This window comes from Bacteroides sp. NSJ-39 (assembly GCF_014287315.1).
Taxonomy (GTDB): domain Bacteria; phylum Bacteroidota; class Bacteroidia; order Bacteroidales; family Bacteroidaceae; genus Bacteroides; species Bacteroides finegoldii.
This window is the reverse complement of sequence record NZ_JACOOB010000001.1, coordinates 115344-173014: the sequence shown is the minus strand read 5'-3', so window position 1 is coordinate 173014 and position 57671 is coordinate 115344. Positions and strand designations below refer to the sequence as shown.

Sequence of the window (57671 nt, the reverse complement as noted above, 5' to 3'; positions counted from 1 at the left end):
TTCGGAGTATTATTGATGAATCACGGAATACAAAAATGGAGTAACTTTCAAGAATTATCTGCCGTTTTTCCGGACCCACTGGGATTAGGCAGCCCCATTTCTCTCGGGTTAGCCATTTTCGGCGAATTGGTATGCTCAATGGCATTTATCGTCGGCTTTTTATATCGTTTGGCAATGATTCCGATGGCTTTCACAATGATAGTGGCATTTTTTATCGTTCATGCCAATGATGCATTTACAGTCAAAGAGTTGGCTTTCATTTACTTAATTGTGTTTATAATCATGTATATCGCCGGACCTGGCAAATTCTCCATCGATCATATCATCGGAAATGAAATGGCACGCCGAAAATTAAAATCATAAAAAACAGGGATTATAACCTAAATAAACAAAAAAGTATTATATTTGCAGATACACAAAAGAAAAAATATAAATATTTTTTATTAACTAAAAACTTTCTGACATGAAAAGAAACAAAATGTTTTTGGTTGCGGCAGTACTCAGCGGCAGCCTATTATTTAGTTCCTGTGTAGGTTCATTCGGCTTATTTAACCGCCTGACAACTTGGAATCAGTCTCTTGGTAACAAATTTGTAAATGAACTTGTATTTTTAGCCTTCAACATTGTACCGGTCTATGGTGTAGCTTACCTTGCCGATGCTTTAGTAATCAACTCTATTGAATTCTGGAGTGGTTCCAATCCTATGGCTAATGTAGGTGACGTAAAGAAAGTTAAAGGAGAAAACGGTAACTATATGGTAAAAACGCTGGAGAACGGCTACTCTATCACTAAAGAAGGAGAAACTGCTTCTATGGATCTGATTTACGACAAAGAAGCCAATACATGGAACGTTGTTGCAAACGGTGAAAGTGCTGAACTTGTAAAAATGAATAATGACGGTACTGCTGACTTGTTCTTGCCGAACGGTGAGAAAATGAATGTAACTCTGGATGCTCAAGGTATGATGGCAGCTCGCCAAGCTACTACAAGCAATCTCATGTTTGCAGCCCGTTAACATAACAACCCAAGAATATATAATAAAGGAGATGGAACTGAACTCGACTTTGTTTCATCTCCTTTTTTCATCCTCATTACCACTATAATATTATCTCCAATCATATAAATTTAATGTTATGAATAAACTGCACATACACATCCTATCCATATTCTCATTCATCTGCTTATCTTGTCAGCAACAAACACCCCAAAACCAAATAGAGCAAGCAGCCGTAGACTTTTGCGAAGCCTTTTATAACTTCAATTATCCAGTTGCCGAAGAGTGGAGCACTCCTTCTTCCCTATCCTATCTTAGCTTTTTAGCCTCCAATATACAGCAGAAGCATATAGAACAATTAAAAGCACAGGGAGCAGCCAAAATATCTGTCGTTTCCAGCGAAATAGATGCTAATTCCGAAAGGGCAACGGTCGTTTGCGAAATAAAAAATGCGCATATCATAAGTCCCATCAGTGGGGAAATGCAACAAATAAGTGTTCTGCGAGACACACTTGAACTAATGAGGGAACGCAATAAATGGCTAATCAGAATGGATATCCCACGGCAAAATGGAAAGCGAAATCACGACTAAACTTAGGATGAATAATAGGGAAACGCTCTTTCTTTGTTTCAAAAGCAGGATTAACCGCTTTCATACCTCCGTCAAAACGAAGAATAAAGAAATCCAGGTCAAGCCGTAAACCTAAACCATAAGCAACCGCTATTTGCTTATAGAATTTGTCGAACTTAAAAACACCCCCGGGCTGATTTGCATAGTTACGGATCGTCCAGATATTACCTGCATCCACAAATACGGCTCCTTGAAATTTCCAAAACAGTTTACTCCGATATTCAATACTCGCATCCAGTTTAATATCTCCCGATTGGTCCAACAGGTTTCCATTTCCGGAGAAAGAACCCGGTCCTAAATCACGCACGGCCCATCCACGTACGCTATTAGCCCCTCCGGAAAAATATTGTTTCTCAAACGGAATCGTTTTTGCATTCCCATAGGGTACTGCAATTCCCAAACCGGCGTGAAACGCGAATGAGTTACGGTGGTCAATCCGTATATTCTTTGCGAAATCAAATTCACCTTTCAGATATTGGGCATAGGGAATTCCTAGAATGGCATACTCACCATTATCATTCTTCCGGATATTGGCAACTTTGGACAAGGCATACAATATATTTCCCGCAGACTCAAAATTAAAGCGGATAGAATATGAATTAGAAGCAATAGTATTATTGACGATAGACCCACCTACACTATTATAATTGTAACTATATCCCATATTTACAATCAAGCGGTCTTGATAATTATATTGGAATATATGATTTTGCCCTTTATTGATATAATCTTCTCTGAATCTGTCTGAAATACGCGGCAAATAGAGAAAACCAATATTAATCAAATCGATACGATGTTGAATTTTCTGGCGTTGTGTCCATTTGTAACTCCAGTTGGCAGATGCCATCGTCCGCAGAAACTCCGGCCGTAACTGATAATTATACTGCAACCCGAACTCAGTGGTAGCCCTGATTCTACGTTTAAAGTCAGAAGAAAGAAAGGGAAACAAGAAGTTAGGAAAATTAATGCTCGTCTCTACCCCGTATTCGGTATAGTTGTTATTCGAATAGCCTGCCTGAAGTCCGGAGATCACCTCGTATGCCCCACGAAACTTTATCATAAAAGTCTCCGAACCACGAAATAGATTCCTATTCTGAAAAGCGACTGAAGCAGCCGCCCCCAAGTCTCCGGCGGAATTCGTTCCTTCCACCTCAAAAGACACAGACTTATGCTTGCTTTTTGTCAGCATTACATAGCAATCGAGCATTGTCGAATCTCCTAACTGAGTCTCAAAGAAACGGATATTAGTATATTTCAACGCCGACAAACGCCCAAAGCTGGAGTATGTTTGCTGCACATCGCGTTCATTATACAAATCTCCGGGACTAAAACGAAGGTTATCCGTCAACACTTTGGGACGCAAATAAAGTTTATCTTTATAGAAAATAGGATATCCTTTATAATGAATAGAGTCGTTGATTTCCACACTGCTCAATGCCGAAGATTGCAGGACATCATAATCAGTGATAAAATTAATCTTATTGATCCAATATTGTTGATGTGCTCGTGCCGAATCATTCGTATGAGCCTTGTAAGACCGCAAAAACTGAGTCAAATCGACCTTATAGGTATTACGGACAGTATCGGCAGTATAGCCTATATAGTCCTTATTAAATTTATAATAACCGTTTTGCAACAATTTATCCGTGATACGTTGCCTGTCCGCATCCAATACATTTACATCAAAATACATTCCTTGTTTCAACAGACTCCTGGCAGAATCCTGCTTGAGAAGCGCTTCTATTTTAGGATCGGATATATTATATTTAATGGACTGAACAACATACGGCTTTCCCGCAGTCACGTCATAGTATAATTTTATCTTCTTCTTTTTTATCTTTGTCGAACGTTTCACAGTAGCTGCCATATATCCCATATTATGCACAGCCTTCGTGATTTCCTCTTCAGAACGCAATGCTTCATCCTCATTATATATCACGGGAGCATCACCTATTCTCCGTAAAAACTTATTTCCCCACTTAGTAGAATCACGTCCGGAAAGATTGTAAACGTAAAGTTGGGTCTTTATCAGACTAAACCACTTGGCATTAGGATTCTGACGAACATACATTTTCAATGAAGAAGGGCGGATACTTTTCTCATCCGTACGAATTTTGACTTCATCCAACAGATATGAACCATCCGGCACAAACTTGGTGGCAGTGCACGAAGCAAATGACAAGACAGCGACAGAAGCAAACAAACAAAGAAAATCTCTCCTCATACGGTTCTTAATCGATAGCATAAAAAAAGTGATTACAAAGATAAATTATATTTTCCGATAGGGAAAATAATTTAAGAAAAAGAGAGGAAAGTAAAGGCAGATTGGAAATATCTTTATAGCTTTGCAAAAGAATATCAAATCTATGGCACCACTTAGTAAGAATAAAATAAAGTATATACACTCGCTGGAACAAAAGAAAATACGTAAAGAAGAACGAGTATTTCTAGCTGAGGGCCCAAAGCTGGTAGGCGATTTACTCGAATATTTTCCTTGCCGTTTTCTAGCCGCAACCTCATTATGGCTTCAGAGTCATCCGAATATATATGCGGGCGAGATAGCAGAAGTCTCTCAAGAGGAACTCTCACGGGCAAGTCTTTTAAAAACACCCCAACAGGTACTTGCAATCTTGGAGCAACCGCAATATACGCTAACTCCGGATATTGCCCGTCACTCCCTTTGTCTAGCATTAGACGATGTTCAGGATCCCGGAAATCTGGGAACGATTATTCGTTTGGCCGATTGGTTCGGGATTGAAGACATTATTTGCTCACAGAACACAGTAGACGTTTATAACCCCAAGACAGTACAAGCCACTATGGGTGGAATTGCCCGAGTAAGGGTACATTACACTTCTCTTCCGGATTTTATCCGTTCACAAGGCAAAGAGATACCCGTGTTCGGTACTTTTTTGGATGGACAAAATATGTATGAACAACCATTAGCCGCTAATGGATTGATTGTGATGGGAAATGAAGGAAACGGCATAGGGAAAGAAGTGGAAGCGTTAATCAATAGAAAACTGTATATTCCCAATTATCCACAAGGCCAGGAAACATCCGAGTCGCTCAATGTAGCCATTGCTACCGCAGTAATCTGTGCCGAGTTCCGTCGACAGGCCGCATGGAAGTAAAATCAAAGGGATAAAACAAATAAGGAAACAATATTTCTCCATTCTTCCGGGATGTATCAAGAAAGTCGTTCAAAGTACAAGAAGACGCAACTATAAGGACAGGAAGATTCTGTTGAAATACCGGGATGTTTTTAACAACCATCCCGGTATTTTTTATTTCTTCCATCTGATGTACAGACAACAAAACAATTAGTCCCGGCAGCCATTCAACGGACTCCACTTCTTCATTCAGTGGAAATATATTTTGAGCAACTCCTTCGTCGCTTATCTCCACTACCTGTTGCTTTACGAATCCGACACCGGGTATCAGTAAATAATGAGAAGCAAAACGTTTCATCATAACTAACGTGTTTGACGTCTTTGCTGCTGACGCCTACGTTGATTCATCTGGCGTTCCTTGCGCTGTTCCATTCTTTCCTGCTGGATATGTTGTTCCACTTCGATCTGCTCCGGCTTCTTCTCACGATGTGTTCCCGTACGGCGGCGGTTCATTTCTTCCGGTGTCAATCGTTGAACATCTTCTTTACCCTTCTCCTTCTCCACTACTTTCTTCAAAGAATCAGCCTTATGATCGGAGAGTTTCTTCAAAGAATCAGCTTCCAAAGCTTTTATCTTATTCAGTGAATCACGGACAGCAAAAGCAAGTGTATCCGTACAATGATAACGGGTCATGCTAAAGCAATCGGCCAACAATGCCCCTGCTTTTTCCTGTCTTTCCAACGGATAATAAATGAAGCCTTTTATCTCTTTCATCTGTCCCAATGTATCTGCAAAAAGACGGATTTTCTGAACACCGGGTTCGGTCACTATTGTCCAATGACTAACTGTATCTTTCTCGTAAATCACCTGCATTGCCATAGTGACAGTTCTTAAAGAATCGGCCAACATCGGTTCCAGAAAACGATACCGCACTTTCCACACCAACGTATCCCGATCTTTATAGTTAGAGTCAGTCGGCAAGGTAAACACATATTGATTGTTCATCATCTCACCTGTGAGGCGCACCATACGCTGCCACGGCCATACATCAATACTGTCTCCTTGTTTGGTTGTTTTCGGTTTCTTATCACGCTTGGCTATCAGATCGCCAACAAGTTCCTGCTCACTTTTCAAACGTACCTTTACCTTCTCATAAACTTTCGACAACACTTCTGTGTTACGTGTGTACCACACCATAGACGAATCAAACACAGCCTGCGTAGTTCCGTGTTTCCGAAAGACGGCATCAAGATACAACGCTTTCTTATAGTTCTCGCTATAAGGAAGGTTATCCCCCATAGACTTTGCCAGATGGTAATCGTATAACAAATTCTCCATCTCTGATTCAGGGATTACCCCACCGGGTCTTTTCACTTTACACCCGGCTACCGCAAAAACCACTATGCAGACAAGACACAGATGAAACCGAAACTTATTATTCATGATTCACACTTTTCTTTTCTTCCTTATCCAACGAATGATATGACTCATTCAGATATTTACTATAAAAAAGCAATAAAGCAATGATACCACAGCTAATAGCAGCATCAGCAAAATTAAAGATCGGACTAAAGAATATAAAATGCTCGCCACCCACAAACGGCATCCAAGCAGGCCAGTTCGTATCTATAATCGGGAAGTAGAACATATCCACAACTTTACCGTAGAACCAGGTAGAATATCCTCCTCCTTCGGGCATAAAGCTCGCAATCTGCGAATGTGTGCTTTCATTGAAGATCACTCCATAAAAGACACTATCTATAATATTACCCAAAGCACCGGTCAAAATCAAAGCCACACAAACAATATAGCCTGTTTTGAATCCTTTTTTTATTATCTTGTAGAGATACCACCCTATCAACGCTACCGCAACAATACGGAAAGTGGTCAGGAACAACTTCCCAAAAATCTCCATACCGAAAGCCATTCCATTGTTTTCGGTGAAATAGATATAAAACCAATCCGTCACACGTATGCTTTCATGCCAATACATATGAGTTTTAATCCAGATTTTAATGATCTGGTCAATAATCAATACGGAAAAGATAACGAGCAGAGCGATTCTCCCTTTCGTGAATAGTTTCTTCATGTGTTCATTATAAATTAAACATAACGAGCTACAAGTGCCGTGCGTAAACTTTGCGCAGCTACTTGTAGCTCGTCACTCGTAGCTTGTGTAGCTATCTATTATTTTTTACCGCTGTTTTTTGCTTCAATGCTTAATGTAGCATGAGGAACAGCACGCAGACGTTCTGCCGGAATCAACTTTCCTGTTTCACGACAGATACCATACGTCTTATTCTCAATACGTACCAAAGCTGCCTGCAATCCTTGTATGAACTTCAACTGGCGCTGTGCCAGACGGGTTGTTTCTTCTTTGGATAGCGTATTCGCACCTTCTTCCAACACTTTATAGGTAGGAGACGTATCATCGGTATCATTACCGTCCAATCCCATCAAACTCTTCTTCAACTGTTCATAGTCACGTTGGGCCAATTCCAGTTTCTCCATAATAATGGCACGGAATTCTTCGAGTTCCGCATCTGAGTATCTAGTCTTTTCTGCCATAATCTTACAATTTTAAAAGGTTAATCAATATAGTATTAGTAGTCTTTTATCACATTCACGAACAGTGAAAAATCGTCAAAGTTAAGCTCTGTACCGTCTTTCACTTCATCTACAAGTCCTAAAGATGTGCCTAAAACTTGGTTACAAATATAAGTATTATATTCTTTTACCGCATCATCTGTTTGCGTATTTTTCGAGATTGTTATTTTTATTTTGTCTGTAATCTCAAAACCGCTTGATTTTCGTATATTTTGAATACGATTTACCAATTCACGGGCAATGCCCTCCCGGCGCAACTCTTCGGTAACGGTTACTTCAAGCGCAACGGTCAGCTTACCTTCATTGGCAACCAGCCATCCCGGAATATCCTCACTGAAGATTTCCACATCCGCTGCTTCAATAACAGCTTCCGCTCCATCCAGGTTCAGCACATATTTTCCATTCTTTTCCAGCTCGGCGATAGCTTCCTGCGACATTCCGGCAACAGCAGCAGCCACTGCTTTCATTTGTTTTCCAAACTTCGGACCCAATTTCTTAAAGTCGCATTTCACCTTCTTTACCAATACACCAGCAGCACCATCTACAAATTTAACTTCCTTGACATTAACTTCATTCATTATCAAGTTCTTCACCGCTTCGATATGGGCTTTCTGTTCTTCATCTACCACCGGAACCATGATACATTGCAGAGGTTGGCGCACTTTGATATTCACTTTACGACGTAATGCCAATACCATAGACGTTACATCCTGCGCCATTTTCATACGGGCTTCCAGTTCTTTATCTATGCTATTTTCCTGGTATTCCGGGAATTTAGCCAAATGGACAGACACAACATTATCACGTCCTGTCGCTGTAATCAAGTCTGTGTACAACCTGTCGGCATAGAACGGAGCTATCGGCGACATCAATTTAGCCACTGTCTCAAGACATATATACAATGTCTGGTATGCAGACAGTTTATCTTGTGTAAATTCACCACCCCAGAAACGTTTACGATTCAGACGAACGTACCAATTGGACAAATTATCATTCACAAAGTCGGAAATCAAACGTCCAGCCTTTGTCGGCTCATATTCATTATAACAGGTATCTACCTCTTTTATCAACGTGTTCAACACAGACAGAATCCAACGGTCGATTTCCGGACGTTCCGCCATCGGCACATCCGCTTCCTTATATTCAAATCCGTCAACATTGGCATAAAGCGCAAAGAACGAATAGGTATTATATAAAGTACCGAAGAATTTACGGCGGACTTCTTCTATTCCATCTACATCGAATTTCAAGTTATCCCACGGAGACGAGTTGGTAATCATATACCAGCGCAACGGGTCAGAACCATATTTCTCAATTGTACTAAACGGATCGACAGCATTACCCAAACGTTTGGACATCTTGTTACCGTTCTTATCCAACACTAATCCGTTAGAAATTACCGCTTTATAAGATACACTGTCGAATACCATAGTGGCAATCGCATGCAATGTGAAGAACCATCCGCGTGTCTGATCCACTCCTTCTGCAATGAAATCGGCAGGATATACCTGACGGCTATCCAACAGTTCCTTGTTTTCAAACGGATAATGGATCTGTGCGTATGGCATTGAACCAGAATCGAACCAAACATCTATCAAGTCCATTTCACGCTTCATCGGCTTACCGTCTTTAGAAACCAGAATAATGTCATCCACGTACGGGCGGTGAAGGTCAATCTTGTCATAGTTCTGCTCCGTATATTCACCCGGAACAAATCCCTTATCCTTATACGGGTTCGACTGCATGAATCCGGCAGCCACCGATTTCTCTATTTCATTATAAAGTTCCTCTACGGATTCAATACACTTTTCGTCCGTATTATCTTCCGTGCGCCAGATAGGAAGCGGAGTTCCCCAATAACGCGAACGGCTTAAGTTCCAGTCATTCAAGTTCTCCAGCCATTTACCGAAGCGTCCTGTTCCGGTAGACTCCGGTTTCCAGTTGATAGTCTTGTTCAACTCCATCATACGCTCCTTGCAAGCTGTAGAACGGATAAACCAGCTATCCAACGGATAATAAAGTACTGGTTTGTCTGTACGCCAACAGTGCGGATAGTTATGGACGTGCTTTTCTATTTTGAAAGCTTGCTTACCAGCCTTCATCATCATGCAAAGAGCAATATCCAAAGATTCGGCAGCCTGAGCAGCCTTCTCATCATATTTTCCGTCCACCGTAAACTGCGGGTCATAAGCATTCTTCACCCATGCGCCTTGATATTCCTTATATTCATCTACATCCACGCATTCCTTGACGAATCTTTCATCCAGTTCATCCAACAAATAGAACTTACCGGTAAGATCTACCATCGGGCGGGTTTCACCTTTCTTATTTATCATGAACAATGACGGAATACCTGCCGCACGTGCCACATTCGCATCATCCGCACCAAAAGTCGGTGCAATGTGCACGATACCCGTACCGTCTTCTGTCGTCACATAATCCCCTTGAATAACCCGGAAGCCTTTATCGCTGACTTTCCACATTCCATCTTCGGAAACCTCTATCGGTTTCACCCAAGGAATGAGTTGTTCATATTCCATGCCCACCAGTTCCGTACCTTTATATTCGGCCACTACCTTGAACGGAACCAGCTTATCTCCCGGTTTGTAATCTTCCAGATTCAGGTCCGCAGCTTTCGGATTAAAGTGAGTATTTAACAACGCCTTAGCCAAAACAACCGTAATCGGTTCTCCATTATATGTATTGTATGACTGTACAACCACATAATCAAATTTCGGGCCGACACAGAGTGCCGTGTTTGAAGGCAATGTCCATGGAGTGGTGGTCCAAGCAAGGAAATAAGGAGTTCCCCATCCGGTCATTTCCGGTTTCGGGTTCTTTATCTTGAATTGGGCAACCATCGTCGTATCCTTCACATCCCGGTAACATCCCGGCTGGTTCAGCTCATGAGAGCTCAGTCCCGTTCCTGCTGCCGGAGAATACGGCTGGATGGTATACCCTTTATACAACAATCCTTTCTTATATAATTGCTTTAACAGCCACCAAAGGGTTTCAATATAACGGTTGTCATACGTGATATAGGGATGTTTCATATCCACCCAATATCCCATCTTGTGAGTCAAGTCCTCCCATTCTTTAGTAAACTTCATCACATCCTTGCGACAAGCAGCATTATATTCGGCTACGGAGATTTTCTTGCCGATGTCCTCCTTTGTGATACCCAACGCCTTTTCTACACCCAATTCTACAGGCAGTCCATGCGTATCCCATCCGGCTTTACGCTTTACCTGATACCCTTTCATCGTTTTGTAACGGCAGAAAATATCCTTAATCGTACGGGCCATTACATGGTGAATACCCGGCATACCATTAGCCGAGGGAGGTCCTTCAAAAAAAACGAACGAAGGACAGCCATCACGTTCTGTCATACTCTTGGCGAAAACCTGGTTTTCGTCCCATTTCTTCAGCACATCTTTGTTCACCTGTGAAAGGTCAAACTGCGAATACTCAGTAAATCTCTTACCCATAGCTATATCTACGATTTTACTATTTACAATTTACACTTTGAGGGGTATCCCCGTTTTTAAGGGTGCAAATTTACAAAAACATTTGTTTAGTTGAGCAAAAAGCAAAGACTTTTAATCGGAATCCTATAAAGTTAACGATTTAAACTGCCTGTGACCTAAACAAAACAGCCCTATCCTTGTTCTACTGAAAAACCTAAAAGCACTTATCTTATGAATTACGGTATTAGTATTTTATTCAGAGCAATCCCTTTGGTGATGGCACTCTTTTGCTTCGGATACGGAGCATTCATTTACGGTTACGGAGATGCAGGAGGTCGCGTTGTGGCAGGCCCCGTCGTTTTTTCACTAGGCATGATATGTATTGCGCTGTTCTGTACGGCGGCTACCATTATCCGGCAAATCATACATACTTATAACCGAGCCGCAAAATATGGATTGCCGATCCTTGGTTATCTGGCAGCTATTGCGACAATCATCACAGGAATATGCATCTTCAGTGGAGCTGATTCTCCTTCAGCATTCGTTGCCGGTCATGTAATAACCGGTGTCGGATTTATTACAGGCTGCGTAGCCACTGCCGCCACCTCTTCCACCCGCTTTTCTTTTATTCCCGGAAACTCTAAAAGCACAGGGCATGAAATTCCGAAAGGAGCTTTTTCCTTGGGTGAAGAACGTACGATGGAAGCCGTTGTAATCACCATATCTTTGGTTGCATGGATATGGGCATTTGTTTTATTAGCCAACAGCCACGTTCATCCGGCTTACTTTGTGGCAGGCCATGTAATGGTAGGTCTTGCATGTATTTGTACCAGCCTGATTGCGTTAGTAGCTACTATAGCCCGACAGATACGTAATGTATATTCGGAAAAAGAACGTTCACAATGGCCGAAGTTAGTGTTACTGATGGGATCTCTTTCCTTCATTTGGGGGCTTTTTGTAATTTTCGCGGACTCAGGAAGTACAAACGGTACTACAGGCTATATCATGCTTGGGCTTGGTTTAGTATGTTACAGTATCTCCAGTAAAGTAATCCTCCTGGCAAAAATATGGAGACATGAATTCAAATTAGCCAACCGCATTCCTTTGATTCCGGTACTGACTGCATTGGCTTGCTTATTCTTGGCTGCATTTGTATTTGAACTTGCCACAGTACATTCGGATTATTTCATTCCCGCCCGCGTCTTATCAGGACTGGGAGCTATCTGTTTTACCTTATTCTCCATCGTCAGTATCCTCGAAAGCGGTACTTCCGGGAAGGGATAAAACGGGAATAAATCAAAGCTCTTTTACCACAGATTACACGAACCTTCACAGATTAAAGATTAAAGGATTCATTCTTAATAGAAATAATCCAATAGGAATAATCTGTGCCAATCCGTGTAATCTGTGGTGAACTTTGAGCCACTGTCTTATTTTTTTAGTCTTACTTCATAAACATCACTTCTGCGATCTTTCAGATTACGTACGCTACCATAAGTATGCAGTTCATTCAATAAATCCAGATCCACATCCGAAACAAGAATCATCTCGGTATTAGGAGTCGCTTCCGCTCTCTTTCCGTCAGTCGGGAAAGCAAAGTCGCAGGGAGTGAAGACACCGGACTGGGCATATTGAATATCCATATTATGTACACGAGGAAGATTCCCCACACTTCCCGCAATAACTACAAAACATTCATTTTCAATAGCGCGTGCCTGCGCACATACCCGGACACGGGAATAAGCATTCTGCGTATCGGTCAGGAAAGGCACAAATAATATCTGCATCCCTTGATCCGCCATCAAACGGGATAGCTCGGGAAACTCTACATCATAACAAATTAAAACTCCGATTTTAGCGCAATCGGTATCAAATGTCTGCAACAACTTACCGCCACTCAACCCCCAACTCTTGATTTCATCCGGAGTGACATGCATTTTTTCATACATTTCGTATGTACCGTCCCGACGACAAAGGAATCCTACATTGTATAAAAGTCCGTCTTCTTTGACATACGGCATACTTCCGGTAATAATATTGATATTATAACTGATTGCCAGATTGATAAATCTGTCGCGAATTTCCTCTGTGTACTTCGCAAGCCCACGAATGGCCTGAGATTCTCCTTTATCATTATACTTCGACATCAAAGGAGCATTGAAATACTCCGGGAAAAGGACAAAATCACTTTTATAATCCGATACTGCGTCCACGAAAAACTCTACTTGCTCAAACAAATCATCCAATGTCTTATAACTACGCATCTGCCACTGCACCAAGCCTACACGGACTGTTGTTTTCGGATTAATATATTCCTGCGTAGGTGGCTGATAATAAATATTATCCCATTGCAACAAACAAGCATAATGTTTCGATTCTTCGTCATTAGGAAGATAATTGGTCATAACTTTACGGACATGAAAATCATTTGACAACTGAAAAGTTAGAACCGGATCATAGATTTCGCGCTGACGCACACGTTCGATGTATTCTTTCGGACGCATCTTATCAGCATATTTATGATAATTGGGGATACGTCCACCAAACATAATAGCTTTCAGATTCAATGTTTCGCAAAGTTCCTTACGGTATTCATACATACGACGTGCCAGACGCAAACCACGATAACCCGGATGAATAAACACTTCAATGCCGTAGAGGATATTTCCTTTAGGATTATGCGTGTTGAATGTTTCCTTGCCTGTCACTTGCGCATACGTATGGTCATTCTTCACTTTATCATAATCGACAATAATAGACAGGGCACAACCCACAATTTTATCATCGACAACCGTAACAATCTGTCCTTCCGGGAAAATATTGATTAACTTCTGAATTTGGGCGTGAGTCCAAAATACATCGCTACCATCTGAATAAACGCGGGTAAACGATTGAGATAACTGTGCGTAATCTTCTATCTGAAGATTGCGTATCTGCACTTTATTAATTTTTATCGGATGTTGTTCCATAACAATACGTGTTTTTATAAAAGATAGTGCAAAGGTATAGCTATTTATAGAAAAGATACTGTTCAAAGCTAGAAAAAAGAAAAAGCACCGCTTTAAGAGAGGGAAAGCACCGCTTTAACTAAGCTAAAGCAGTGCTTTAGCTATGGAAAATGAATGCTTTTATTTAAGTCTACATAACACATTGCAGATCTGTTTATTGCATATACAAACAATTATGACACCATACCATTGATTGGTACGATGTCATAATCTCAATAGAGTCATGTCAAGAGAGCAAAGTCATAATGACACGATGAAATTACACTAACCTATTTATTTTTCTTCCAAAGTTTGCTCATATCTTCCAGTGTCTTCCCTTTTGTTTCGGGTACCCAACGCCAAACGAAGATAGCAGCAGCCACACAAATAATGCCGTATAAACTATATGCAAACATTGGGCTGAAATCGTACAATGCCGGGAAAGTAGAAGATACAATATAGTTAAATATCCATTGGAAAGCCACAGCGATTGCCACCGCTTTACCTCGGATGGTGTTCGGGAAGATCTCCGCGATCAATACCCAGCAAATCGGTCCCCAGGACATCATGAAGAATGCTGCATACACAATCACTGAAAGCACCGGAAGGATCCCCTTTATTGCCATACTGTCACACATCGCCACTGCAAATGCACCAACAGCCATACCGATAGAACCGATTATCAACAATGGTTTACGTCCGAAGCGGTCTACAGTGAAGATAGCAACCAGTGTAAAGACAATGTTTACAATACCCATAATAACCGTTTGCATCATACCGCCGCCTTCCGCACCTGCATTTTCAAAAATACGAGGAGCATAATATAGCACGGCATTAATACCGATAGCTTGCTGGAATACAGATAGCAGAATACCGATCACAATTACCGCCACTCCATAAGTAAATATCTTCTCTGTCTTTTCGTGAGCGGTAGCTTTAATATCATTAAGGATTTCCTGTGCTTTTGTCTTACCATTGATCTTTTCCAGAATTGAGTAGGCCTTTCCATCCTGCTGTATCAAAACAAGATAGCGAGGTGTTTTCGGAACAAAGAACAATAACAGTCCAAAGAAAGCGGCAGGGAAAGCCTCCGAACCGAACATGTAACGCCATCCTTCATACACAGTCCACATATCAGATTCAGAACTGACAGACAGCACACCGGCTGCATCTTTCAAAATAACAGGATTCTGATGGTCACCCATAATCAGGTAATTCACAAAGTACACTACCAGCATACCGAAGATGATGGCAAACTGGTTACACGATACAAGCGTTCCACGAATATTGGAAGGGGCTATTTCAGCAATATACATCGGGCAGACTGCAGAAGCCAGTCCTACTCCGATACCACCTAAAACACGATACAAATTAAAAGCAATCAGCAAATCCATGTTCGGCTTTCCATATTCGAAGAATAAGAATTCCGGATAATAGGAACCTAATGCTGAAAGGAAAAAGAGTATGGCAGCAAGCCTTAAGGAGTTACGACGTCCCAAACGGGAAGCAAATATACCGGAAATCGCGCCCCCAAGTACACAGCCAATTAATGCACTGGAAGAAGTGATTCCATGCATTACTTTATTGTATTGAAAATCAGAGGCTGAAAGAAAAAAAGCTTCCAAGCCTTTCTCTGCACCGGAAATAACTGCCGTGTCATAGCCGAAAAGCAGTCCGCCCAAGATAGCGACAGAGGTTATCGAATACAGGTAGAGTTTACTACCCTCGTTCGTTGTATTAATCATGGTGATAAGTAGTGTTGTAGTAGTTAGATATATCACCACAGATTACGCAGATGAACACAGATAAATTCAAAAGAGAGAAGAAAAGAATCTGTGAAATACACGTAATCTGTGGTGGGTTAATTAGCAATACATATTCAAGATTGCTTCATAAAGTTCTTGTTTGCCACTAGTCTGTTTCGGTTCGCCATTTGCTTTAGCATAAGCAACCACGTCTTCCAACGTTAATTTGCCATCTTCAAATTCCTTACCTTTACCAGCATCGAATGAAGCGTAACGGTCAGCCAACATTTTCTTATACGGAGATTCGTTCAACAGAGCTGCTGCGCTTTCCAATGCACGAGCCATAGCATCCATACCTGCGATGTGAGCAATGAAGATATCTTCCAGGTCAGTAGAGTTACGACGAGTTTTAGCGTCGAAGTTTGTTCCACCGTTACCCAAGCCACCATTACGGATAATTTGCATCATGGCCTGTGTCAGTTCGTAGTTGTCAATCGGGAATTGGTCTGTATCCCAACCATTCTGATAATCACCACGATTAGCGTCGATAGAACCCAACATACCGTTGTCTACTGCCACTGCCAATTCGTGTTCAAAAGTATGACCGGCCAAAGTTGCATGGTTTACTTCAATATTCACTTTGAAATCTTTGTCGAGACCATGAGCTTTCAAGAAGCCGATTACAGTTTCCGTATCTACATCATATTGGTGTTTAGTGGGCTCCATCGGTTTCGGTTCGATCAGGAAAGTACCTTTGAAACCACGGGCACGAGCATAGTCACGAGCGATAGTCAACATCTGTGCCAAGTGTTCTTTTTCACGTTTCTGATCTGTGTTCAGAAGAGACATATAGCCTTCACGACCACCCCAGAATACATAGTTCTGACCACCCAATTCGATAGTTGCGTCGATTGCATTCTTGATCTGAACAGCAGCACGAGCTACTACGTCAAAATCAGGATTAGTAGCAGCACCGTTCATATAACGTGCATGACCAAATACATTGGCAGTACCCCACAACAGTTTGATGCCTGTTTCAGTTTGTTTTTGTTTTGCATAAGCTACAATTTCTTTCAGATTGGCCTCATATTCTTCAATGCTTGCACCTTCAGAAACCAAATCCACATCGTGGAAACAGTAGTATTCGATACCGATTTTCTGCATGAATTCGAAACCTGCATCCATTTTATTTTTTGCAGCTTGAACAGCGTCTGCGTTACCGTTCCAAGGGAATTGTTTTGTTCCGCCACCGAACTGGTCACCGCCTTCAGCACACAATGTATGCCACCATGCCATAGAGAATTTCAACCAGTCTTTCATCTTCTTTCCATTGATTACTTTCTCTGCATCATAATAGTGGAATGCCATCGGATTTTTGCTATCCTTGCCTTCAAACTTAATCTTTTCAATTCCAGGGAAAAACTCTTTTGTTGCCATAATTAATAATGTTTTTAGTGTGAGAATGCACCAATATGAACAGCACATTACTCACGATGTTATACTTAGATTATTTACTCATTGATTTTTCTAAACGATACTTCCATTTAGCATACGCGTCCGCATATTCCTGGCGTTTAGCCATATTAGGCTCAATCACATCCAATTTGTCAAGCGTAGCAAATGCCTCATTATTATCTTTATAGATACCTGCACCAATACCTGCACCTTTCGCAGCACCTACCGAACCATCCGTATCGTAAAGCTCAATGGTGGCTCCGGTCACTCCAGCCAACGTATCACGGAAGATAGAACTCAAGAACATATTGGCGTGTCCGGCATGAATCATCTTCACAGGAATCCCCATCTGCTCCATTATATCAATGCCATACTTGAAGGAGAACACAATCCCCTCTTGAGCTGCACGAATAATGTGATGTTTGCCATGTGCGTTGAAATCCAGTCCGCGAATACTACATCCGATTTCTTTATTGTTCAGCATACGCTCGGCGCCGTTGCCAAAAGGCAGAATACTGATTCCCGCGCTGCCGATAGGAGCTTTAGAAGCCAACACATTCATTTCATTATAAGATATTCCTTCGGGAGCTATATTTCGTTTTACCCATGAATTAAGAATACCTGTTCCGTTGATGCATAGCAATACTCCCAAACGTGTTTGGTCTATTGCATGATTGACATGAGCAAAGGTATTGACGCGCGATTGCGGATCATAATTTACTTCACCGTTCACTCCGTAAACCACTCCCGACGTTCCCGCCGTAGAAGCTATCTCTCCCGGATTGAATACATTTAAAGAAAGAGCGTTATTAGGTTGGTCACCGGCGCGGTAAGTAATCGGTGTTCCTTCTTTCAAACCCAACTCCTTAGCTGCTATCACATTGACACGTCCCTGCTCTGCAAAGGTCAGTTTAATATCTGCAATCAAAGAAGAGTCGAATCCGTAATAATCCATTAGGAAGTCAGCCACCCGGTTGTTCTTGAAATCCCACAACATACCTTCCGAAAGTCCGGAAACGGTTGTGCAAATCTCTCCACTCAACTTCATGGCAATATAATCACCCGGCAGCATTATCTTGTAAATCTGCTCATAGATGGCAGGCTCGTTTTCTTTAATCCATGCCAACTTGGAAGCTGTAAAGTTTCCCGGCGAGTTCAACAAATGAGAAAGACATCTCTCCTCTCCGATCGTTTCAAACGCTTTCTGTCCGTATGGCACAGCACGGGAATCACACCAAATAATAGCGGGACGCAACACATGCTGATCCTTATCAACGCATACCAATCCATGCATCTGATACGAGATGCCGATAGCTTTAATTTCAGCAGCACTCACTCCGGATTCGGTCATAATAGCTTGTGTAGCCAACTTTAAATTTCCCCACCAACTCTCCGGGTCTTGTTCCGCCCATCCGGGATTTACTGCGATAATGTCCGCCTCTGTTTTCGGAAAGAATGCCGATGATACACATTTGCCTGTTTCAGCATTTACCAAACTCGCTTTTACGGACGAGCTACCTATGTCATAACCTAATAGAAACATAATTTTATTTACGATTAAACGATTTACTATTTACGATTTAACGCTCAATGCCCGACAATTAATACTATAACATTCAACGCCTAATACTTAATATTATACCTAATACTTGAATAAAATCTTACCGTCTTACTTTATTATATATCTTCTTGTCAAATTTATAATAACGTGCAGCCCGGTGAGCCACGCCTTGTTGCTTTTCTTCCAAAGGAACTACATATTCCATCATGGCTATTTTTTTATGGAAGTTACGTACATCCACAGTTTTGTCATATACCAACTCAAAAAGAATTCTCAATTGTGCAGCTGTAAATTTACGCGGAAGCAGTTCGAACAACATGGAAGGATTAAATTCTACGAACTGACGAATATAAGTCATTGCTTCCTTAATAATCAGATTATGATCAAAAGCTAATGTTTTCACATCTTTCAAAGCAATCCAACAAGCCTGGTGATCATCCAGGTTCTTGTCCAATGTACGGTCTATCTTGACCATAGACAGATAAGCTATAGTCACAATACGCTCTACCCTCGATTGCATAGCCCGTTCCAACCAGCGCACATCTTTGGGGTTACTGGTTCTGTTTTTAGAGCCGAATGCCTTAAACTGCATCAGATTTACATTTTTAAGTCCTGTCAATTCGTACAAGACACGTTGTGCAGCTTCGTCCAGATCTTCATCCATATATATAAGACTTCCGGGAAGTTTCATATCGTGATATACTTCACCATTATCTTCACCCGCACGTTTCACAAGCAACACTTTCAGTTGTTCTCCGTCAAAACCAATCACAACACAATCCACTGATATATGATTGTTGGCCAAAGGGGTATTTTTCTGTATATTATGCATATATATTTCTTTAAGACGATGCAAATATAGAAGAGAAATGCAGTCCCAACAAAAATAATAGATATGCTATAAAACATTGTTTTTCATATATATACATATCATATACCATACAATATGTACAGTTGGCGTTATCTTACAATTTACAATATGTATTTTAGCTATTCGTAGGAGGAGTAATTGTATAAAGTACGAAAACTATATTCGCACTTTATTATCAGCACTTTTCGCATTTGTACCGATAGATTAAAATACCGGTACTTATTGTATTTTAAACGATATGTCCTTTTGTACCTTATCGTTTTTTATCCTATCTTTGCAACCTAAATATCAAAAAAACTAAAATGAAACATCATCCTGTCATTTTATCCATTGCCGGTTCCGATTGTTCGGGAGGTGCAGGTATTCAAGCGGATATAAAAGCAATCTCAGCATTAGGAGGATATGCGGCTTCGGCCATTACCGCAATTACCGTACAGAATACATTAGGAGTGCACACTGTACAGGCTATGTCCCCCGAAATCGTTCGCGGACAAATAGAAGCTGTTATGGAGGATCTCCAACCTGTTGCGCTAAAAATAGGTATGATAAATGACATTCAGATCGTCCGTGTCATTTCTGACTGTATCCGAAAATATACTCCGCAATATATCGTTTACGATCCTGTGATGGTATCCACCAGTCGACAAAAACTAATGACGGACGAGGCCATAGAAGAAATAAAGAAAGAACTGTTACCGCTCGTCACTTTAGCTACTCCAAATCTTGACGAAACAGCCGTACTTATCGGTAACCCCATCCATAACATTCAGGAAATGCAGGAAGCCGCCAAACTACTGACGGAACATTATCATATCAGTATATTAGTAAAAGGCGGACATCTGGAAGGTGATCTAATGTCCGACTTCCTATATACCTCCGAATCTGCTTCCTATATATATAAGGAGAAAAAAATAGAAAGTAATAATCTGCACGGAACAGGGTGTACCCTCTCTTCCGCAATTGCCACTTATCTGGCAAAAGGATATCCCTTACACGAATCTATCCGCCACGCCAAAGCCTATATTACCCAAGCCATTCTTGCCGGAAAAGAGTTACACATCGGTCATGGCAACGGTCCGTTATGGCATTTTCCGGACTCCGTTGCACAAATGTGTACAATTTGTGCGGTTGTATCATAAAATTCCGTAACTTTGCACCCGCAATTAAAAACCAATTAAATAATAAAAATATGAAAGCATTTGTATTTCCCGGTCAAGGCGCTCAATTCGTAGGAATGGGTAAGGACCTGTATGAAAACTCAGCTTTAGCAAAAGAATTGTTTGAAAAAGCAAATGATATCCTCGGATATCGCATTACAGATATCATGTTCAACGGCACAGACGAAGACCTCCGCCAGACAAAAGTTACTCAACCTGCCGTATTCCTCCACTCTGTCATATCCGCTCTTTGCATGGGCGATGACTTCAAACCGGAAATGACAGCTGGTCACTCACTTGGTGAATTCTCAGCTTTGGTAGCTGCCGGTGCTCTGACTTTTGAAGATGGACTTAAATTGGTTTATGCACGTGCAATGGCTATGCAAAAAGCCTGTGAGGCTACTCCGTCCACTATGGCCGCTATCATCGCACTGTCGGATGAAAAAGTAGAAGAAATCTGCGCATCTGTAAATGCAGAAGGCGAAGTTTGTGTACCTGCCAACTATAATTGTCCGGGACAAATCGTTATCTCCGGGTCTATTCCGGGCATCGAAAAGGCTTGTGAACTGATGAAAACTGCCGGAGCCAAACGCGCTCTTCCATTGAAAGTAGGTGGTGCTTTTCATTCTCCGTTAATGGATCCTGCTAAAATAGAATTGGAAGCTGCCATTAAAGCTACGGAAGTTCACACTCCTAAATGTCCGGTATACCAAAATGTAGATGCACTTCCCCACACTGATCCTGCAGAAATCAAAAAGAATCTGGTTGCACAGCTGACTGCTTCTGTACGCTGGACTCAATCAGTTAAAAATATGATAGCTGACGGTGCTACGGATTTCACTGAATGTGGACCGGGTGCAGTACTTCAAGGATTGATTAAGAAAATCGATAGTTCAGTGAGTGCTCACGGTATCGCATAAACAGAAACAACATAATAAGAAAGGCGTGTCGGTTATCACCAACACGCCTTTCTTTATTTTTCGGCTGTATATCCAGTCTTAGTTTCTTGGTAAAGCTTCTTTCACTACCATTGAACGACCTACATATTCTGCACCGTTCAATTGCTTGATAGCGTTGTTAGCTTCTGTATCATCCGGCATTTCGATAAACGCAAAGCCTTTTGATCTTCTAGTTTCACGGTCTGTGATTAACTTTACTGAAGCAACTGTTCCATACTCTTCCATTACATTTCTCAGGTCTGATTCCTTAACATTATAGCTAAGATTTCCAATGTACAAATTCATAAAAATACAAATATAAAAAATTAATAATTCAATAAGAAAGTTTTGGGAAGAGCTAAATTAGAGATGGATATGCTCAAATAAATGAGAAGATTCATGTAAAATAATCAAATCGCAATAAACCTCTTTATTGTTGTTGATGCAAAGAAAAGCATTATTTAGGGATATCGCACTATGTTAGCCCCTTTTTCTTCTCATAAAACATCTTTTTTATGAAAATAGGCCAATACTTAACGTTCAATATCCCTAAAAAAAGCCTTATACCTTTATAATCTCACTATCCGCAATGAAAATACTTATGTACCAAATCTAACATTTCCTGTGGTTTTCCTTCCAAATCCGCACGTAATGTCTTGTCGCCATAACTGCGAAGCTTACGGATGATACCATCAATCATTGCCGGACTGAATACATTATATTGTTCAAAAATGGCTCTTTGTTGTTGCAGGCAATCGGCAGAAGCCTCACAGCTATCCGGCAGTTGCGCTAATGATTTCAGCTTATCTTCATTCTCTTTCTGATGGATATTCACATTTACATACGTTTTTTGGGCAATCTCCAATGCGTTTCCGATTTCAAACCCATGACGGCAGGCAACGGCCAAGCCTGCCAACAGTTGATATAGATCCGCCGATCCGTCCGGAGAACGCATTTCTACCGTCTGCTTCTGGCTAGTGTCGAAATGACTTTCAGCTTCTAACGGGTTTGCCAATGTACACATATCTGTTTTTGCAGCCCACCCTAGAGGTACACGCACTAATACAGAACGGTTGCGATCTCCCCAACAAACATTGGTAGGTGCTTCCTGATGAGGAACAAGACGGAAATACGAAGTTGGATTGGTGTTTCCGAAAGCAGTGATTGAAGGAGCAAGCACCATCATTCCTGCAATTGCCTTGCGTGCCGTTTCCGACAAAACGCCATCTACCAGCATTTGGTTCTTTCCGTCCTTCATTATACGCATATGGATATGTAACCCCGAACCGGCTTTTCCTGCCGTAATTTTAGGAGCGAATGTTACATTATATCCATACTTATATCCTAAATTGCGGATCACCCATTTAGCTATCATCAATTGGTCTGCCGCCTGTGATACGGGAACAGGCAAGAATTCTATTTCATTTTGTTCATAAATATAGCCATCCAAAGTAAAGTTACCCACTTCGGAATGTCCGTACTTTATTTGCCCGCCTGTCTGTGCGATATAAGACATACATTGGGTACGGAACTCATTAAATTTCGCATAAGGGCCTGATTCATGATAACCGCGCTGATCGGTCGCTTGAAACATACCCGTATCCGGTGCTATTACATAATATTCAAGTTCGCCCATAGCTTGAAATTCCATTCCGGTGACTTCCGTAAAGGTCTTACTTGCTTTGTACAGGGTATGTTCCGGCGCACTTTCAAGCGGTTCTCCATCTTTATTAAAGAAAGAACAAAGCATGGACAAAGTCGGTATTTCTGCAAACGGATCAACAAATGCTGTGCAAAAACGAGGAATCACGTAAAGGTCACTACTGCCCGCCTCTATAAAAGAGAAAAGACTGGAACCGTCTACCCGTTCTCCACAAGTGAGAATAGCTTCCAGATAAGCTTGATTATTAATAACAAAGTTCAGTGTTTTCAAACGACCGTCTCCCGCCGGATACATAAAATTGACCATGCGGATATCTTTTTCTCGAATAAATGAAACAATATCGGCTTTAGTAAATTCAGAAGTCGGCTTCTGGAAGAATGCCACCAATTGGTTTGCATTCATTGATAATTCTTGATTCATAATCGGTTGTTTTTCGTTGTTATATGATTAAAACGGTTTGCTGAATGCCAAAGATAAGGAAAAATTCACTAAATTCGTGCCGAACTAACGAAAAAGTAACTCATGGAGGTATTTACAAACAGCTGGAATAGTCGGAAATATCAGATTGGCTATGCTCTAAGCGGAGGATTTATTAAAGGATTTGCCCATTTGGGAGTAATGCAGGCTCTTTTGGAGCATGATGTCAAACCGGATATTATCTCCGGAGTAAGTGCCGGAGCACTCGCAGGAGTATTCTACGCGGATGGTAATGAACCTCATAAAGTTCTCGATTATTTCTCCGGACATAAATTTCAGGACTTAACAAAATTGGTTATTCCCAAGAAAGGGCTATTCGACCTTTGTGAGTTTATTGATTTTCTCCGAACAAACTTAAAGGCTAAGAATCTGGAGGATTTACAAATCCCTTTGATTATCACCGCAACCGATCTCGACCACGGACGTATGGTTCATTTCCATCGTGGCACCATAGCGGAGCGGGTAGCCGCTTCCTGCTGCATGCCTGTCATGTTCGCTCCTGTCAACATAGAAGGTACTAATTATGTAGATGGCGGGCTGATGATGAATCTTCCGGTTTCTACTCTTCGCAGGATTTGTGATAAAGTAGTGGCTGTCAATGTAAGTCCTATCATGGCACAAGATTATAAAATGAATATTGTAAGTATCGCTATGCGTTCATTCCATTTTATGTTCCGTGCAAATACTTTTCCCGAAAGAGAAAAATGCGATTTATTGATCGAGCCTTATAATTTATACGGATACAGCAATACGGAACTAGAAAAAGCAGAAGAAATCTTTGAACAAGGATATAGTACTGCCAACGAGGTACTCAACCAATTATTGGAAGAAAAAGGGAATATATGGAGATAATCCATATTTTTCCTCCAAATAACAATAAATATAAAAATCTACTCGATATGAATGACGAAAAGAAAATAATTATCTATCAAGTGTTCACACGCCTGTTTGGAAATAATAACAATCACTGTGTTTACAATGGGGATATCAGTACCAACGGTTGTGGAAAAATGGCGGATTTCACACTGAAAGCACTAGGAGAAATAAAAAAACTAGGTAGCACACATATATGGTATACAGGCATTATCGAACATGCCACACAAACAGATTATCGCCGTTACAACATCGCGCCTGACCACCCTGCCGTTGTGAAAGGCAAGGCCGGATCACCCTATGCTATCAAAGATTATTATGATGTTGACCCCGACTTGGCAAATGATGTGCCGGGACGCATGAAAGAATTTGAGAATCTGGTGAACCGTACTCATCGTGCAGGGCTAAAAGTGATTATAGACTTTGTGCCCAACCACGTAGCCCGTCAATACCATTCGGATGCACAGCCCGACGGAACGACAGAGCTGGGAGCCAACGATGATTCAAGTTTGGCTTTCAGTCCGTACAACAATTTTTATTATATTCCTCAGGCTGAACTTCGCGCTCAGTTTGACATGAAAAACGGCGCTGCAGAGCCTTACCATGAATTTCCGGCCAAAGCAACCGGAAATAATCGTTTTGACGCTACTCCTAATATCAATGACTGGTATGAGACAATTAAACTGAATTACGGAGTGGATTATCAAAACGGTGGTACCTGTCATTTCTCCCCGACTCCGGATACATGGATAAAGATGCTGGATATACTTCTTTTTTGGGCATCAAAAAACATTGATGGCTTCCGTTGCGATATGGCGGAAATGGTCCCCGTAGAGTTTTGGGAATGGGCTATTCCACAAGTGAAAGAAGCTTATCCCGAAATTATTTTTATCGCAGAAGTCTACAATCCGAATGAATACCGCAACTATCTGTTTCGTGGAAAATTTGATTATTTGTATGATAAAGTAGGATTATATGATACTTTAAGAAATGTAGCCTGCGGATATGAATCTGCTACCGCCATTACACATTGCTGGCAAAGTCTGAACGGGATTGAGAAAAGAATGCTTAATTTCCTTGAGAATCATGACGAACAACGCATCGCTTCTGATTTCTTTGCCGGTAATCCGCGTAAAGGCATCCCGGCACTCATTGTTTCCGCCTGTATGAATACAAATCCCATGATGATTTACTTTGGGCAGGAGTTTGGAGAAATGGGTATGGATAATGAAGGATTCAGCGGAAGAGACGGGCGAACCACCATCTTTGACTACTGGAGTGTAGAGACTATCCGTCGTTGGTGCAACGGAGGTAAGTTTGATGGAAAAATGCTCACCGAAGATCATAAATACCTATATGATATCTATCAGAAGGTACTTACACTTTGTAATGAAGAACCGGCAATCACGCAAGGAGTATTCTTTGATTTGATGTATGCTAACATTAACGGATGGCGTTTCAATGAGCATAAGCAATATACTTTCATGAGAAAATATAAAAATGAACTGTTGTTTTTCGTTATCAATTTCGATAGCCAATTAGTAGACGTCGCAATCAATATTCCTTCACATGCTTTCGATTTCTTGCAAATTCCTCAAATGGAAAGTTATCAAGCGGTTGACCTGATGACGGGAGCTAAAGAAGAGATCTGTTTGTTACCATATAAACCAACAGAGATTGCAGTGGGAGCTTACAACGGAAAAATTCTAAAAATCACGTATTAGACTATACACTCTCATTTTATGCACATCATTCAAACAAATATTCAAAAAGGCTGTTTTAAGTAGACAATTAATAATCCTCTAAACTCAAAGCTTATGAAAAAATTTAATATTTGGACAGTCGCGTTACTTTTGATAATATCCGTATCCACTTTTGCCAATACTCCTTCCGGTAATATTCAGTCAACTTTCAAAAAGATGTATCCAAAGGCTAATGATATAGCTTGGTCACAAGATGATGGATATTATTGTGCCAATTTTGTAATGAACGGATTCACTAAAAACGTATGGTTTAATGCTCAAGGGCAATGGGCTATGACGCAGACCGACCTCGTCAGCCTCGACCGTTTATCGCCTGCCGTTTATAATGCTTTCGTATCCGGATCTTACGCAAGCTGGGTGGTAGATAATGTAACGATGGCCGAATTCCCAAAATGGCAAGCCATTATAGTGATTAAAGTAGGCCAGGATAATGTCGACATTAAATATCAGTTATTCTATACTCCACAGGGCGTTTTGTTGAAAACACGCAACGTGAGTTATTTACATGATATTCTCGGTCCAAGTACATTTTTTCTTAACTAAAAAAGAGTGCATATAGAAAAAAGCCCCTGCAGATGTAATGATTTGCAGGGGCTTCTATTTTGTGTGAAAAGAGTTATTTCTTCTTTCTAAGCACTACAGCAGTACGTGCAGGTATATAGAGTTTTAACCACTCTTTCTTTTCTTTTTTGTACAACGGATCAGCATTCGTAAAATGAACGATAGAATCATCGGTCAAGCCATTTCCTCCAAACGAGACATTATCCGTATTCAGTATAACCTCGTATGCGCCCGGAGTCACCAGAAAACCATAATCGGTGAACGACTGTTTCGGATTAAAATTGAAGACGAATATCAAATCCTTACGACCATATGCCAATACCTGATCACCATCATTATGCCAGATTTCCTGAACAGGTGTTGCCTGGAAGTTTTTTACACTCTTGATTACTTTCAGCATTTCCGCATCAAAGTCTCCCATATAATGATAAGTAAGATCCTTATTATCTACCAAATTCCATTGGCGACGGGCATATTTGCAAGACCATCCATTACCTTCGCGCGGGAAGTCAATCCATTCCGGATGACCGAACTCATTACCCATAAAGTTTAAATATCCTCCATTGATTGTAGAGGCTGTCAGTAGACGGATCATTTTGTGTAAGGCAATACCCCTATTAACTACATAATTTTCATCCCCTTTCTGCATATGCCAATACATATCAGCATCAATCAAACGGAAAATAATTGTCTTATCTCCCACCAATGCCTGGTCATGACTCTCCGCATACGATATAGTTTTCTCATCCTGGCGACGATTGGTGACTTCCCAGAACATACTGGAAGGTTTCCAGTCCTCATCAATCTTTTCTTTAATCGTCTTAATCCAGTAATCCGGAATATTCATAGCCATGCGATAATCAAATCCGTAACCACCGTCCTCTACTTTCGCAGCCAATCCCGGCATACCAGAAACTTCTTCTGCAATTGTGATAGCTTTCGGATTAACCTGATGAATCACCTCGTTAGCCAACGTCAGATAACAAATCGCATTATCATCTTGATGTCCGTTGAAATAATCTCCATAATTACAGAACGCCTCTCCCAAACCATGACTATAATATAACATAGACGTTACTCCATCAAAACGGAATCCGTCAAATTTATACTCCTCCAGCCAGAACTTACAGTTAGACAATAGGAAATGAATCACTTCATTCTTACCATAATCAAAACAAAGAGAATCCCAAGCCGGATGTTCGCGACGTCCACCCGGATAGAAATACTGGTTCGGATCACCAGCAAAATTACCTAAACCTTCCACCTCATTCTTTACAGCATGAGAATGAACGATATCCATAATTACAGCAATTCCCATCTCATGTGCCGCATCAATCAAGGCTTTCAATTCGTCAGGAGTACCAAAACGGGAAGAAGCAGCAAAGAAGCTAGATACATGATAACCGAAACTCCCATAGTATGGATGTTCTTGAATAGCCATAATCTGAATGCAATTGTATCCTTCCTTTGCGACACGCGGAAGTATCTTTTCACGAAATTCATTATAGCTTCCAACTTTCTCTTCCTGTTGTGCCATGCCGATATGGCATTCGTAAATCAACAAAGGATTAGTGGTAGGCTTAAATGCCTTCTTCCTAAATTTATAGGGGTTCTCCGGAGCCCACACTTGCGCACTGAATATCTTTGTCTGTTCATCCTGAACCACCCGTGTAGCCCAAGCTGGAATACGTTCACCTTGACCACCATCCCAATATATATTCAGTTTGTACAAGTCTCCATGATGAATAGCATCTTCCGGAAGATTGATTTCCCAAATTCCATTCTTCAGCTTCTTCAACTTGTAAGCAGCTTTTTCTTCCCAATTATTGAATGTACCTACCATATAAATATGTGTAGCATTCGGCGCCCATTCACGAAAAGTCCATCCTTTGGCAGTACGGTGCAATCCGAAGTAAAGATATCCCGATGCAAAGTCCGAAAGAGTTTGCTTTCCTTTATTGGTTAATTCGGCCTCCTTGTTCAGCACATATTGATGACGACCTGTGATTGCATCAGCAAAAGGCTCCAGCCATGGGTCATTTTTGATAAGATTAAGTGTCTTTTCCATATCAGAATTGAATTTAGATTATGCTTTTACTTTTACTATTACTTTCTTCACACCCTCCGGAGTAATGCCGGGGGCATGTCCGTCTTGAGGAAAGAAAATAGCAAACATTCCCGGCTTCACAGTGATATAAGTTTCAGCTAATCCTTCAAAAAAAGTAATATCTTTTTCTGCATTATAAGGCGCATCTGCCGGAATACAGTCTTTTGCAGCAGTATATCCCATGATTTCCGTTCCTGACAATGGAATCTGAATATCAATAAAATCACGATGTGTCTCCAGCTTGGCTTCTTCCTTCGTTTTAGGCTTGGTTTGTGCTATATTTACCAACAAATCTTTTCCTTTCAACTCCGTCTTACCTATTTCCATAGTCTGAAGATCATGAGATTTTAAAAACTCAATAGCTTGTGCAAACAACGGATTCAAAGACGCATATTTCTCCAGATTTTCTAAAGTATCTACTACCATATCAAGTTCAATTTTAAAGTTTATATTTTAGGGATTATTCAAAATCATCAATAGTGTAATTAATAAAATCGGCAAACCGTTTAAATTGCCGGAACGCCTTGTCTATTTGCTCCAACACATCAGATTGAGTAAAAAAACTATCAGAGACATTATAAGAACAGATGTATTCTTTGCACTTCAAATAGTCAATATGCTTGAAATCTTTCGGAAAGCCTTTAGGAGCGGTTTTCAAGAAATCCTCACCTATCACCGGAAAATATTTCTTAAATTCCGGATCTTCTGCAATAGCAACAAATTCTTCAATATTATCATAAATAGATTGCCGGACAGCTTTTAAGACATTTGAAGGTAGACAGAGACTTCCTCCGGCAAGCATAGAACCATTCGGTTGCAAATGCACATAATATCCGCAATGATTTGATTTCTTGCCTTTCGCATTAATATATCCTCCAAAATGTATTTTATAGGGTGTTTTATCTGCAGAAAAGCGGGTATCCCGGTAAATACGATAAGTACAGTCTTTGGGCTGAATTCCCCGAATCGTTTCGTCAAACAGAGATATACGGGCAATCACTGTTGCCAGAAAGTTATCAAACTCAGCACGAGCCAATTCATATTCCGCCTTATGCTCATTAAACCACTCGCGATTATTATTCGCGGAAAGATCTTTTAAAAACTGAAAGATAACAGGTATGTTCATCTTTATCATTTTCTATTATTATCCTACAAACGTACAAATTTTATTTCATATAAACTACAAAAGGACACAAAAGGAGATAAAAAAAGCATCGGCTTAATAAACCGATGCTCTAACACATTTATCAAAAAAACAGACTCTTCTGTCTCTGATGTACTTTAGCTTTCACAAGTGGAGTACAATCTCTTTAATTAATCTTATATCTAATACTATGAAAAACACATAAATATAACAGTAGAAATGAGATTTTTGTTCAGTACCGTCCTGCATATTTCAGTTAATTATAGTTATAAAACCGGTAGAGAAAGATAACTATAAAAAAGGGCTACCCAGACAATGTCTATCGGTAACCCTTCCTAGTTCTTTATATGATAGTCTAATTTACTTCATAGCAGCTTTCACTTGAGGAAGCATTTTCTTAACGTTTGCATTCTCCGGAGATATTTTAGCAGCTTCTTCCAGATAATCTACCGCTTCTTTGAATCTGGCATCAGCTTTCTCTTTTTCCGCAGCATATTTATCCGCATCAGAGTTTGCCAAAGGAGCAGCTTTCTTTAAAATATTAGCTCCATCATTGTAACACAAAACACCCAAACTATACAACGCATTCGTTTTGTATGTCTTATGATTCAAAGGAATTACTTTTTTAAAGTTTTCTTCTGCTTCTTCTGTCTTACCTGCTTTTTGAGCGGCAAGCCCTGCTTTCAAAAAGTGAAGACCATAATTTTTCACCATTACCTTATTGTTAGGAGCCACCTTCAAGCCTTCTTCTAATGTAGCCACATATTCGTCAGTTTTCTTCAACGCATCCAAAGCCGCAGCCTTACGAGCATATGCATTCCCTATATTGAACTTCTTTTGAATTGCTATATCAAAATAAGTAACAGCTTCGGCATATTTCTTTATCTCATCGGCAGCCATACCACAATAATAAGCTGTTGCAGAATCTTGATTATTAGTTTGCTTCAAGTATTCACTAAACTTAGCATACGCTACGGGATAATTTTTAGCATTGAATGCGTCATTTCCTTCTTTTTTAATTTGGTTAGGGTCGGTCTGTGCAAAAATGTTAGTAACAGTAATACAAAATGCAAATAAAAAAATAAATTTCTTCATAACTTTATGTGTTTTTTAGTTGTTTATCGTTCAAAAGTAAACCTTATAATAGAAAAACACAACCCTATTTAAGTTTTTTGAGTTTTTTGAAACCTATATAACGTTCGTTATTCTTCGTAAAAAGGGCATTCCTCTATTTAATTATCCTACCATATATAGAAGACACCCAATATTTGTATTCTATAAATAGCTGATTCATAATCAAAAAGAAAAATACAAATAAAAAAACAGCCAAAAATTTTTGATATTCCACAAAAAGCACTACCTTTGCATCCGCAAATAAGGATGGTTCCGTAGCTCAGCTGGATAGAGCAACGCCCTTCTAAGGCGTGGGTCCTGCGTTCGAATCGCAGCGGAATCACTATTAACATCCGGTAACAGTTAAACGTTATCGGATTTTCTTTTTAAATAGCTGATATTAAACATCTTACAGTCCGACCGGTATCTCCAACAAATACCAGACAACAAACAATAATGTCCAGGCAAACAAGATAGCCAGTGAATATCTCCAAGTATATTTAAGCAAAGCTCCATACGTAATTCGCTTGTCATATTGCCGCATATAAGTCAATACCAAAGGCATATAAAACAAGAAAGGAGTGATTGCATTGGTCGAGCTATCCCCTATGCGAAAAGCACATTGTACAATGTCCGGAGTAATCCCCATTTGCGCAAACATCGGAATAAATATGAAAGACATAAAAGCCCATTTAGAGGTAGCAGATACCATAATAAGATTGACAGTTGCTGTAAACAGGATAAACAATACCAAAGCAGCCAATGGAGCAGGTTCAAAAGAAGAAAGCAGTTCCGCTCCCATGATGGCAAGGCACTTATCCAGATGTGAATACTCGAAACATGCAAACATCTGTGCTGCAAAAAAAGCAATTACAAAATAGACACCAAGAAGTTTCATGGGTTGCGTTAACCCTTCTATGACGTCATTATCCGTACGATAACGACCGGAGCTGAAGCCGTACGCCATTCCTGTGATACCGGCTCCCAATGAGAGAAGAAACAAAATACCTGCAATAAAAGGTGAGTGCATTAAACCACCGTTTACCCCACGTAGAATCCCGTAAGAAGAAAAAGTAAGCCACAAAATAAGAGCCACATAAATAGCTGCCACGACAATGGAGATCATAATAGCACGCCGTTCTTTGCGGGACAGAGGCCGGTAAGCTTCTACCTTTATCCCTCCTTCATAATTCCCTAACTTAGGAATAAGCCATTTCTCAGTCACCCAATAAACAATAGCAGTAATAACCACCGTAGAAGCACTCATAAAGAAATAATTGCAAAGAGGTTCGGTGTTCCCTTGATATCCAGTCTGCGCCAAAGCAGCCTCTTGTGTGGTATGAGCTAATAACGGGTCCATCGTACTTAATACAATATTGGCACTATATCCACACGCAACGGAAACATAAGCCGTTACAATTCCGGCAATCGGATGGAGACCTACCCATTGGAACAACATAGCCGCAATAGGCAACAAAATTATATACCCACCGTCACCAATGGCATTCGATAATAACCCCAGAACAATTACCCAAAGAATAATTCTCTTTTTCTCTTTCCTGTTCCCCACCCCCAAACGGATACACGCATTAATAAACCCGGAATGTTGGGCAACCCCAAGTCCGAACATCGCGATGATTACCATCCCCAAAGGAGCAAATCCTGTAAAATTCTTAATTGCGTTGCGCAACCACCAGCGAATACCTTCCGGACTCAACAAACTTTGCACACGAATGTCTTCACCGGTTTGCGGTAATGTCACCTTTAACCCATAGATATCGCATATCCATGAAAGAAAAACCACTGCCATCGTCAACAGCATAAACATCGTAGCAGGATGGGGCATACGCCATTTTGTCTTCATCGCTTTTCAGGATTTATTCTTCGTCAGCTTTCCTTAGTTATTCATCATCAGGCTCCAGATTATCCAGATCAATAATGCGCAATTCCAATGCACGCACAGCCAACCGGGTAGCATTCACCCCCACCCGCTCTCCATTCGGGAAAAGACGTCCGATAAGGTCATTCTGCCGTTTTTCCAATGATTTCACACCGAAGGGCATACCTTTCAGATTTGCAATCATCTCCTTCGTATATCCTAATGCCAAATGACGGAGAAAACGCTCGTCATATTCATCAATATCATAACTGATAACCGCCTCCTGACGTTTTGCATCATTAGCGACAGACTTCTTAAAACGGTCTACAATCTTTTCTAGAATCGGATAATTGAACACTAGCTTCTTTCCATCCATTACAGCCTGTACATCCGTTTTAGTAAGCAGCTCTCCAGTCTTGAGAATAATTCCATCGGCACCGGCATTCAACACATCCACCCATAATTTCTCATTCAAGATCTCACCGGTGAAGATCAGCACACGAACCCCCTTATAACGTTTGAATATATTCCGACAAATATCTACTCCGATAGTGGTAGAGCCCCCCAGCCCCAGATCCAGCAAAACCAAATCAGGAAGTTGGGCTTCCATCAAGGGCCAGAATTCATTCTCTGTCATGGCGGTACCGATCACTTCCGCATTCGGTATTTCGTGACGGAATATCTCCTCCGTGCCTTTCAACTCCAATTTTACATCCTCTACAATAATTACTCTAAATTTCTGTTCTTCCATTTCCTTATATCTAAAAACTTTTATGTGTTTTCCTTATTTTATCTACGCGGTACAGTAAAATAAACCGTAAATCCTCCATCTGCAGCAGGTTCGGCATTAATACGACATCCCCTGCGTCCTGCAAATTCATCATGATCGCGGATAATCTGTTTACATACCAAATATTCCGTACCACGCAACTCCCCTTTTTCACCGGCAGTCATACGTGCCAGATTCGGATAAAACAACAGGTTCAGTTCCTCCATACTCTTCTCGCGTCTTGTATCCGTAAAAAGAAAGCGAATATATTCATCATCCTGCCGTGCCTGCAAACGCAACAGACCGTCTTCGTGAACCGCCAACGCTTCGTCAATCAGGTTTTCCAATAGGAAGCGCAACTGATTCAGATCTCCTATCACTTTTGCGTCCACCGTTCCTATCTCCAGTTCTATCCTCTCCGTCCGGTTCTTCATTGACTTTCTGAAGTATTTTCCGGCAGTATCCAAAAGTTCCTGTACAGGAATCACCACCCGCCGGAAAGTAACCTCTTCCAACTGACGGGAAGCGCACGAACTTAGAATCGTAAAGATTCCTTTATAATATTCAATCAATTCGGTTATTGTCTCCACAGCCTCACGTTCTTCCTTCTCTGAAATATTCTGCATATTGAGCCTACCGACAATTTGTTTGATCTTATTCGGATAATAAATTGTTTCATGTTTAATCGTAGACAGGCAATTATCCAATACCATATTTTGCACATGCAACATACTGTCTTCCCAAAGAGCACGTCGTGCCTCTTCATGCGCCGACTCAATATCCCGATATTTCGTAGCCAATTTCACCACCGCATTAAATATCACAATCGCCACATAGCGTGCCACCAATTCAAACAACAAACGATCTGTTTCCTGCTCCGACCCTTCCCTGCGTTCCAGATAAAGCACACCCACACACTGGTGTTCTCCTCCCGCTTCCACCTTCAATGGAATAGCCAGATAATGCCGTCGTTCAAGATATTCACCGGAATCAAAACATTGCTGTACCATCTCCGGCATCTCCTGACCGGGACATGAAGCGTATTCCAGCCTATGCGTCGTTTCATTATACGCTGCAATACCCATCCGGTCAATCGTAAGCAATTCATTTACAGACCCGAATGCTTCATCCACTATGCGTTGCGGGATTTCCTTTAGCGTACTCTCTTCTCGTTGGAGTGCTTCTGCATCCTCTTGCTCCTGTGGTCTGACCAAAGAGGCTGCAAACACTTTTTGATTTATCTCGAGCACCTGTTCAAGATTCAGTCGGTTCTGCAGCCGCTTGCGCATATACAGAAAATAGTACCCGACCAACAAAACCACCAACAGGACAAAACATAAAATGATCCCCACCGTCTTGTTCGTATTCGAACGTTCCAACTGCTTGCAATATGCCTCCAACGTCTGATCTTCTCCTTGCAACTTATACAAATCCGTAAATGCCGAATTATTATAACTGTACGCATCCAGTTGTTTCAAAGCCAGAAAAGCGACTGCCGCTTCGTTCCTTATGTCCAGAATCACATGATAATCCGAGTCAAACAACTCATTCCACCAACTAATCTCGGCAGGTATCCCCTCACCAACCAATTTCATATAACGATGCGGATGTTCCGCCCGTGCATATTTCTCATAATGCTCGTTCAATAACATCATAGCCGAATCGATATACTGCAAAGCTAGTTCATATTCTTCATCCACATTAGCAAAATATGCAGCATTTGCATAGTCCGACGCAGCATCCAGCAAATCCTCATATACCGAATCCGTAACCACAACTATCGAATCTCCTTCCTGCAACATGGGGGAAATAGAATCATGCACACACGACACCATCCCTACCGGAAGCAACAGGCAAAGCAATACACCGACTATCTTACGTATCCCTAAAGGCAAACGAAAATAGAAACGACTCCCCTTACCCAATTCACTTTCCACATTGAAAGCACACACACGGAACAAATCATTCGTCTTCTTATATTTCTCAATGATTCCCTTACAGTTCATTAATCCGAAGCCACTCCCCTTGTTTTCTTTCAGTTCCTCCGGATCCTCCGCATTCTTCATCCCGATTACGCGCGAATCATACACCTTCTCACCAATGATACGCTCCACATCCTCCGTTGAAATACCTCGTCCGTTATCTTCTACGGAAATCTCCACATAAGTATCCGTCATACGTGCGTATACCTTGATGTTCCCACCTTCCGGAGTATATTTACGCGCATTCTCCGCCAGCGTATTAATCATAAACAGAGTCAATGCACGGTCGGCCTTCACCGTGACAACGGTCGGTTCAATCTCCAAAGTCTGTTTTTTCATCTCAAAGGCACGCCGTCCTTTCCCTACCAGTTCAAATAACTCATTGAGGCTGAATATCTCAATATTCAAGCTGAGCGTTCCTTGCTTCATTTTAATCCAGAGAGCCAGAATATCATTATATTCATTGATCGTAGTAACCAATTCGTCGATATACTGGTACTTCTCTTTCTTGATCTTTTCATCATCGATATATCCCCGTTCCGTCAACTTATGTACTTCATTCAGAATACGGTCAATATACGGATTGATACCATTTACGATAGCCATACAGGCTTTTTTTATCAAGTTCTGGCGTTTATTTCCGGCAATATGCTGCTCATAGATATACCGCTGTTTTTCCAATTGCATCCGCTCGTCACTCAATGCTTCCACCATCTGCTCATTGTCAGCCGCCCAAATAATATAAGGTTCCAATACGTGGACCAAAGCCTTCTCGTCGCGGCTCAGCCGATATCCAGAGCACAGCGTCGCCTTACCTTCCTCCGATATTTCCAATTTCATACGTCCCTTTCCAAACAACTGATCTATCCCCTGCTGAATCAAAGGGACATTCATTGGGATGGATGAAGTAATATCCCGGCAGAGTCCTAAAATCTGCTGCAAACGTTCCACATCCAACCGGTTTCTTATTTTAGAACGCTTATTAAAGAACCACCAGAAAATCACCACCAATACCAATCCGGCAATCACCAGAGAAAGGACAAGCGTCATCTGGCGCGAACCGGCTTCCAATGACACATAACGACTTTCCAGTTCCTTGTCCTGGCGGGTAAAATTCAAAATATCCAGATAAATATTCCGATTATAATCAGAAGCATATTTCATTCCGAGCCCTGCATACGATACACTCAATTGTTCCCGAATCCTTGAAATCCATTCAGGAACGGTCTTCACATTTTCCTGCGCAATCCAAGGCACTCCCGTATAGGTAGTATCGCCTTCTGCAAACGTATGCAGCTTATCCAGTGTATCCGCTTCATGATGATAATAAAGTATATGATGGCGATTCACACAATCCAATGCTTTCGTAAGTGTATCCAGCGCTTCCGAATATCGTCCGTGCGCATTCAGATATTTCCCGATAGAAACATACGCTCCGGCAATCTGATACAAGTCGTTATATTGGCGGAATCTCTCAAGCGCGAGTTGTGCCATGCGCAAAGGTAAAAGAGAATCTACCGGCAAAGCAAACTGCTCTAGCATATGTCCTCTCCTTGTCTGGAAAAACTCGAAACTATCGGAAGAAGCCATCAAGTTGGCAAGACCTTGCAAACCATTTCCTTCGAAATAAGGATGATTGCTCTGAACAGCCGCCCGCCAAGTATAATACAAATGATCAAACTCACGTAGTTTTCTCTCTTCCGGTGTCTTTGCTTCAACCAAAGAAGCGGCCCCCTTAAGATAATGATAGTAAAGCAATTGATTAGTATCCGCCAATGCTTCCTCTTCCGGAATATGACTGAGCGACGCAATCGCTTCCTGTCGTTGCTGAAGGTAATAGTAATAAATGGCGGAAACAATAAAGAACTCCGTAAAAGCATAATCCAGCCGAAGCTTTTCGTGCCTGTCGGCAAACAAATCACTTTCCTCACGAATACGTTTCATACGTCTCAACGCACTGTTCCTGTAATCATAAAATTCTTTATTCATTGCCGTCCTCTGACAGATTTTCATCAGTCCGATATCGGCAATCAAAAGCTCAAGTTCGTTTTTAGTCAGTTTATAGACCTCTTTATGAGACGCTTCGGCACGGTCAAAATCCATATTCATAAAAGCCCAGAATCCCAGATTATTTAAAGCTTCCGCTTTCCCCGACTTATAAAAGTTCACCTTACTATAAGCCTGTTCGGCATATTTATAAGAAGAATCCAGATTTCGGTAACGATAAGCATACGCTGTTCCATTAAGCGAATCAATCAAACGCACCTCTTTAGTCGGCACCATATCAGTGCACGAGAAGAACAAAGAAAGAATTATCAGAATAGATAACGGATAATAAATAATCGATAATGAGCTATGCTGTGCCTCATTACCTGTTCTTCGGACATTATTATTTAAAGAAATCCTTTTCATTATCCATCGTCAACTATCCATTAATTACGCAAATCTACAAATATTTCCGATAAGTTGGAGAGAAAATGATTTTTTATACAATAAGTCCTTCTAAATAATAAGAGAAATTCCTACCTTTGCAGGCAAATTAACAAATAGGTAAAACATCTATTACAAAATGAGCGAAAAAGCACCCTTTATGGTATTCTCGGGAACAAACTCGAGATATCTTGCAGAAAAAATCTGCGCAAGCCTGAATTGTCCTCTGGGAAATATGAACATTACCCATTTTGCCGATGGCGAATTTGCTGTTTCATATGAGGAATCAATTCGTGGCGCCCATGTATTCTTGGTTCAATCCACATTCCCAAACTCAGACAACTTAATGGAACTTCTCCTGATGGTTGACGCGGCAAAACGTGCATCAGCAAAGAGCATTGTAGCCGTAATTCCCTATTTCGGATGGGCTCGTCAGGATAGAAAAGACAAACCTCGTGTATCTATCGGAGCTAAACTAGTAGCCGACCTGCTTTCCGTTGCAGGTATCGACCGACTGATTACTATGGACCTGCACGCAGACCAGATTCAGGGATTCTTCGATATTCCGGTAGACCACTTGTATGCGTCAGCCGTATTCCTCCCCTACATCCAGTCATTGAAATTGGAGGATCTGGTGATTGCTACACCGGACGTAGGAGGTTCAAAACGTGCCAGCACTTTCTCCAAATATCTCGGTGTACCGTTGGTACTCTGCAACAAGTCGCGTGAGAAAGCCAATGAAGTTGCTTCCATGCAGATTATCGGTGATGTGAAAGATAAAAATGTAGTATTGATCGATGATATCGTAGACACAGCCGGAACAATCACCAAAGCTGCCAACATTATGCTGGAAGCCGGTGCAAAGTCTGTACGTGCTATTGCCAGCCACTGCGTAATGTCCGATCCCGCTTCATTCCGTGTACAGGAATCCGGTCTGACAGAAATGGTATTTACCGACAGCATTCCTTACGCTAAGAAGTGTGCGAAAGTAAAACAGTTAAGTATCGCCGATATGTTTGCTGAGACAATCAAACGAGTTATGAACAACGAGTCAATCAGCTCACAGTATATCATCTAGTCGAAACTTCATTTTCAACTAAATAAAAAATAATCGCAGGTAAAGTAAAGAACTAAACCTGCGATTATTTTTATTTGATAACGCTGCCTTCATTGCGCAGCCAACTTTCAACTTCCAACTCTCAATTTTCCACTTTATTGAAGTCTTCCGAATTTGTATGTTCCTTTTCTGATTATCTTCCCGTCTTTATCCGTTTCCACAAAAGGACCATTCTTCTTTCCTTGTTTGAAGAAACCATCGAAACGGTTACCGTCTTTATCAATCTGAACCCCTTGGCCTTCTTCCAATCCATCAACGAAGCCACCTTTATATTGCATACCCGCAACAGTCTTTAAAGTCCCCTCACCATTCGGACGGTTATCTTTCCAATCCCCCTCGTACACATCACCATTACTCCATTTATGGATACCCTTACCCTCACGTCTGTTATTTTTCCAGTCACCTTCGTACACAGCACCATTCGACCAGGTAAAAGTTCCTTTCCCATCTTGCATACCATCCTTGAAGTTACCTACATACTTATCACCGTTAGCATGATAGTAAATTCCCTCACCCGTACGTTCACCCAAGAGATAAGAACCCTCGTAACGATCTCCCGTATGGAAAAAATAAGTACCCTTTCCATGCTGGATATCATCTGCCCAGTCACCCTCATATTTATCTCCGTTAGTATATTCAAATACTCCTTTTCCATGACGGACATCATCTTTCCAGTCTCCTTCATATTTACATCCGTCATCCCAGTTCATAGTACCCTTACCGTTTTTCTTGTCATTCTTCCAATGACCGGTATATTTAGCGCCATTCGCCCAAGTATACGTACCTTCACCCTCACGCTTATCATTCACCCAACCACCTACATACAAGTCACCGTTGTGATAATACATTGTCCCTTTGCCATGCTGGTAGTCCTGATACCACATACCGTCATAACGGTTGTTATTCATAAAATAATAAATACCTTTTCCGTGCTGTTGGTCCTGATACCATTGTCCTTCGTACTTTTCTCCGTCAGGAAACATATAGATGCCATACCCTTCACGTTTCCCCTTCACATATTCACCCTCGTAGACATCCCCATTTTTAAAGACCGTCTTTCCTTTCCCGTTTGGTTTGCGTCCTTTCATTTCTCCTGTATAGACACTGCCATCCTTAAAAGTATAGTTGCCAATCTTTATTTCTGTAGAGAATGTATCCTTTATCTTTCCGAAGAATCCGCCCTTTTTCCCTTCATTTTCTTGTGCCATTACCCCCTCTTGTGCCAGGAGAGCCAATAAAAGTGTAGTATATAGATATTTCTTCATTTATTTTAGTTGTTACTCATTTTTAGAATTACGATTTGGACAAAGATACGATTTCTCTCCCAAAAAGCCCCTTACCGGAAAGCAAATTATGACAACTTTTTACCTGCAATGACCTCTTTTAATGTCTCTTTGCATAAATAACGCTGCGCTAAATCCTGTATTTCCGCAGGAGTAATCTCGTTTACGGCTTGCAAAGAACGTGCGAAGTAATCATCCTTCAAACCGGAAGTAGCTATAAATATCCACGCATCCGAGAGAGAGAAAGGCGATTCATAACTGCGGCACATTTCTCCCAACATATAGTTGCGCACTATCCTCAACTCTTCTGCAGATACAGGATCCAGGTGCAACCGGTCTATTTCGTGATATACTTCCTGTATTAACAGCTCCACATATTCATTATCCGTCTCCGTCGAAACAATCAGCAAGCCGCTATCCGGATAAAATACTACTCCTGCCGATATGCCATAAGTATACCCTTTATCTTCGCGAATGTTGGACATCAGACGGCTACCGAAATAACCTCCGAACAATGTCATCAGCACACGCAGCTTCGGATAGTCGGGATGTTCGCGAGTAATGGTGGTACATCCCATTTTCACTGCGCTCTGCATAGCGTCTTCACGTTCCGTAAAAATCCTCTTCTCAGGTATAGCCGCAAACGGGAAACTCGACTTCGGCATCTGTAATTGATATTGCCCGAACGGAATCCCGAAAATATCCGTTACACGGCTAATGATATCATCCGTCACCTTGCCGGATAAGAAAATGGAGCAATTGCCGGAATGGTAATACCGCTCATAAAACTCACGAAGCACTTCTGGAGTTATGGTATGATAATCCTCCTCCATCACTATTTTCCCGCACGGATGTTGTTCACCGTAAAGAGACTTCAGCAAACTACGATGTGCAAGAAAATCAACCTTAGAGGTATTGACCAAATATTGCTGGATATTGGTATCCAGAATAGTTTGAAGCTCCTTTTGTGGAAACAGTGGTTCCTTAATCATCGACTCTACCACTTCCAACGTTTTCGCTAAATACTTATTCAATGAATAAACAGTGATATAAGCATACTCCGAAGAACTGGAGAGTTCTAGCCACGAACCATAATAATCCAATTTCTCCGCAATGGTGGCAGCCGTATATTTCGTCGTACCTTCGCGCAACATACGGTTCGTAAACAAAGCTTGCAACTTCTGCGACTGCTGCCAGCGACCTCCGGAGAAAAGCACATCCATACGCACCACTTCCTGTTCACCGGCATTAATAACAGTCAGCGGAATACCATTCGGCAACGTTGTCCTGACAGGAGTCTGTATATGGAAATTTTTCAGAGGTTGTATCTCAGGCTGTATCGTGCGATCCATAAACGTTATAATCTATTTTTCAAAAATTCTTCTGCACGCGCCAAGTCCTGTGGAGTATCAATTCCAATCGTTTCCACTTCACTGATCCCCACTTTTATTTTATACCCGTTTTCCAGCCAGCGCAGTTGCTCCAACGATTCCGCTATCTCAAGTGATGATTGCGGTAGTGCGGTTATCTCCCTCAGCACTTCCGTACGGTAAGCATACAAACCGATATGTTTATAGTAGGTATGTCCTTTCAGCCAATCCTTCTTCTCGGCATTACGCTGATAAGGGATGATAGAACGACTGAAATACAGGGCATTCCAATTTGCATTGACTACCACTTTGGGAGAGTTCACATTCTCAAGTACGGCAAACGGCTCATCAGCAGTAAAAGGCTTTACCAATGTAGCAATCTGTGTAGTAGGATCTTCAAAACAAGCTTTCACGGCATTCAACTGCGAAGGCTGTATAAAAGGCTCGTCCCCTTGTATATTGACTACCACATCAAAGTCCCCTCCAATCTTGACGCAAGCCTCATAACAACGGTCCGTACCGCTTTTATGATGAACAGAAGTCATCACCACCTTACCGCCGAAAGCTTTCACCGCCTTCTCAATTCGTTCGTCATCAGTAGCCACATACGCATCATCCAAAATGCCGGCTACTTGTTCATACACACGCTGTATCACTGTTTTTCCGCCCAAGATAGCCAACGGTTTCGCAGGGAAACGGGTAGAGGCATAACGGGCAGGTATAATTCCCAGAAATTTCATTTATTTAATAGATAATGAAGAATAAAGAGCGGATAATGACTGCTGCACATATTCCCTCTCCCAATCTTCCGGTTTTATTATTTTATCATCATACAAAAGTATATCAATATCCAAACAGACTTTCTCTTCCTTCTTATCCTCCGGCAGACGACCGGAAGCCAGTTCTATGTCTTTCAGTATCCTCTTCACGAGTTCCTCATCCTTATCCGAAAAGAACATGATCACTTGATTGGAAAACAAAGCCGGATTTTTGAAGAACAAAGGTTCCGTCTCCAACTCAGGTGCCCGGTAGATAGGAGAAAACTGTTCCGCCAGTTTCTGCCTGGCAAAAGTCAGATTCTCCGTTCTATTGTAGTTGCTCCCTATGCAAACAATGTATTTGTGCATCTTTTTAGTTGAAAAGATCATCCAGTCCCATTTCCTCCACCTCGCCATCCGGAGTCTCCGAACCGGCACAAGGATCGAATCCTTCCGGAAGTTTAAAAGTTTCCTGCTGATCGTATCCCAAAGTCGGGTCATCAAATACCTTCTTCATATATTTTGCCCAAATAGGTAAAGCAGCGGCAGCTCCCTGTCCGTATGTCATCGATCCGAAGTGGATATCACGTTCGTCACCTCCAACCCAACAGCCGGACACCAACGAAGGGGTAAAGCCCATAAACCAACTATCCGAGTTCTCATTTGTCGTCCCCGTCTTTCCACCCATATCCGCAGTAATTCCATAACGTCGGACACGTCCGCCCGTTCCTTCATTTATAACGGCACGCAACATGACCAACATTTTATATACACTTGAAGTACTGATCACCTCATCCATTTGTGGCGCAAACGTAGAAATCACATTACCTTCACTGTCCTCGATCCGAGTCACAAACAAAGGAGCCACCCGAATCCCCCTATTAGCAAAAGCAGTATATGCACTCACCATCTCTCCGACAGAAATCTCACAAGGTCCCAGACAAAGTGAAACAACCGGGTCGATGGCCTTGTTGCGCACTCCGAAACTATGGATCAGCCGCACCAATTCATACGGATTCAGTTTGCCCATCAGATAAGCCGAAATCCAGTTATCCGAATTAGCCAGTCCCCATTTTAGAGTAACCATCTCACCATAACGCTTCTTATTGGAATTACGTGGCGACCATGGTTCCCCAGTTTCTGTAATCAACGTTTGCTCTACGTGGCGCACCTGGTCGCAAGGAGAAAAATTATTCTCCATAGCCAGCGTATACAAGTACGGTTTGATAGTAGACCCTACCTGACGGCGTCCTACCATCGCCATGTCATATTGGAAATATGTATAATTAGGTCCGCCAACATAAGCTTTCACATGCCCGTTCATAGGATCCATCGACATAAAGCCGGTACGAAGGAATGACTTATAATAGCGGATTGAATCCATCGGAGTCATAATCGTGTCCTTGCTTCCCATCCACGAAAAGACTGTCATTTCCTGCGGTGTATCGAATGCTTTCCGAATCTCCTGTTCAGAATTCCCCGCCTCTTTCATCAGCCGGTAACGCTCTGTCTGTTTCATGGCCTTCGTCAACAGTTCTTCCACCCGTTTCGCAGGCAGCACTCTTGCGTATGGCGCATTCTTACTTCCTACTTTTTCTTTGAAAAACAAAGGTTGCAAATAACTCAAATGTTCTTCTACCGCCTCCTCCGCATATTGTTGCATCCGCGAGTTGAGAGTCGTATAAATCTTCAGTCCGTCCGTGTAGACATTATAATTCGAACCATCCTTCTTTTTATTCTTCGCACACCAGCCATACAGAGGATTCGTTTCCCAAGAAAGGGAGTCTTCATAGAATTTCTGCATTTGCCAACCACGATAATTACTCTTCACCGGCTTGGTTGCTGTCATCACACCACGCAGGTATTCACGGAAATAAGTAGCCAAACCTTCCTTGTGGTCAACACGGTTATACGACAATTTCAAAGGAAGCGCTTGCAGAGAATCACATTCGGATTCAGTAATATATCCCGCTTTACGCATCTGTCCAAGCACCACATTACGACGGCCGCGAGAACGCTCATTAAAACGAACAGGATTATAGAGTGACGGATTTTTACACATACCAACCAAGGTAGCCGCTTCCTCTATTTTCAAGTCCTTCGGTTCACGGTTAAAATAAGTATGCGCAGCCGTCTTAATACCGACAGCATTATTCAGGAAATCAAACTTATTGAGGTACATACTCAGAATTTCCTCTTTGGTGTAATAACGCTCGAGTTTTACGGCAATCACCCACTCAATCGGTTTCTGGAAAAGACGCTGGAGAGTATTTCTCGCCACATTCTCCGTAAACAACTGCTTGGCAAGCTGCTGTGATAAAGTACTTCCCCCACCCGCATTTTTCTGGAATAACAAACCACGTTTCACAAATGCACGGAACAACGCCTTAGCGTCAATCCCCGAGTGTTCGGCAAAACGAACATCTTCTGTCGCAATCAACGCATTAATAATGTTGGGTGACAAGTCCTTGTAGGCTGTATACACACGATTTTCCTTACTATAAGACCAAGTACCGAGCACTTTCTCATCCTCAGAAAAGATCTCCGTCGCAAATTTATAACTTGGATTCTCCAGTTCCTCCACTGGAGGCATATAGCCGATCCAACCTTTCGAAATAGAAACAAAAATAATGACGACAGCCACTACTGCGATTGCCAATAAAATCCAAAGAGCTTTTATTATTTTTCGAATCATGTTTTTTCTTGCTTATAAAAAATGCACTTAATTAAGTTACAAAGGTAGATAAAATCCGGTAGCCGACCAAACAAAAACAGGCGGGATTTTTATTCCCGCCTGTCATTCACCCTAACTCTATCTATTCAGAGTTACCAATTATGAACGAGTCGTATAGTAACTCACCATTTATCAATAGTCTGTAATTTCCATTCTCCTATCGTACAGCGTTCACTATCAAAGTTGATCGCCACTTTCACTACCGGAAGCCCACACAAAGCGAAGCGTTCAGGATAATTCTTCAGATTGATCTGTTCCAGAGCTTCACCGGCAGTCTTGTCAAGCTTCAACTCCATCACATAGAGCGTTGTTTTCGTACGAAGCACCACATCCACTCGACCACGGGGGGTACGGACTTCAACATCCACAAAAGAACCCAATAAGCTGAAAATAATGTAGAACATCTGCTGATAGTGACCTTCATACCTTGTATTGTCACAATAAGGAATGGTAGACAAGAAAGTCTGCAGCCGACGCAACGCAGAATCCATATCATCATTACGGATATCACGGGAAAGATAAGCTACCATGGTATTCGTTTTTTCAGTAGGTGTAGACACATAATAAGGCAACAGACTCCTCATCAAGCCGACCCTAACTTCTTTATTAGGAATATCCAATGTGTACAGTCCCAACTCGCTATCGTAACCCTTGATGGTGATATAACCGCTCTGATATAACAGCGGAGTAATACTGGACATTGTCTCCGTCGGTGCATCAAAATCCTCCACAGCTGCTGTTTTTCCTCCGACTTCAGAAGGTTCAACACCGAACTTCTCCAACATCTTTATCAAGTATGTAGGAGTGCCGCTACCGAACCAGTAAGAACCGAACTTGCCATCCGCAAAAGCATTCAACAGACTGAACGGATTATAGAGGTCGGGAGACGGATAAGTGAAATGATAACCGTCATAATTCCCCTTCAACTTCAGCAAGACCTCTTCAGGGGAAATATTCAATTTCGCAGCCAACATCCCCATATCCTCTTTCATCTGCGTTAGCATCTCATCCTCCGTTATTCCGCAAATTGCAGCGTATGGCTCATCCATGCTGATATTCTTGATATTATTCAATTCACTAAAGATACTCAACTGAGAGAACTTGGTGATACCAGTCAGAAACACATACTTCAGATAAGGATCACAAGCTTTCAAGGGACTATAGAAGTTACGCATGATATTACGTAATACGCCTAGATTTTCCTTTTCGTGTACCACATCAAGCAAAGGAGCATCATATTCATCTATAAGAACTACAACCTTTTTCCCTGTCTTTTCATAAGCACACTTGATAAGACGGGTTAATCGCAGATTAGCATCACCGGCAGTTGTATCGAGACCGAAGGTCCGCTCATAGTCTGAAAGCATAAAGTCAAGCAAACGCTCCAAACGCTCCTTATCCACATGCTTCGCCATACTCATATCAAAATGAAGAACCGGATATTCTATCCACTCTTTCTCCAACCTCTCCATAGCCAACCCTTGAAACAGGTCCTTACGACCAGAGAAATAACTATGCAAAGTAGAAGTAAGCAAAGATTTACCAAAACGGCGAGGACGACTCAGAAACACATATTTCGCAAAATGAGTCATGCGATAAACGTATTCCGTCTTATCAATATAAAGGTAATTCTTCTCACGAATTTCAGAAAAAGTCTGTATCCCTATGGGGTATAATCTTTGCAAAGCTTCCATATCAATCATATTTTTCACAAAGCTACAAAAAATATCCGTTCAAAAAGAAAGCAGGCAGAAAACTTTTTCCCGCCTGCTCCTTTTACTCTATATGAACAGCTCCACAGGTACAAAAGGTACAGTAAATACACCCCGCATTTTTCCACGCACACGTACGCACGTACCTAGTTAATTCGCGCACGTGTGCGTGTGTATAGAGAGCCCCCCAAAAAGTGTACCTACTGTACCCGCCATAACCACCGCACCTGATAAACTCATCATACCCGCCACACCCATCGTCAAACAAACACAGTGCTATATAAGTCCTAAAGCAGTGCTTTACGACCTCTAAAGCTATGCTTTAGCCTTCGTAAAGCACTGTTCTAACAAATATATCAACTATCTTCACAGACAGTTGATATATCTCACATACAAATCATATTAGCTTCATGCTAATATGAGGGTATAAGTCAGGAACATACCACTGTACTCTTCCCGACCTTTTGTCAACGTCAAACCTTGACGTATAGTTCTGTTATCCGTACTCTTTCCCCATACCTGATATTAAATTCGATTTATATAGGGAGCTTTGCGACTTATTCATATTGCCAAATGTCATCCATAGTAATTGGCACATAGGCCCCCTCTTTCATTTCTATAATGACAGAGGGCTCATGCACAATAAGAGTATGCCACATTCCGGCAGGTACTTGTACGCCATAAATACCACTTGCAGGATTCAATTCATGCCGAGCACATTCAACACCTTTTTCATCATAAAAAAGTTCCGTTATATGACCTCTAAGCAGAATGACAGTCTCAATTGTTTTAGTATGACGATGAATAGGAACATGCGTTCCCGGTAGCAAGGCATTGAGCATACGCTGCGAAGTGTCACCTTCACCATTACGCAAATCAAGATTAATGCGCCGCCGCTCATTTGTTCCCGCCTGAGCTAACAGTTCATCAAGCAGTTTATCATTTATTTCCATATTTTTCATTAACTTTTGCACGTAGATATTCTTCGTGTAGGTGATAATATTTTCTCTTGAACAAGACATAGACGATACAAAGTAATACCAGCACTACAACTAAATACAAATACTTATTCATGGGCAAATAAATAGCCCCCAAAGAGATTATTAATTGCATAACCATATAGACGGTCGACACTACCACATGCTTAATATGCAATTCATTGGCCATCAATTGATAAACATGTTTACGATGAGGTTTGCCTATATTTTCATGCAATAATATCCGATGGAGAATAGTGAGTACACTATCAACGCCATATACCATTAGCAGCAGAATAGCCCAATAGTTTCCGCTTTTTAATATATAAGAACCTAAAAAGTAAAGCAAAATAAACGCAATGGATACACTTCCCACATCACCTGCAAAACATTTAGCCTTAGTGCGGAAGTTAAAGAAGCAGAATATCAGCACGCTAAGCAAAGCCACAATAATGAAATTCCGGTCGACAAACCCCTCCCGCGAATTGAGAATAAGCAACGGAACAAGCACAGCCAACGAGTAACCGCCGGTAATACCATTTATTCCATCCATAAAGTTATACGCATTGATAATGCCGGTGCATACTATGAGCGCAATGATAACCACCCACCAATACTCGGGCAGCAAAATCCCCCACTGGTAGAACATGAGTGTCATGGCGACAAAGTGCACAATCAAGCGAAATTTATTGGATACCGAATGAATATCATCCGCAAAACTGATACCACCCAACATAGTGAGTCCTAACAGGAACCAAGGACATGTAAAACCATAGAAGGCAGCATAAAGCCAGGCTCCAAACAAGAAAATAATACCTCCGCCACGCAACACAATAGTACTGTGCGATGAACGCAAGTTGGGTTTGTCTATAATGTTAAACTTGTCGGCAATCTTAAAATAGACCCATTCAAGAACAAGCAATAATACTGCTATTAACAGATATACAACCATACTTATTTTGTATTTGTAAATGATTTAATGGTTTGTGTAAGTCCTTCTTCGGCACGTATGGGCATTTTATCTATACCCAGTGCCTTTTTTATTTTAGCATTGCTAACCACATAGTCTTCAGTTAGCTTTGTCAAACGCTCCGAGTTTAGTGGCAGGTGCAACCCATCTCCCACCTTCGCCATACCATTCATCAGCCCTTTGGGCAGATACCAAATACGTGCTTTCTTACCCAAAACCTTGCAGATAACTGTAATAAGTCCGTTGGTCGATAACGCCTCATCGTCACACATATTATAAATGCCCGATTCCACTTCCTTAACAAGCAGCCCTTTTATGACAAAACAAAGGTTGTCAATAGAGGTAAAGCAGCGGTGATTTTCAAAAGCCCCCAAAGGCCAAGGTACTCCTTTTTTCACCACTCCATAGAGCAAATTGAGATTCCCCTTGTTTCCGGGACCATGTATCATACAGGGACGCAGGATATACACTTGCTTATCTGCGGCCGGATGAGATAGGATATATTCTTCAGCTTTGATCTTCGATTCACCATAAGGTCCTACTGGATTGGGAACAATATCTTCAGTCAGAATATCACCGGGGACAAAGTCAGCAGCCGCTTTCACTGATGAAAAGAAAATGAACTTCCCGGCCGATGATTTAAGAAACCAGTCATACATCTTTTGAGTGAGCCCCGTATTTACCTTAAAATACACTTCCGGCCCAGAAGTTTTCTTCAAATCATGTGCCTTGCCGGCAAGATGGATAACGGCATCTACTTGTGGAATCTTATTTTCGTCAAGATCATCCCAGGAAAAGGTCTTGACCACACCCTCCTTTTCAGGCGCTACGATATCAAGGCCGTAAATTTCATTACTTTGCCCCAAAGCTTTTACCAAATTCCCCCCTACAAAGCCGTGAATTCCGGTTATAAGTATCTTCATAATATTTTATTTACCAAATCAACGTATTGTTTTGTTACCTTTTCTTTTGTGTAATAGCGCTGTATCACATCATATCCGTTACGCCCCATTTTCTGAAGCTCTTCACGCGACACCGATGCTAGCCATTGTGCCATTTCATCTACCTTCTTATCAAAGTCCTTCTCAGTAATAAGCTTTGCACAATTATAATCCTTAGTGAAGTTTACGATAGGTGTTTTGTCTCCGGAACATATAAGCAACGGTCTTTCACAAGCCATAATGGTATACACCTTAGACGGAAATCCCATCATTTCCATTTCGGGTGCCATAAAGATGAACTGCACGTCACTGTATGCCAATATACTCGGCATCAGATGGCGAGGTTGATAATCGAGTACATGCAACTTGTCCAGTCCCTTCTCTGCTTTCTGTTGTTCCAAGTATGATCGTTGTACCCCCATACCTATCACAAAGTACTCAACATTCAAATCCTTTGTTTTTTCGACCAATGCCACCAGCGGACGCCAGTCTTGCGCATGTCCTATATTCCCGGCATAAAGCAATTTCAAAGAATCGGTTTTAGGAAAGATATTCTCGTCAAGAGGTTCTACATTAGTTGGGTTATAGAGGTCAGTATCTACGAAGTTGGGAATGATGTGTAGCTTATTCGGATCTTCAAAACGACTCACAATCGTATTATAGAAAACATCGTCAATGGTAGTGATTGCAGCAGACTTGTTGTAAATGCAACGTTCGACTTTCTTTAAACAAGCGATTATCGGTCCTGTTTTCTTCTTTAGGATATCGGGATAAATTTCCTGTACATTATATATAACTTTGCAACCTTTTAATTTACCGAGGATGAGATTAAGCATTCCTATGCTGAGAGGTGGCGAGGGCGACACTATTACACTAACATTGCGTATGCACAAACCAAGGAGAAACGAAATGATGTGCCAATAAACAAAACCAAGAATACGCAATGCAGTGCTCTTGAACTTCTTTTGTGGCACATGCATTACCTTTATACCATGAAAATCACTTTCCTTATAAATTCCGGGGATTTTCCACTTTAGCGGTTGCTTTGCCAGTTGTTCCTCTACTACATTAAAGTGCGGTGTTGTAGAAAGCACTACTACCTCATAACCTTCTTTTTGAAATCTAAGTGCGATATCGTTATAAAGATATGCAGTGGAAACACCATCTGGGCTGAAGATAAGACTGTGAATTAAGACTTTCTTGCTCATTTATCAACGTTTATATTAAATCGTTCCTTAAAATATGTCCGCATCTCTTGCGGTGTAGGATTTTTCCCTATATAATATTCCATCTCTTCAATCTTGGCATCTATAAGATACCTGTACCAATATGCCTGTAATGTAGCCCAGATAAAGCCGGGTTTGCCATCGAGAAAGCCACCAAAACAGATGTAGCGAACGAAGAAATACATGAATGCACGCAAGAATTTGGGCAGTTTATAATACTTCCCTTTCTCCCTGTTACGGCTCTCCAATCCATTCCCTCCCGATACAGTGTCGTTCCAATAACCTTCATAAGCAGCCACAATCTCACGGTTGGCATAGTTGTTGTGCTTTTGAGTCCATTCAGTGAGTCCATTTAAATTTTCATCAATAAATCGATGCTTCATATCTACTGTATCACCTTCGGTAACATAAATTTGTTCATCCATCCAACGCTGTTCCATCATTGCCTTTCCTGTACGCCATAAACGCATCAAACGGATTGTATGTAGTTTCCCATGCTTTAATTCACGCCCAAATAGCACTACATTGCGCGGTAACATGCAACCTGCAACATTAGCAGGCAGCAAAGGTAACTTCTTCTCTACCTCTTCTATAAGTTCATCAGTAAGGTATTCGTCAGCGTCCAAACGCATGGTCCATTCCGTTTTAACAGGACAATTTTCCATCGCCCATATAAATTGCTGTGCTTGATTCACATACTTATTTTGCAACACTATCGCACCATGTTCACGCGCAATGTCACAGGTTTTATCGGTTGAGTAGCTGTCTACTACATATATCTGTTTGGCTATACGTTTTGCATTGTCAATGCTTCGTGCAATGTGTCTTTCCTCATTATATGTGAGGATTATTACAGAAAGATCTAACATTTCTATTTGACGTTATTTTAACTTAATGTCTACTTTATCAAATCAAAAAAAACACCCCAGTCACTTTCTCGTTCTTGTGGCAAAGGTTTATATCGTTTATGATTTATACTAAACGCTACTATATTCTTTGCCCAAGCTTCATAATCATACACATCAGTATAAACTACTCCATCATAACCATTCAACACTTCATAAGCATAATCTACATCAGCCGCCAAAACCGGAAGTCCAAAGGCTGCCGCTTCAAGTAATGGCAAACCGACTGTCTCAATCGAACTCGGAAAAACTAAAGCTGCAGCAGATTTATAGTAACTCAATAAATTATCATGCTTTATAATACCTTCAAATACGAAGTTTTTGTCTACACCATTCTTAACTACCTCATTGTACATTATAGGAGCTTTTTCTGCAGAACTTGTTACATGAATTTTTATATCCGCCGCCAATGCCGGATTTTGTTTACTTAATATTCCCATGGCTTTTGCCAAAGTGCAACCATTACGATATTTAGAATCATCACCAACAAATATGAAATGTTTCTTATTATCTTCCCAATTATAGGTTTTACACTGTGTAACATCCACCTTCTCAACATCCGGAAAACATACACGAACATTTTCCGTAGGAACATTAAAGTATGATACAAAGCGTTTCTTCACAATAGGTGTTTGTACAACAAACTGTGTATTTTTAACCCATGTACGCTTTACTATGCGAGGAAAAATATGCTTATAATTAAACAGCATTCTTTCTGTACATTTGAAAGGATTGTAAGCTCCCGGATATAACGGCAACGACTGATGAAAATAAACAATCTGCTTACTTCCCCCGATCTTCTTATATCCATTATTCTGAAGTGAAACCACAACATCGGGTTTTACTCCCAATTTTACAATTTCATTTTGTAGCAATTTACCTTCAAACAAAATCCGTTTTAACTTGGATTGTAGAGGAAAAGATATATATGTTACTCCCTCTATCGCCACTTTCGGCAGCACAGGATTAATAAATATCCAATACTTATTTTGTCCTATATACTTTGGCAGATGCGATAAGAACTGCTTATATATTGTTATACCTCCCCCGGCTTGTAAGGTTGTGGCAATTACGAAAATATTCATAAATATTATCCTCTCCAATGCATTTTAACATATCTATTATGTATCATATCATTACCACCATGCAGTATAAGTTTTGCTTCATTGGCATCAGCAAACTGCAACAGGTTACGAGTCCGCAAACCATCCGCATACAGTTGGTCAAAATAATTACCTGGTATACTAGAATACATAGTGTTGTAACCATAACGTTTACACTCATCAAGTACTAATTGTGAAAAATAACCTATTGGGAAACATATCTCATCCACTGTTTTACCCAGCAATTCCGTGAGCTCCTTTTTCGATTCACAAAGTTCGCGTACCAACTCCTCTTTAGTGAATTTAGTTAAATCACTGTGGCTCCAAGCATGACACTGAAATATAAAACCTGCTTTTTGAAGTTCAAGAATTTCGTCTTTATTAAGATACCCCGGCTTTCCTATTAAGCTTATTGCAAGAAATACTGTTGGACACAAACCATTATCTATAAAAAACTGTCTGGTATCATAAATACCACGAAAGCCATCATCAAAGCATATCATTACTTCTTTATCAGGATTCTGAATTTTCGCTTTTATGGTAAATCCCTCATCATATATCACTTTAATATGTTGTGCAAACGTACTAAGCGAAGTACCCATATCTGTATATTTTTTATCACCGTACACATCGTGATAATACACTATTTTACTCTTCTTATTATGGTGCAATATGCTCGAAAAGCATAACAGAGTTTTTTTTATTATTTTTCTCATCGTGTAGTTTTGTTTATAAAATCTTCCAAACATTTACGGTAGAGCGAATAATTCCAGTGATTGTGCATAAAGTTATACGCATTATCAGAATACTTCTTGTATGTATCTATATTTGATATTTGCCTCATGGCATCCACAAGTGACTGCTCACTATATGCATCAAAAACAAAGCCTGTATCGTTACCATCTACAAGGTCGTAATGTGCTCCCACCTCGTTACTCACTAACACTGGCATACCCGCTGCCATAGCCTCGTTAACAACCAATCCCCAAGGTTCGTAAGTAGAAGGTAATATCAACACATGATTTTGACGATAAACATTCAATAGATCGTCACCATACTTTGGCCCATCGAAAAAAACAGATCCATATGACTCATATTTCTTTTTAAGTACCTCACCAAAAGCCCCTTTTCCCACAATATGCAGTTCACTATTTGCATATTTTTGGTGATAAGCCAGAAATGAACGAATCATAAAGTCTATATTCTTACACTCTATCAATCGCCCCACATATACAAAACACATTATATCTGTTGGCTTCTGTTTGTACTTCTTATTATCAAAATGTACATTATCCACCACCATCGGCATTAACAGAATTCTCTCCTGGGCCATACCAAACTTACGAAACAGGTCTTTATGTGTATAATTACCACCAGCAAGACCATAGATATGTTTGTTTCCAAACACTATGCTTAAATATATGCGCTTTCCCCATCGTTTAAACAGTCCTACCGGTTCCCGATACTGAGTATCAGAGTCTATTCCAATGGATTTACTATACCACAAATTCAAAACAAACAACATCAAAAACGACAAGCCAGTGTATCCGTTAAATATAATAGTATCATACTTCTTAAGTATACGCCTCATATAACACCATTGTTGCCATTTCGATAGGTCTGCAAACACATCCTTTTTACCCTCACCCCCTGTGTTTTTTGCCTCGCTATCGCCCAATAGATAACAGTAATCTATTCCCATTGGCACATAGACTTTAAGATTTCGGTCTACTGTATAACTGGCTGGTTCAGCAAGAAAAGCAAAAACCTTCATCAGCCTTTATATTTTTTTAAAGTTTTACGCATATGTGAAGCAGCAATCTTAAACAGCACATACCAATTCCCCCACTTGGTTTTAGATGCCATAAAGCGATAGAGATTTTCTACTTGGGGACGGAAATTTTGCATCTTATAATCATAGCCACCGCGACCAAAATCAACAACAGAGCTACCTATTTGAGATTTTTCAACAATATACCTCACATTATTCCACAAATTGAATTGTCCTGATTTATACAATATCACCCATCTCATACTATAAGTTCTCTGCTCATTCACAAATACAAAACCTAAAGATATCGGCTCACCATTGTCATATAGGACAGGTAATTCTACCAACCCATTCTCATAAAGTTTACGCATAAATAACCTCATTGTATCGTTTAAATACGATGACGAACGTAAACCAGAATCAATCATCAATTGTATAATTCGATTTATCACATGTTCCGGATAAGGTTCATTGGCAATATTAAAGATTTTCATATTACATTGAACCGATTTCTTGTCAAGCGTAACCAAACGTTTTCGTTCTTTGGCATTTAAGTGTCGAAACTCACTAAAAATGCTCTCAGACTTAGGACAGTTTAACCATGAGTGTTCTGTTTGCGAAAAAACGAAAGCATTACCTTGAAACACTTTCCAATACGCCAAAATAGGAGAATTGGAAACTACATTATCAAGTAACAGAAACCTTATCAACTTATCTTCCTCTACAAATTTCCAGACATCGTTCATTAAATTATATATAGCTACAACCTCTTTTGATATAATAATATTACAAAAGTCGGTATGTCTATCATTAATAAACTTTAGGAATCCCTTTCCATTTATGTAAAAAGGGAATATAGCCTGTAATTCTTTATCATTAGTACGGTATGTTATAATATAAAGTTTATCATTTGGGGTTGCAAACGTCTCCCAAGCAATCCAATTATACTTAAATGTTTGGAAAAATGTTACATCATTAGCATTATGAAATAATGAATTCCATTCAATCTCTAAAGTCTTGAACTTATCAATAGTATCTATTATTTCTATCATATTTACTCTTGTGTTATTTTATATTTATTATCCACGATTACATTAGCCAAAGCTATTAATATCCACACATGCAAAAAAGAAAAGTCACCTGCAGCCATAATATATCCCTCCGCAAAAAGATGGATACTTCGCCATACCAATAAAGTTATCACTAACAGCAATTGTAATGGATACCTTTTTGCATTGAACATATACTTTATTATTGGTTTTAGTGCTAATATGGCAAAGAATAATGTTCCTAATAGTCCAACAGATGACAACATAAACAACCAACTGGTACCAGGTTCAATACCACCATTAGCACGCACACTATCAGACGACTTCTTAAGGTCGACACTAGAAAATCCTATTCCCAAAACTGGGCTCGATTCAAACTCTGCTTTTCTAGCATTCCACATATCATCCCTACTCGAAAACTGCCCTCCCATTGCATTACGCGCCTCTGTTTTTTCACGCACTTTTTCAGTATAAGGATACCACACGGGAGATGAGATAACCACAAGAAATAAAGCCACAATTAAATATTTCATGAATTTACCCACATTGCCCAAATAAAACCATAAATAAAAGAATAGTGCTACAAACGTAGCTCCCAATGCAGCACGAGATGCACCTAAAAAACAAACAAGAACAGATGCAACAGATGCACCCAAGAAGCCCCATTTTTTCCGGAAAGTTGTATCAGGGTTATTTGTCTCATCAAGAAATAACTTAAAGCAAAGTAAAGATGATATACCACCAATACTACTCATTGTCATACTATGATTAGTAAATCCATTAAATCCGGACCATCCATGAAATAATGGAATATGCGCCAAGTATCCACCAAACGAAATTAATGTACCGACTATAATGACCTTGTTTATTAAACCATACAAATTCCATTTAAATTTATTCAATGAATTTCCTTCATTTAATGGTCCAATTGCCAAAATCATCAAACAAAAAGAAATCAACCTATATTCAGCCTGAAATATGGATGGGATATCATTGGCAAGAATAGACAAAACACATGCTATTATAAATAATACCATCGTAACATTAATCCTTACACCATTGATAATGCCTATTAAACCAATAAAAGCAAACCATCCGTAATAAGCAGCCTGAGGTATAGGAAGCCCAATACATAGTGAATTTGAGAATGCAATGATTACAGATAAAATTAAAATAATATTGCTATTCATTTTTGTGTTAAGTAATTCATAAATGGCTGTATAAGCTTATTTATATCTATAGGATATTTAAGTATTTGCCTTTCTCTGGTTTTAATGTAGCGACCGATATTTCGAGCAAGTGCCTTATAGTCGTGTGGTTCAATTACCCAATTATCAAAATCTTCTTCTCGTATATATTCAGTGATACCAGAACCTTTGGCCGTCATAAAAGGTACTCCACAAGCATAAGCTTCAGTATATACACATCCAAATGCGTCCCAATAAGATGGAAGAACAAACAAATCTAA

The 57671-nt window shown here is 40.7% G+C and carries 48 protein-coding genes and 1 tRNA gene (2 of these 49 cut by a window edge); 12 read left to right on the top strand and 37 right to left on the bottom strand.

The window, feature by feature from the left end; all coding sequences use genetic code 11:
- From H8S63_RS00795 to H8S63_RS00785, 3 genes are all read left to right on the top strand, one after another.
- Positions 1-363 carry the 3' portion of a DoxX family protein gene (locus tag H8S63_RS00795; protein ID WP_032839120.1) on the top strand. The gene continues 78 nt to the left of window position 1, outside the view, so 363 of the gene's 441 nt are visible here — the last part of the coding sequence; the start codon falls outside the window, past its left edge; it ends in the stop codon at positions 361-363.
- Positions 364-463: 100 nt separating this feature from the next.
- Positions 464-1015 carry a DUF3332 domain-containing protein gene (locus H8S63_RS00790; protein ID WP_007748383.1) on the top strand — a complete coding sequence of 184 codons (552 nt, stop codon included), beginning with the start codon at positions 464-466 and terminating at the stop codon, positions 1013-1015.
- A gap of 118 nt (positions 1016-1133) precedes the next feature.
- Positions 1134-1586: a hypothetical protein gene (locus H8S63_RS00785; protein ID WP_022276327.1), complete on the top strand. Its 453-nt coding sequence runs from the start codon at positions 1134-1136 to the stop codon at positions 1584-1586.
- Here H8S63_RS00785 and H8S63_RS00780 read toward each other — a convergent pair.
- A complete protein-coding gene (locus tag H8S63_RS00780) occupies positions 1540-3849 on the bottom strand; it encodes a BamA/TamA family outer membrane protein (protein WP_186925429.1) in 2310 nt (769 codons plus the stop codon). The genes H8S63_RS00785 and H8S63_RS00780 overlap by 47 nt on opposite strands.
- 142 nt (positions 3850-3991) lie before the next feature.
- On the opposite strand from H8S63_RS00780, the gene H8S63_RS00775 reads away from it, so the two are divergent.
- Positions 3992-4759: an RNA methyltransferase gene (locus tag H8S63_RS00775; protein ID WP_055278711.1), complete on the top strand. Its 768-nt coding sequence runs from the start codon at positions 3992-3994 to the stop codon at positions 4757-4759.
- On the opposite strand, the gene H8S63_RS00770 is transcribed toward H8S63_RS00775, so the two are convergent.
- The 5 genes from H8S63_RS00770 to ileS form a co-directional block, all read right to left on the bottom strand.
- A complete protein-coding gene (locus H8S63_RS00770) occupies positions 4710-5096 on the bottom strand; it encodes a hypothetical protein (RefSeq protein ID WP_186925678.1) in 387 nt (128 codons plus the stop codon). The two genes, H8S63_RS00775 and H8S63_RS00770, sit on opposite strands and share 50 nt — an antisense overlap.
- Positions 5097-5101: 5 nt before the next feature.
- Positions 5102-6181, bottom strand: a complete 1080-nt coding sequence (locus H8S63_RS00765) for a DUF4296 domain-containing protein (protein WP_186925428.1) — start codon at positions 6179-6181, stop codon at positions 5102-5104.
- The gene (locus tag H8S63_RS00760) at positions 6174-6827 is read right to left on the bottom strand and encodes a lipoprotein signal peptidase (protein WP_007748394.1); all 654 of its coding nucleotides are present in this window, start codon (positions 6825-6827) and stop codon (positions 6174-6176) included. The genes H8S63_RS00765 and H8S63_RS00760 overlap by 8 nt, the downstream gene beginning before the upstream one ends.
- A 98-nt stretch (positions 6828-6925) precedes the next feature.
- Positions 6926-7306: a TraR/DksA C4-type zinc finger protein gene (locus tag H8S63_RS00755; protein WP_004295883.1), complete on the bottom strand. Its 381-nt coding sequence runs from the start codon at positions 7304-7306 to the stop codon at positions 6926-6928.
- A 35-nt stretch (positions 7307-7341) separates the two neighbouring features.
- The gene (ileS, locus tag H8S63_RS00750; protein ID WP_186925427.1) at positions 7342-10833 is read right to left on the bottom strand and encodes an isoleucine--tRNA ligase; all 3492 of its coding nucleotides are present in this window, start codon (positions 10831-10833) and stop codon (positions 7342-7344) included.
- A 210-nt stretch (positions 10834-11043) separates the two neighbouring features.
- Here ileS and H8S63_RS00745 point away from each other — a divergent pair, with 210 nt between their 5' ends.
- Positions 11044-12096, top strand: coding sequence for a DUF2776 domain-containing protein (locus H8S63_RS00745; protein ID WP_186925426.1), 1053 nt, complete (start codon positions 11044-11046; stop codon positions 12094-12096).
- Positions 12097-12242: 146 nt separating this feature from the next.
- Here H8S63_RS00745 and H8S63_RS00740 read toward each other — a convergent pair whose 3' ends face one another.
- The 5 genes from H8S63_RS00740 to H8S63_RS00720 form a co-directional block, all read right to left on the bottom strand.
- Entirely contained in the window at positions 12243-13781 is a 1539-nt protein-coding gene (locus H8S63_RS00740) for a carbon-nitrogen hydrolase family protein (protein WP_007748417.1), read from the bottom strand.
- Positions 13782-14089: 308 nt separating this feature from the next.
- Positions 14090-15544, bottom strand: a complete 1455-nt coding sequence (gene xylE, locus H8S63_RS00735; protein ID WP_022276333.1) for a D-xylose transporter XylE — start codon at positions 15542-15544, stop codon at positions 14090-14092.
- Positions 15545-15664: 120 nt separating this feature from the next.
- Entirely contained in the window at positions 15665-16981 is a 1317-nt protein-coding gene (xylA, locus tag H8S63_RS00730) for a xylose isomerase (protein ID WP_186925425.1), read from the bottom strand.
- Between the two features lie 70 nt (positions 16982-17051).
- Positions 17052-18542 carry a xylulokinase gene (locus H8S63_RS00725; protein WP_186925424.1) on the bottom strand — a complete coding sequence of 497 codons (1491 nt, stop codon included), beginning with the start codon at positions 18540-18542 and terminating at the stop codon, positions 17052-17054.
- 118 nt (positions 18543-18660) lie between these two features.
- Positions 18661-19392: an NUDIX domain-containing protein gene (locus tag H8S63_RS00720; RefSeq protein WP_022276334.1), complete on the bottom strand. Its 732-nt coding sequence runs from the start codon at positions 19390-19392 to the stop codon at positions 18661-18663.
- Between the two features lie 341 nt (positions 19393-19733).
- Between H8S63_RS00720 and thiD the strand changes: the two genes are divergently transcribed.
- Positions 19734-20570: a bifunctional hydroxymethylpyrimidine kinase/phosphomethylpyrimidine kinase gene (gene thiD / locus H8S63_RS00715; RefSeq protein ID WP_022276335.1), complete on the top strand. Its 837-nt coding sequence runs from the start codon at positions 19734-19736 to the stop codon at positions 20568-20570.
- A 50-nt stretch (positions 20571-20620) separates the two neighbouring features.
- Complete coding sequence (fabD, locus tag H8S63_RS00710) at positions 20621-21508, top strand: ACP S-malonyltransferase (RefSeq protein ID WP_022276336.1); 888 nt, start codon at positions 20621-20623, stop codon at positions 21506-21508.
- Between the two features lie 78 nt (positions 21509-21586).
- On the opposite strand, the gene H8S63_RS00705 is transcribed toward fabD, so the two are convergent.
- The gene (locus H8S63_RS00705; RefSeq protein WP_007755457.1) at positions 21587-21832 is read right to left on the bottom strand and encodes an RNA-binding protein; all 246 of its coding nucleotides are present in this window, start codon (positions 21830-21832) and stop codon (positions 21587-21589) included.
- Positions 21833-22106: 274 nt separating this feature from the next.
- Positions 22107-23609, bottom strand: coding sequence for a glutamine synthetase family protein (locus H8S63_RS00700; RefSeq protein WP_186925423.1), 1503 nt, complete (start codon positions 23607-23609; stop codon positions 22107-22109).
- 102 nt (positions 23610-23711) lie between these two features.
- On the opposite strand from H8S63_RS00700, the gene H8S63_RS00695 reads away from it, so the two are divergent.
- From H8S63_RS00695 to H8S63_RS00685, 3 genes are all read left to right on the top strand, one after another.
- Positions 23712-24518 carry a patatin-like phospholipase family protein gene (locus H8S63_RS00695; protein WP_007760629.1) on the top strand — a complete coding sequence of 269 codons (807 nt, stop codon included), beginning with the start codon at positions 23712-23714 and terminating at the stop codon, positions 24516-24518.
- A 47-nt stretch (positions 24519-24565) separates the two neighbouring features.
- Positions 24566-26263 (top strand): alpha-amylase family protein, encoded by a 1698-nt coding sequence (locus H8S63_RS00690; RefSeq protein WP_186925422.1) that lies wholly within the window; start codon positions 24566-24568, stop codon positions 26261-26263.
- A 93-nt stretch (positions 26264-26356) separates the two neighbouring features.
- Positions 26357-26845, top strand: coding sequence for a PepSY-like domain-containing protein (locus H8S63_RS00685; protein WP_186925421.1), 489 nt, complete (start codon positions 26357-26359; stop codon positions 26843-26845).
- Positions 26846-26918: 73 nt separating this feature from the next.
- Here H8S63_RS00685 and H8S63_RS00680 read toward each other — a convergent pair whose 3' ends face one another.
- The 4 genes from H8S63_RS00680 to H8S63_RS00665 all read right to left on the bottom strand — a co-directional run bounded on the left by H8S63_RS00680 (position 26919) and on the right by H8S63_RS00665 (position 31209).
- Positions 26919-28931: an alpha amylase C-terminal domain-containing protein gene (locus H8S63_RS00680; RefSeq protein WP_186925420.1), complete on the bottom strand. Its 2013-nt coding sequence runs from the start codon at positions 28929-28931 to the stop codon at positions 26919-26921.
- A gap of 18 nt (positions 28932-28949) precedes the next feature.
- Positions 28950-29396, bottom strand: coding sequence for a YhcH/YjgK/YiaL family protein (locus tag H8S63_RS00675; protein WP_186925419.1), 447 nt, complete (start codon positions 29394-29396; stop codon positions 28950-28952).
- A 34-nt stretch (positions 29397-29430) separates the two neighbouring features.
- The gene (locus H8S63_RS00670) at positions 29431-30105 is read right to left on the bottom strand and encodes a DUF2461 domain-containing protein (RefSeq protein ID WP_186925418.1); all 675 of its coding nucleotides are present in this window, start codon (positions 30103-30105) and stop codon (positions 29431-29433) included.
- A 369-nt stretch (positions 30106-30474) separates the two neighbouring features.
- Positions 30475-31209 carry a hypothetical protein gene (locus tag H8S63_RS00665; RefSeq protein ID WP_007755440.1) on the bottom strand — a complete coding sequence of 245 codons (735 nt, stop codon included), beginning with the start codon at positions 31207-31209 and terminating at the stop codon, positions 30475-30477.
- Positions 31210-31496: 287 nt separating this feature from the next.
- On the opposite strand from H8S63_RS00665, the gene H8S63_RS00660 reads away from it, so the two are divergent.
- Positions 31497-31570: transfer RNA gene (locus tag H8S63_RS00660), tRNA-Arg, on the top strand.
- A 66-nt stretch (positions 31571-31636) separates the two neighbouring features.
- On the opposite strand, the gene H8S63_RS00655 is transcribed toward H8S63_RS00660, so the two are convergent.
- Genes H8S63_RS00655 through H8S63_RS00645 form a run of 3 tightly spaced genes read right to left on the bottom strand, consistent with a single transcriptional unit; the run spans position 31637 to position 38140 of the window.
- Positions 31637-33091: an AbgT family transporter gene (locus tag H8S63_RS00655; protein WP_186925417.1), complete on the bottom strand. Its 1455-nt coding sequence runs from the start codon at positions 33089-33091 to the stop codon at positions 31637-31639.
- Between the two features lie 37 nt (positions 33092-33128).
- The gene (locus H8S63_RS00650; RefSeq protein ID WP_007755434.1) at positions 33129-33857 is read right to left on the bottom strand and encodes a DUF5932 domain-containing protein; all 729 of its coding nucleotides are present in this window, start codon (positions 33855-33857) and stop codon (positions 33129-33131) included.
- 38 nt (positions 33858-33895) lie between these two features.
- Positions 33896-38140 carry a DUF5113 domain-containing protein gene (locus H8S63_RS00645; RefSeq protein WP_186925416.1) on the bottom strand — a complete coding sequence of 1415 codons (4245 nt, stop codon included), beginning with the start codon at positions 38138-38140 and terminating at the stop codon, positions 33896-33898.
- Positions 38141-38426: 286 nt separating this feature from the next.
- Here H8S63_RS00645 and H8S63_RS00640 point away from each other — a divergent pair, with 286 nt between their 5' ends.
- The gene (locus H8S63_RS00640) at positions 38427-39365 is read left to right on the top strand and encodes a ribose-phosphate pyrophosphokinase (protein WP_007755426.1); all 939 of its coding nucleotides are present in this window, start codon (positions 38427-38429) and stop codon (positions 39363-39365) included.
- A 134-nt stretch (positions 39366-39499) separates the two neighbouring features.
- On the opposite strand, the gene H8S63_RS00635 is transcribed toward H8S63_RS00640, so the two are convergent.
- The 17 genes from H8S63_RS00635 to H8S63_RS00555 form a co-directional block, all read right to left on the bottom strand.
- Positions 39500-40669 (bottom strand): phosphatidylinositol-4-phosphate 5-kinase, encoded by a 1170-nt coding sequence (locus H8S63_RS00635; protein WP_186925415.1) that lies wholly within the window; start codon positions 40667-40669, stop codon positions 39500-39502.
- An 86-nt stretch (positions 40670-40755) separates the two neighbouring features.
- Entirely contained in the window at positions 40756-42039 is a 1284-nt protein-coding gene (locus H8S63_RS00630) for a pitrilysin family protein (RefSeq protein ID WP_186925414.1), read from the bottom strand.
- A 5-nt stretch (positions 42040-42044) separates the two neighbouring features.
- On the bottom strand, positions 42045-42797 hold the full coding sequence (gene kdsB, locus H8S63_RS00625; RefSeq protein ID WP_007755418.1) for a 3-deoxy-manno-octulosonate cytidylyltransferase: 753 nt from the start codon (positions 42795-42797) through the stop codon (positions 42045-42047).
- Positions 42798-43184: a 2-amino-4-hydroxy-6-hydroxymethyldihydropteridine diphosphokinase gene (locus tag H8S63_RS00620; RefSeq protein ID WP_022276363.1), complete on the bottom strand. Its 387-nt coding sequence runs from the start codon at positions 43182-43184 to the stop codon at positions 42798-42800.
- A gap of 4 nt (positions 43185-43188) precedes the next feature.
- Entirely contained in the window at positions 43189-45510 is a 2322-nt protein-coding gene (locus tag H8S63_RS00615; RefSeq protein WP_186925413.1) for a transglycosylase domain-containing protein, read from the bottom strand.
- A gap of 161 nt (positions 45511-45671) precedes the next feature.
- Positions 45672-47243, bottom strand: coding sequence for an ATP-binding protein (locus tag H8S63_RS00610; RefSeq protein ID WP_186925677.1), 1572 nt, complete (start codon positions 47241-47243; stop codon positions 45672-45674).
- A gap of 575 nt (positions 47244-47818) precedes the next feature.
- Complete coding sequence (locus H8S63_RS00605; RefSeq protein WP_186925412.1) at positions 47819-48214, bottom strand: WbuC family cupin fold metalloprotein; 396 nt, start codon at positions 48212-48214, stop codon at positions 47819-47821.
- Positions 48201-49190 (bottom strand): glycosyltransferase family 4 protein, encoded by a 990-nt coding sequence (locus tag H8S63_RS00600; protein ID WP_186925411.1) that lies wholly within the window; start codon positions 49188-49190, stop codon positions 48201-48203. The genes H8S63_RS00605 and H8S63_RS00600 overlap by 14 nt, the downstream gene beginning before the upstream one ends.
- 2 nt (positions 49191-49192) lie before the next feature.
- Positions 49193-50131 carry an NAD-dependent epimerase/dehydratase family protein gene (locus H8S63_RS00595; protein WP_186925410.1) on the bottom strand — a complete coding sequence of 313 codons (939 nt, stop codon included), beginning with the start codon at positions 50129-50131 and terminating at the stop codon, positions 49193-49195.
- Entirely contained in the window at positions 50128-51357 is a 1230-nt protein-coding gene (locus H8S63_RS00590) for a glycosyltransferase family 4 protein (RefSeq protein WP_186925409.1), read from the bottom strand. The genes H8S63_RS00595 and H8S63_RS00590 overlap by 4 nt, the downstream gene beginning before the upstream one ends.
- A complete protein-coding gene (locus H8S63_RS00585; RefSeq protein WP_186925408.1) occupies positions 51354-52244 on the bottom strand; it encodes a glycosyltransferase family 2 protein in 891 nt (296 codons plus the stop codon). Before H8S63_RS00585 ends, H8S63_RS00590 begins: the two co-directional genes overlap by 4 nt.
- A gap of 29 nt (positions 52245-52273) precedes the next feature.
- Positions 52274-53365 carry a glycosyltransferase gene (locus tag H8S63_RS00580; RefSeq protein WP_186925407.1) on the bottom strand — a complete coding sequence of 364 codons (1092 nt, stop codon included), beginning with the start codon at positions 53363-53365 and terminating at the stop codon, positions 52274-52276.
- A gap of 5 nt (positions 53366-53370) precedes the next feature.
- Complete coding sequence (locus tag H8S63_RS00575) at positions 53371-54099, bottom strand: polysaccharide deacetylase family protein (RefSeq protein ID WP_186925406.1); 729 nt, start codon at positions 54097-54099, stop codon at positions 53371-53373.
- Positions 54096-55157, bottom strand: coding sequence for a glycosyltransferase family 4 protein (locus H8S63_RS00570; protein WP_186925405.1), 1062 nt, complete (start codon positions 55155-55157; stop codon positions 54096-54098). Before H8S63_RS00570 ends, H8S63_RS00575 begins: the two co-directional genes overlap by 4 nt.
- A complete protein-coding gene (locus H8S63_RS00565) occupies positions 55157-56206 on the bottom strand; it encodes a GNAT family N-acetyltransferase (RefSeq protein WP_186925404.1) in 1050 nt (349 codons plus the stop codon). Before H8S63_RS00565 ends, H8S63_RS00570 begins: the two co-directional genes overlap by 1 nt.
- A gap of 2 nt (positions 56207-56208) precedes the next feature.
- Positions 56209-57393 (bottom strand): O-antigen ligase, encoded by a 1185-nt coding sequence (locus tag H8S63_RS00560; protein WP_186925403.1) that lies wholly within the window; start codon positions 57391-57393, stop codon positions 56209-56211.
- A protein-coding gene (locus H8S63_RS00555) for a glycosyltransferase family 4 protein (protein ID WP_186925402.1) crosses the window boundary here: on the bottom strand, positions 57390-57671 show its end. 870 nt of this gene lie beyond the right edge of the window; 282 of the gene's 1152 nt are visible here — the last part of the coding sequence; its start codon lies beyond the right edge, outside the window; it ends in the stop codon at positions 57390-57392. The genes H8S63_RS00560 and H8S63_RS00555 overlap by 4 nt, the downstream gene beginning before the upstream one ends.

Bases quoted from the DNA above. Each gene is read 5' to 3' on its own strand.
- H8S63_RS00620 (WP_022276363.1), bottom strand. From the start codon at position 43,184: ATGCACAAATACATTGTTTGCATAGGGAGCAACTACAATAGAACGGAG.
- H8S63_RS00630 (WP_186925414.1), bottom strand. From the start codon at position 42,039: ATGGATCGCACGATACAGCCTGAGATACAACCTCTGAAAAATTTCCAT.
- thiD (WP_022276335.1), top strand. From the start codon at position 19,734: ATGAAACATCATCCTGTCATTTTATCCATTGCCGGTTCCGATTGTTCG.
- H8S63_RS00765 (WP_186925428.1), bottom strand. From the start codon at position 6,181: ATGAATAATAAGTTTCGGTTTCATCTGTGTCTTGTCTGCATAGTGGTT.
- H8S63_RS00690 (WP_186925422.1), top strand. From the start codon at position 24,566: ATGAATGACGAAAAGAAAATAATTATCTATCAAGTGTTCACACGCCTG.
- H8S63_RS00790 (WP_007748383.1), top strand. From the start codon at position 464: ATGAAAAGAAACAAAATGTTTTTGGTTGCGGCAGTACTCAGCGGCAGC.
- H8S63_RS00680 (WP_186925420.1), bottom strand. From the start codon at position 28,931: ATGGAAAAGACACTTAATCTTATCAAAAATGACCCATGGCTGGAGCCT.
- H8S63_RS00590 (WP_186925409.1), bottom strand. From the start codon at position 51,357: ATGAGCAAGAAAGTCTTAATTCACAGTCTTATCTTCAGCCCAGATGGT.
- H8S63_RS00635 (WP_186925415.1), bottom strand. From the start codon at position 40,669: ATGAAGAAATATCTATATACTACACTTTTATTGGCTCTCCTGGCACAA.
- xylA (WP_186925425.1), bottom strand. From the start codon at position 16,981: ATGGCAACAAAAGAGTTTTTCCCTGGAATTGAAAAGATTAAGTTTGAA.
- H8S63_RS00600 (WP_186925411.1), bottom strand. From the start codon at position 49,190: ATGGTTGTATATCTGTTAATAGCAGTATTATTGCTTGTTCTTGAATGG.
- fabD (WP_022276336.1), top strand. From the start codon at position 20,621: ATGAAAGCATTTGTATTTCCCGGTCAAGGCGCTCAATTCGTAGGAATG.
- H8S63_RS00755 (WP_004295883.1), bottom strand. From the start codon at position 7,306: ATGGCAGAAAAGACTAGATACTCAGATGCGGAACTCGAAGAATTCCGT.
- H8S63_RS00605 (WP_186925412.1), bottom strand. From the start codon at position 48,214: ATGGAAATAAATGATAAACTGCTTGATGAACTGTTAGCTCAGGCGGGA.
- H8S63_RS00665 (WP_007755440.1), bottom strand. From the start codon at position 31,209: ATGAAGAAATTTATTTTTTTATTTGCATTTTGTATTACTGTTACTAAC.
- H8S63_RS00610 (WP_186925677.1), bottom strand. From the start codon at position 47,243: ATGGAAGCTTTGCAAAGATTATACCCCATAGGGATACAGACTTTTTCT.
- H8S63_RS00685 (WP_186925421.1), top strand. From the start codon at position 26,357: ATGAAAAAATTTAATATTTGGACAGTCGCGTTACTTTTGATAATATCC.
- H8S63_RS00780 (WP_186925429.1), bottom strand. From the start codon at position 3,849: ATGAGGAGAGATTTTCTTTGTTTGTTTGCTTCTGTCGCTGTCTTGTCA.
- H8S63_RS00695 (WP_007760629.1), top strand. From the start codon at position 23,712: ATGGAGGTATTTACAAACAGCTGGAATAGTCGGAAATATCAGATTGGC.
- H8S63_RS00645 (WP_186925416.1), bottom strand. From the start codon at position 38,140: ATGGTGCCGACTAAAGAGGTGCGTTTGATTGATTCGCTTAATGGAACA.
- H8S63_RS00565 (WP_186925404.1), bottom strand. From the start codon at position 56,206: ATGATAGAAATAATAGATACTATTGATAAGTTCAAGACTTTAGAGATT.
- H8S63_RS00650 (WP_007755434.1), bottom strand. From the start codon at position 33,857: ATGGAAGAACAGAAATTTAGAGTAATTATTGTAGAGGATGTAAAATTG.
- H8S63_RS00560 (WP_186925403.1), bottom strand. From the start codon at position 57,393: ATGAATAGCAATATTATTTTAATTTTATCTGTAATCATTGCATTCTCA.
- ileS (WP_186925427.1), bottom strand. From the start codon at position 10,833: ATGGGTAAGAGATTTACTGAGTATTCGCAGTTTGACCTTTCACAGGTG.
- H8S63_RS00775 (WP_055278711.1), top strand. From the start codon at position 3,992: ATGGCACCACTTAGTAAGAATAAAATAAAGTATATACACTCGCTGGAA.
- H8S63_RS00740 (WP_007748417.1), bottom strand. From the start codon at position 13,781: ATGGAACAACATCCGATAAAAATTAATAAAGTGCAGATACGCAATCTT.
- H8S63_RS00615 (WP_186925413.1), bottom strand. From the start codon at position 45,510: ATGATTCGAAAAATAATAAAAGCTCTTTGGATTTTATTGGCAATCGCA.
- H8S63_RS00705 (WP_007755457.1), bottom strand. From the start codon at position 21,832: ATGAATTTGTACATTGGAAATCTTAGCTATAATGTTAAGGAATCAGAC.
- H8S63_RS00670 (WP_186925418.1), bottom strand. From the start codon at position 30,105: ATGATAAAGATGAACATACCTGTTATCTTTCAGTTTTTAAAAGATCTT.
- H8S63_RS00760 (WP_007748394.1), bottom strand. From the start codon at position 6,827: ATGAAGAAACTATTCACGAAAGGGAGAATCGCTCTGCTCGTTATCTTT.
- H8S63_RS00770 (WP_186925678.1), bottom strand. From the start codon at position 5,096: ATGAAACGTTTTGCTTCTCATTATTTACTGATACCCGGTGTCGGATTC.
- H8S63_RS00640 (WP_007755426.1), top strand. From the start codon at position 38,427: ATGAGCGAAAAAGCACCCTTTATGGTATTCTCGGGAACAAACTCGAGA.
- H8S63_RS00720 (WP_022276334.1), bottom strand. From the start codon at position 19,392: ATGCATAATATACAGAAAAATACCCCTTTGGCCAACAATCATATATCA.
- H8S63_RS00675 (WP_186925419.1), bottom strand. From the start codon at position 29,396: ATGGTAGTAGATACTTTAGAAAATCTGGAGAAATATGCGTCTTTGAAT.
- H8S63_RS00585 (WP_186925408.1), bottom strand. From the start codon at position 52,244: ATGTTAGATCTTTCTGTAATAATCCTCACATATAATGAGGAAAGACAC.
- H8S63_RS00570 (WP_186925405.1), bottom strand. From the start codon at position 55,157: ATGAAGGTTTTTGCTTTTCTTGCTGAACCAGCCAGTTATACAGTAGAC.
- H8S63_RS00700 (WP_186925423.1), bottom strand. From the start codon at position 23,609: ATGAATCAAGAATTATCAATGAATGCAAACCAATTGGTGGCATTCTTC.
- xylE (WP_022276333.1), bottom strand. From the start codon at position 15,544: ATGATTAATACAACGAACGAGGGTAGTAAACTCTACCTGTATTCGATA.
- H8S63_RS00745 (WP_186925426.1), top strand. From the start codon at position 11,044: ATGAATTACGGTATTAGTATTTTATTCAGAGCAATCCCTTTGGTGATG.
- H8S63_RS00595 (WP_186925410.1), bottom strand. From the start codon at position 50,131: ATGAAGATACTTATAACCGGAATTCACGGCTTTGTAGGGGGGAATTTG.
- H8S63_RS00580 (WP_186925407.1), bottom strand. From the start codon at position 53,365: ATGAATATTTTCGTAATTGCCACAACCTTACAAGCCGGGGGAGGTATA.
- kdsB (WP_007755418.1), bottom strand. From the start codon at position 42,797: ATGAAATTTCTGGGAATTATACCTGCCCGTTATGCCTCTACCCGTTTC.
- H8S63_RS00655 (WP_186925417.1), bottom strand. From the start codon at position 33,091: ATGAAGACAAAATGGCGTATGCCCCATCCTGCTACGATGTTTATGCTG.
- H8S63_RS00575 (WP_186925406.1), bottom strand. From the start codon at position 54,099: ATGAGAAAAATAATAAAAAAAACTCTGTTATGCTTTTCGAGCATATTG.
- H8S63_RS00785 (WP_022276327.1), top strand. From the start codon at position 1,134: ATGAATAAACTGCACATACACATCCTATCCATATTCTCATTCATCTGC.
- H8S63_RS00725 (WP_186925424.1), bottom strand. From the start codon at position 18,542: ATGTTTCTATTAGGTTATGACATAGGTAGCTCGTCCGTAAAAGCGAGT.